Here is a 57,671-nt window from a genome sequence, read left to right as displayed (position 1 = left end):
TCTGGGCCGAGGCATCACCGGAGATCCCACACCACGAGGTCGATCGCACCTCGGACGTCGCCGCGGTAGACGATCGGGCGCCCGCACAGGTCGAGGTCGAGCTTCGGCCCGTTCCCGAACCACGGCTCGGCGGGGCGGCAGGACAACGCCTCGCCCGGGTGCAGCAGCCGCGCGTAGTACCGCACCCCGAGCGAGCGCAGGTACGCCGCACCGTGTCCGTCGGACAGGGCCGCCAGGTACGCCGGCGACCCGACGAGCCCCTCCAGCTGCACCACCGGGTGCTGCGTCGACGCCGCGAACGAGCCGGCCCAGTCGCCCATCGCGAGCACCGCGCCGGGCGGGAGCGTCCGGTCCGCCCACTGCCCGGCGTCGACGTCCCGGGTGTACGGCGACGACGACGGGTCGCGCGGCAGGACCTGCACGGCCTCCTTGCCGGCGAACACGAGCAGCACCAGCACTGCCAGGCCCGCCACGACGGGCGCCGCGAAGCGCACCGACGCCAGGCGTCCGCCGATCACCGTCGCCGAGAGCACCAGCGCCACGGTTCCCGTGGAGAAGTACCAGCTCTGCAGCTCCCAGTCCGGGGTCGTCACGACGTACCAGGCGACCTGGATCAGCTGCGCCAGCACGAGCAGGACGATCAGCACCCGGAGCTCCGCGGCGGCCGGCGTCCAGGCCACGGCCGCGAGCACCAGCACGGCGAGCCCGAAGAACATGGGCAGCGGACCGAGCGAGCCGTAGAGCAGGAACTGCCCAATCGCACCCCAGTTCCCCCCCGACCCGAGCTGCTTCGCGAGTCCGCTCACCGGTAGCGCCGACCCGAGCAGCACCTCGTCGAGGCCCGCGTAGACCGCCAGCGACACGACGGCCGGCGCGACCAGGGGCACCAGGAGCCGTAGCGACCGCCACCGCCACCAGCCCACGAGCGCGAACAGTCCGACCAGCACCGCGCAGTCCAACCGACCCAGCGCCAGCAGCGCGAGGAGGACCCCCGCCACCCGCACCGACCCGGCGTCGGGAACGGGGTCGAGGAGCCGACGGCGGAGTACGACGTCGACGAGCGCCAGCAGCAGCACCGCCACGAGCGCGTTCTCGCAGCCGCCCCACCACCGCGCGTGCGGCAGCAGCACCACGAGCGCGGCGAGCGCGCCGGCCGGTCCGCTCGTCACCGCGGCGATCCGCCAGACCAGCCACAACGCGACGGCCCACAGCACGACCAGCAGCGCCATCGTGACGACCAGCCCGCCCGAGCGGTCGACCCCGAGCACCCGGAACAGACCCGTGAGCAGCAGGAACCACAGCGGTTGGTAGCCGTTGGTCGGCTGCAGCCCGTCGAAGGTCGACCCGTCGCCCACCGCTGCGTGCAGGGCCGTGAGCAGGTAGTAGTGCACGTCGTCGGACCCGAACGCGAGGAGCTTCCACGGGTCGGGCGTCGCCACCACCGTCACGAGCTTGACCGTGCCGAGCAGGATCCCGGCGGCCCAGAACACGACCGCGGCGACCGACAGGCGCGGCCGCTGCGGCGCGATCACCCCGCCCATGTCGCGTACATCCGCACGTCGGAGGAGTCGGACGTGAGCTTGAAGAACTCCCAGGTCGCGAGGGACCCGGCGACGGCGGTGAAGCGTTGGTCGTCGACCAGACGGACCGTGCCGTCGGGGACCGCGACGTAGGCGGTGGTCCCGTCGAGCCGGGCCTCGCCCTGCACGGGGGTGCCGTCCTGTGGGACCGAGTTCGTGTAGAAGTCCCGCGCCACCTCGTCGACGGACCCGTCGCTGATCACGCCGAGGATCCAGCGGTCGGAGGTGAACGACAGGTGCAGGTTCGCGCGCAGCGGCTTCTCCCGGGTGAAGGCGACGAGCGCCACGGAGCCGCCCGAGTCGCCCGCCCCGAACCCGAACCGCGCCCCGAGCCGGTGCAGCGGCGACCCGAGCTGCTGCCCGACGTAGATCGCACCCGGCCGGCGCGGCAGGTTCCCGACGAGGGCCCCGCCCTGCACCGAGGGCCGCTGCGGCGCCCCGGCGAGCACGACGTCGAACGGCGTCCCCTCGTCGCCCACCAGAGGCATCGGTCCGTCCGGGTGGTTGCTCCACACCGTCGAGACCCGGTTCGCGACGGTGGGCAGTCGGGCCGGGTCCGCGACCGGGCTCGCGGTGGCGTCGGAGATCGACCGCACCGACCCGCACCCGGCGAGCAGCGCCGCTCCCCCGGCCAGACCGAGGGCGAGTGCGGAACGCCGGGACGCCCCCGGGCTCATCGTCCGCTGCGGTGGTGGCCGGGGACGACGTTCACCGTCCGCGGCACGGTCCCCGCGCGCGGTAGGTAGGTGCCGATGGTCACGGGGTCCTCCACCGGACGGGCCTGCGGCGTCCCCACCGCGGGCGACTCGGGTGCGCGGGACGGCCGCGCCGGCGAGGGCCGTCCCGACGACGGGGCGGGGCCGTAGTCGTCGTAGGCGCCGCGGGGCGTGGCGGTCATGCTCAGCACCGCGCCGTAGAGCCGGGCCCCGACGACCTGCAGCGCCTCGGCGGCGGCGCCGACCTTCACCCGCGGCGTCGCGCCGGCGCGGCACAGCAGCACCGCGCCGTCGCACAGGGAGGCCAGGATCGCGGCGTCGGCGACGGGGCCGAGCGGCGGCGCGTCGACGAGCACGACGTCGTAGCGCGCGCGCAGCGTCGTCAGCAGGTCGGCCGTCGCGGCGGAGGAGAGCAGCTCGCTGGGGTTGTGCGGCAGCGTCCCGGCGGTGAGGACGTCGACGCCCGGGCCCCAGCTCTGCACGGCGTGGGCGAGGTCGACGCGTCGGCCGAGGACGTCGGTGAGGCCGGACTCCGCGACGAGCCCGAGGCGTCCCGCGATCGTCGGACGGCGCAGGTCGCCCTCCACGACGATGACCCGCGACGTCGGGGCGAACGCGGCCGCGAGCGCGACCACCAGCGTCGTCTTGCCCTCGCCGGCCTCGCTGGAGGTCACGGTGAGGACCGCAGGCGGCTGGTCGACGTCGGCGAAGAGCAGGTTGGTGCGGATGCGGCGGACGGCCTCGCCGAAGGGCCCGGTCGGGACGGCGGCGGGGGCGGCGCCGTCGCGCAGGGCGCGGTCGGTGGGCACGAGGCCGAGCACGCCGGCGCCGGTGGCGGCGGCCAGCTCCTCCGAGGAGCGCAGCGAGGTGTCGGCGGCGCTGCGCACGACCGCGGCGGCCACGCCGACGAGCAGGCCGAGCACGGCCCCGACGACGAGGTCGAGCGTGACCTTCGGGCTGACCGGGGCGGAGGCGGCCTGGGCCTGGTCGACGACGTCCACGCTCACGGGCGCGGGCGCCCCGGGGACGCGGGGCCGCTCGAGCTGCCCGACCACCTGGATGAAGCGGGTGGTCACCGCGTTGGCGAGGTCGGCGGCGCGCTGCGGGTCGCCGTTCTGGACGGTGATGCGCAGCAGGGTGCTCTCCGCGTCGGAGGCGACGGCGACGTCGGCCGCCAGGTCGGCCGGGGACTCGTCGAGCCCGAACTGCTGCACGACCGGGGTGAGGACCCGCTCGGAGGTCAGGATCTCGGTGTACGTCTTGATCTTCTGCTGGGAGAACAGCGTGCCCTGGTAGGCGTTCGAGGCGTTGGCGGACGAGTCGGTGGCGGAGACGTAGACGCTGGCCGTCGACGCGTACGTCCGCGGGCTGAACAGGACCACGGCGCCGGCCGCGAGGAGCCCGACGGCGAGCCCCGCGACGACGAACAGCCAGCGGCGGACCAGGGCCCGCCAGAGAACGGTGAGGGTCATACGGATCCTCCGGCGGACGGGACGGCGGACGGGACTGCGGACGGGACGGGCGGAGAGACCGCGCGCGCGGCCGCGAGGCCGGCGACGATGGCGACGGGCAGGTACAGGAAGGCGTCGGTCAGCTGGTTGACCACGGCGCCGACGAGCAGCCACGACACGACGGAGACGAGCAGGACACGGGGCAGGCCGTCGGCGTCGCCCGTGTCGCCGGTGTCGTCCAGCTCCAGGCGGCGCACCTGCAGCACGAAGCCCAGCACGAACACCCCGAACCCGACGAGCAGCAGCACCCCGCCGGAGGCGAGGAGCTGCAGGTACACGTCGTGGGCGTCGGCGGCCACCGGAAGGCCGAGGCCGTGCAGCGGCGAGTGCGCGAAGTCGGTGAGGGCCTGGCGGGCGATGCCCTCGCGGATCGCGTTGCTCTCGGCGGCGGAGTCGGCGCCGGAGAGCCGGAGCTGTTCGGCGACCTGGCCGAGCAGCGCGGGGACCGCGGCGACCGCGATGACCGCGACCGCCACCACGCCCCCGAGCAGCGGCAGCACCAGCTTCCTCCCGGCCCGGAGCGTGAGCACGGTCAGCCCGGCGCCGAGGACGGCGGCGATCAGCCCCGCCCGGGACGCGGAGGCCACCAGGCCGCCCGCGGAGACCGTCCCGACGACGAGCCACGCCAGTCGCCGCAGGAGCGTCGGAGCCACGAGGACGCGCCAGGTGACGACCGGGACCGCGACGGCCACGGCCAGCGCCACGTGGTTCGGCTGGATGCTGAGCCCCGCCTGGCGGCCGCCCACATCGACGATGGGCACCAGCCGCGCGCTGATCGCGGTGAGCCCGAACCCGTCCGTGATCGCGACCGCGGCGTTGACGGCCGCCCCCAGCGCGGCGGTGATCGCGAGCGCCGGCGCGAGCCGGGGCCGGGCGGCGATCGCGAGGCAGGCGGCGACGGGCAGCGCGGCCGCGGACACCAGCCAGCGCGCCAGGTTCACGACGTTGGCGAGCGCGAAGGGCGGGGTCGCGGCGGCCACGGAGTCGGCCACCGGGACGAGCACGCGGCCCGCGAGGTAGCCCGGTGACGGCGGGAAGTACCAGGCCAGCACCGCGACCAGCACGAGCACGGCGGGCAGCACCCACACCCAGCCCGGCACGTGGATCGGCCGGCGCAGCGCGACCGCCAGCGCCGCGAGCACGACGAGCGCCCCGGCGAGCGCGGGCTGGACCACCGCGAGGCCGATGCTCGACAGCCCGTTCCACGTCGCGGTCAGCGCGGCGAGCAGGAGCAGGCCGACCCCGAGGTCCTCGACGCCCCGCACCGCGACGACGCCGAGCACCACGGCCAGCGCGGCCACGACCGGGACCGACCGCGTCAGCGGCACCAGCCCCCGCGTGTCGGCCAGGAGCAGGCCGACCACCAGCACGGCGGCGACCACGACGACCGCGGCGAGCACCAGCCGATCGGTCCGGGCGTGTCGCGCTCCTGACGTCGGGTGGCGGCCGTGGGCCACCGCTGACACCGGCGGGGCGAGCGTCACGCCACCACCACGGCCTTCCCGACGGCGGGTCGCTCCAGCCGGAGCGCCCGCGCGACGATGGCGACGAGGGCGATCACGGTCGCGACCGCCAGGCCCCACGCGAGGCCCACCACCCCGCCGAGCGTGAGCCCGACCCCGGCGCACCCGAGGAGCGCGCCCGCCTGGACGAGCTGCTGGACGAACAGCGCCCGGCCGCGGCGGAACCCCCGGATCTGAGCCTGGAACGGCACGGTCAGCGCGCCGACCGCCGTCTGCAGGGCGATCGGCGCGACGAGCGCGGCGTACGCGGTGTAGCGCGGGAAGAACGTCCCGAGCAGCACGTGCCGCAACGGGATCGCGAGCAGCGCCAGCACCCCGAGCAGCGCCATCGCCCGGAGCGCGGTACCGCGGGCCCGGCGGAGCCCGGCGAGGTCACCGGCCGCCGAGCACGCGGCCATCGGCGGGGTCAGCAGCACCAGCAGCGCCGCCATGAGGGTGACGACCGGCTGGAACACCATCAGCTGCACGGCGCGCAGCCCGGCGGTGTCGACGGCGAGGAGCACGGCCCCGGCGAGCAGCAGGACGAGGTAGATCTGGACCTGACCGAGGACCGAGGTCGCCGTGAACCAGCCCGAGAGGTAGCGCGACTCCGCCCACCACGCGCGGGGGTCGGCGACCCGCTCGGGCGCGACCACGAGGAACGCGCCGACGGCCGCGACCGCCCCGAGGCCCCACGCCGCGGCGAGCCACCCGATCGACCACGTGCCCCACGCCAGCACCCCGCCGAGCACCGCGAGCTGCACGACGACCCACACCGTGTCGACCACGAACGCCCGCCCCGTGTCGCGGCCCGCGAGCAGCACGAAGCGCGCGGCGTCGGCGACGAGCGCGGCCGGCATCCAGGCCGCGAACACGAGGAGCGCCTCGAACCACGCGCCGCCGGCCGCACACACCAGCGCCGAGGCCAGGCCGAGCAGGAGGGCGAGTGCGAGCGCGGAGGCGCCCAGGCCCCGTCGTCGGGAACCCTCGACCGTCGGCAGGTGGGCGAGCAGCGGCTCACCGACGACCGCCCGGGTGGCCGCGAGCAGCACCGTCACCACCGCGTAGGCCAGGACGAACGCGCCGAAGTCGACGGGCGCGAGCACCAGCGAGGCGAGGAACGCCGTGAGGTAGTTGCTGCCGGAGCTGACGACCTGGTCGGCGACGCCGAGCGCGGAGCGCTTCATCCCCCTCACCAGGCGCCGGGCGCGCCGTCGCGGGGCCGGTTGAAGCAGGCCCAGGTCAGGTCGGTCTCGCGTAGCGGCTTGGCGGGGACGCCTCCGAAGAGGTGGTGACCGACCAGCTTGCCGTTGACGACCGAGCCGGCGGCCACGATCGAGCAGCTCGGCACGATGGCCCCTGGCAGCAGCGTCGACCGGCTCGCGACCAGCGACGACTCGCTGATCCGTACCGGCGCGCAGTTCTGCTTGAGGTCCGCCAGGTCGACCGCGTGCGTCTGGACGAGCGATCCGAACCCCGCGAGCGAGGCGAAGTCCTCGAGCTCGACGAGGTCGCAGGCGTCGATGAAGTGCATCGCGGTGATGAGCGCCTTGTGGCCCAGGATCAGCGCGGGTCGCCGCTCGACGTCGCGGAAGTAGCCCTTCTCGGCGCGCACCGAGTTGACCCACACCAGCATCTGGATGATCGACCAGTCGCCGAGCCGCACCTCCTCGCAGCCGCGGATGATCACGAGGTGGCCGATCACGGCGTTCTCGCCCATCTCGAGGGTGTCGACGTCGATCAGGGAGTGGCCGATCCGCGCCGTCGGGTGCAGGCGGTAGCCCAGGAGCCGGGTGTGGGCGAGACGCCGCAGCGGGCGCGGCAGGACCATGGCGAGGAGTGCGACCAGGGTGCGGAGCCGGCGCGAGCGGATCATGACGTGGCCTCCGGGACGATCCAGGGGTGCGGGGTGGCCAGGTCCTTGCGGATCGTGAAGCCGAAGATGTTGCCCTGCCGACGGGCGACCGCGTTGAGACCGCGGTTGACGAGGCCGATGACGCGTTCCCGGCCACCGATCGCGGCGCGGACCGACGCGGTGAGCGCCCGGTCGGAGCCGATGAGCCAGCGGGCGTGGAACTCGATCGGCACGACCTGCCCGGGGTCGAAGGTCGCGACCGTCTTGCGCACCTCGTGCCGCGTCCAGCGATAGACGAAGTTGGGCACTCCGGTGCCGTCCACGCCCCCGGTGGTGCCACCGCCGTCGGCGACGGCCGCGTGCTCGTAGACCCCGGCCAGCCCGAGGGCGCAGGCCGTGCGCATGAGCGGCGAGTCCTGGTTCTCCACCGCGACCACCGTCGACCGCGCGATGCGGTACATCTCGTGCAGCGCCTCGTGCGGTCGGGAGCAGTGGTGCAGCCCGGCGTGTCCGATGACGTGCTCGAACGACCCGTCGGCGTAGGGCATCCGGTGCGCGTCGGCGTGATGTCCCTCCGCGAGCCGGGAGGAGGGCGAGTCCGGCGCGAGGTTGGAGAACGTGCAGTTCACGAGCCCGAGCTCGGCGGTGGTCTTCTCGTCGAACTCGCCCGCGAACTGGACGAGGATCGGGTCGGTCGGCGTGATGACGCCCCGGTCGAGCAGGTCGGTCAGGATCGCGGCGTAGGTGCCGCCGCCCGCCTCAGCCACGCGCGGCCTCCCGGTAGACGTCGGTCAGCGCCCGCACCCAGGCGCCGGTGGAGAAGTGCTGCTCGTAGACGGCGCGCGCCCGCGGCGAGAGCCGCGTTCGGTCCCTGGCGACGTCCTTCAGCGCGACGGCGAGGTCGGTCGGGTCTCCGTCCTTCCCGACGACGAGCCCGGTCCCGTGCCGCGCGATGTCGTCCGCCGCGCCGTTGCCCTCGACCGCCACGACCGGCACGCCCGCAGCGAGCGCCTCGACGTAGGTCAACGGCGGCCCGGCCTCGGCCCACAGGCTCGGGACGACGAGGCCGGTGTAACCGGCGAGGCGGGCGCGCACCTCGACGTTGGACATCGCGCCGAGGAACCGGACCTCCGGACGGTCGGCGCAGCTCGCACGCAGGTCGGCCTCGAGCCCGCCGGAGCCGATGACGTCCAGTGGCAGGCCGATCGGCCAGCGCGTGAGGAGCTCCGCGAGCCCCTTCTCGGCGGAGAGACGGCCGAGGAAGAGCCAGCGCGGGTCGATCTCGTGCTCGACCGCGCTGCGGACCGGCCCCGGCTCGTCGTCGGGAACGGCGTTCGGCACGACGACGAGCCGGGCGGAGTCGACGCCGACCGCGCGGTACTCGTCGGCGGCCCGCTCCGAGATCGTGATCAGCCGGTCGGCCCGCGCGATCACGGGGTGGTGGACCGCGCCGCGACGGCCGGCGAGCGCCAGCGGGAGCGTCGCCACCCGGGAGTCCTGGAAACACCGGTGTCGGACGGCAGCCCGGGGCGTGTGCGTGCAGTCGGTGCAGCGCCGGCCCTCGCGCAGCAGCGTCCCGGCGGGGCAGATCGGACGGAAGTTGTGCAGCGTCGCCACCAACGGCCCCTGCCAACGCGCCAGCCACCGGGTGCTGAAGTTCGGGAACAGGTTGTGCACGTGGACGACGTCCGGGGCGATCCGGCGCAGCATCTCGCTCGGGTCCGGGCCGAACCCGGTGACGACCGTGGCCGCCGCTTCGAGCGGGTAGGTGCGGCGCCGGCTGCGCTCGTCGTTGTCCTGCGCGACGACGACCACCTCGTGGCCGGCCGCGAGCAGCGCCTCCTCCTGGGCGTTCACGACGACGTTCTCGCCGCTGGGGACGTCGCTGTGGTGGAAGCTGTGCACGAGGGCGACCCTCACGCGCCCTCCCGCTCCCGGACCGGCGCCGGCCGACGGAGCGTGCGGCGGCGCCGGGCGGGGATCACGGGGGCCACGGGCACCCCGGCGAGGCCCTCGACCCAGTCGAGGTAGGCGTCGGCGGCGGCGTCGGCGTGCAGGAAGTCGCGGGCGAACAGCTCGCCGCGCAGGCCCGTCGCGAGGGCCTCCTCCTCGTCGTCGACGATGCCGAGGACGGCGCCGAGCAGGGCGGCCGGGTCGTCCGCGGTGACGGTGATGCCGCCCTCGGAGGCGGTGATCTCGGCGGTCGCGGCGCTGTGCGGGCCGGTCGCGCCGACGACGGGTCGTCCCGAGGCGAAGTACGACGTCAGCTTCGAGGGCACGCACATCTCGGCGATCTCGGCGCGCTCGTTGAGGACGAGGACGTCGGCGGCGCGCAGGGCGGTCTCGAACTCGCCGTCGGGCAGCGGGTCGAGGAACTGCAGGCGCTCGACGCCGCACCCGAGGGCCTCCAGGTGACCGCGCTGGTGGCCGTCGCCGAGGAGCACGAAGCGCACCGGGAGCCCGCGGCGGTCCGCGAGGTGCGCGGCCCGCACCACGTTCTCGAGGCCCTGCTTCACGCCCATGTTCCCCGCGTGCAGGGCGATGACCTCGTCGTCGCGCCAGCCCAGCGCCCGGCGCAGGGCGACCGGGTCGCCGGTGGCGGCGCCGACGTGGGTCCAGTTGCGGATCGTCGTGATGCGCCGGTCCTCGACGCCGAGGTCCACCAGCGACCGGCGGAACCGCTCGTGGATCGCGACCACGCCGTCGGCGGCGCCGAGCAGCCGGCGCTCGAGGGCGGCGGTCGCGGCGGCCTCGCGGCCGGTGAGGACGCCGGCCTCGACCGCGGCACGGCCGTAGAGATCCTGCACGACGACGCCGACCGCGGATCCCTGCGAGCGGTACCGGAGCGCGGCACCGACCGTCAGCAGGGCCGGGCTCACCGCGATCACGACGTCGGGTCGCGGTCCCGGGACGAGCGCCGCCTGCGCGGCGAACGCCGCCTCCATCGCGATCCGGGCGCGGCCGGTGGGGCGGGCCGGGATGGGGTGGGTCACGCGGGTGATGCGGACGTTGCCGTCCCGCTCGTGGAGGCGCTGCCGCAGGTACCCGTCGGCCAGGGACCACTGCGGGTAGTGCGGGAGGCCGGTGACCACCTCGACGCGGTGCCCCGCGTCGGCGAGGAACCGGGCCATACCCGTCGTGTACGGCGCGATCCCCGTGGGTTCGGGCGCGTAGTTGAGTCCCAGGATGCGGACCTCGAGACGACGCGTCACATCACTCCCAGCGTGCGGTGGAACAGCGACCCGGTGTCGCCCTGGTCCGCGACGTAGGCGTCCACCAGCCGCCGGGGCACCTCGTTGAGCTCGGAGAGCACAACGGCGGGTTCATGCATCCAGGGGACCCCCGGTCCAGTGAATCAGCACGTTTATGTCGGACACGGACGAGACCTCATTCGCACGAACGAGTGACGCCGTTACCGGCAACGGTCTTTCTTCAGGATCACTGTCACGGTGCGTCCCGGTCTGGTCGCGAACGTCATCCGTGTCCCGGCGAGGTCACAGGTCGGAGGGCCGCGTGGCCGGCCTGTCCCCCCGTCGGGGGACGGCGATGTCGTCCCCGGGACCGGCTCCTCGGGGGACGGAACGAGGTCGGTCGCGGCGGCAGAGTTCTGTCCTGTCAGCACGGGACGCGCCCACCAGGACCTCCCGCTCCGCCTCCCCCCACCCTCGGGAGCACGTCATGCGTCTCACCCGGATCGCCGTCGCCACCCTCGTCGCCGGCGCCCTCACGTTCGCCGGCACGGGCGTCGCCCTCGCCGACACCGTCACCCCGGCGGCCGACACCTCCGCCGTCACGGCCGCGAGCGAGCCGGGCGACCTCATGCTCTCCGCGACGTCGGTGAAGCCCGGCGCGCGGATCACCTTCTCCGGCTCATTCGCGGAGGCCGCCGCCTCGACCGCGACCGGCCCGATCAGCGTCACCTCGTCCGCCTTCGCGGGGCCGGCGACGCTGTCGCGGACGAACCCCGAGGCGTTCTCCGGGTCGGCGACGGTCGCGAACGGGACGAAGGCCGGGACGTACACGGTCACCGCGTCGTCCTCGGCGGGGACCGTCAGCGCCAGGCTCACCGTGAGCGGCACGGTGCCGCCGCCGGTCCCGGCGCACCACGGCGGCCACAGCTCCGGTACTTCGGGGCAGTCGGGTACCTCCGGGGCCGGCAGCACCGACGCGGGCGCCGCGGTCGACCCGGCCGGTTCCGACGTCCTTCCCTGGGCCCTCGGCGCGGCCGGAGCGATCACGCTCGTCGGCGGCGGCGCCTACGCCGTGGGTCGCGGCCGCCGCGCCGACCGGGAGATGCAGGCCGCGCAGGCCCGGCAGGACTACCGCGAGCCGCGCACCGACGTGATGACGCGCCGCTGAGCGTCGACCACCACGCCGGCACCGTCTCCGTCGGACACGGTCCCGGCGTCCGTGGTCGGTCGCCTCACGGCGCGTAACGGCGGCCCCCGGTCGAAAGCGCTCCCCTCGGACCGAGTCACCACGACTCGGTTGCGCCGACCCGCTTCGCCGTGGCCCAGCGACTCGTCGGGAACGTCCGACCCCCCGACGACGCCGTGCCGCGAAACATTGGACCCACGGCGGTAGTCCGTGCGATACCGCGTTGACATCCACACCTCGCAGAGACACCGAAGCCGTTACCTGTGTCGCAGGAATGGCGGGATCGATGTCGAGAGCATGTCGTCCGGAAAACACGTCGTGACAACGTCCAGTGTGCATTGTTCGCCCGGTTGCTCCCCTGCACGCTGCGACATGACCGCACACTTCTCGGCCACTCGGCGTATGCGTGGCTGCGTCAGAAGGAGCCCTTCCCGTGAAACTGCCCGTTGCTCTCGCGATCGTCGTCGGCGTCGTCGGCGGCATCCTGACCTGGCTCTACGTCGGCCCGCTGGCCGCGCTCGGCCTGTTCGTGCCGGCCACGTTCATGGGGGCCGCATGCTATTTCGCGGCCGGCGGGGATCTGCCCGCGCTGAAGAAGTCGCTGCCCGCGAACGTGTGGGGCGTGGTGATGGGCACGATCACGCTCATCGTCGCGGGCCTCGCGTCGGGCGCGGCGCTGACCGGCGTCGTGGTAGGCGTCGGCACCGCGATCCTCATTCTCGGCGCACTCGTGCCCCTGCTCGAATTCGTCCCGGGTGCCGTCGTCGCCTTCGCCATGACCGTCGGGTGGGGCCTGCTCACGAGCGCCTCGGGCACCGACTTCGCGTTCAAGACCGGCCCGTTCACCGTGATGCTCGTGTCGTTCGTGATCGGCGGGCTCTACGGCTGGGTCGGCAGCATCCTGGTCGGCAAGCTCATGGGCGCGACGACCTCGTCCGCGAAGGCCCCCGCGGCGAAGGCCGCCTGATCCGGTGAGGCGCCGACGGCACCCGGCCGTCGGCGCCTGCCACCATCGCCGCGTGGCCCTCCCGCTCACCGTCACCGACGACCCGTCGTACGACGACATCGCCGACCTCAAGGCGGCGCTGCACGCCGAGATCCCCGAGCGGCCCGACGCCGGCTACCGCACCCTCGCGGTCCTCGCGCACGACGACGGGCTCGTCGGCGGCCTCGCCGGCTACACGCACTTCTCGTGGTTCTACGTCGAGCAGCTCTGGGTCAACGCGTCCCACCGCGGCACCGGGCTGGGCTCGGCCCTGCTGCGCGCGGCGGAGGCCGAGGCCCGTCGTCGGGAATGCCGCGGCGTCTGGCTCGACACCTACAGCTTCCAGGCCCGCCCCTTCTACGAGGCGCACGGCTACCGGCTGTTCGGCGAGCTCATCGACTACCCGCCGGGCCACGCCAAGTACTTCCTCACCAAAAGGCTCTGACACCGTCCCGACGACGGGTCTCGGATCGGTGACGACGCCTCCTCATCTTCGGAGATCATGCCGTGACCTGATCACCGCCGACCGCATGGGAACGACCGCCGATCGCGATCGTACTCGTCCGAACGGAGTAGCCCGGCCGGGATTTTGCACGCTTCGGAGCGTGCTCATGACATCACACTCCGCATCCAGCCCGACCTCCCTCCGCGTCCGATCACTCCTCGTCGCCGGCCTCGCCGTCGCGGCGGTCAGCGCCGTCGCTCCGGTGGTGACCACCTCGGTCCTGCCGACCACGACCGCCACCACGCTCGACCCGGTCCAGGACCGCGACCTCCTCGTACCCGAGGGCTCGCTCGCCACCACGCTGACCGACCCCGCCCGGCGCACCGCCGTGGTCGACCGGTTGACCGACGCCGTCGGCGCGACCGCCAACGAGGAGGGCGGCATCGTCGCGCGGTCCCTCGCCGCGGCGTCCGGCGGCGATCCGGCCGCCGCGCGCGCCCTGATGGACCGCCAGCTCGTCGGCTACGCCAACGCCCTGCAGCCCCAGTGGGACGCCTACAAGGCCACCGGCGCGTCCGGGGACTTCGGCCGCTACCTCGCCGACCGCGCCCCGGCGGTGGGCACGGCCCTGCTGAGCGTGAGCGACCGGTTCGCCGCGGCCTCTGCGAGCGTCGGGGCCCGCGTCACCTACAACCTGGCCCGCCTGAGCGCCGCGGACAGCATCACCGCGGCCCTGCCGCAGATGGGGACGATCGTCGAGGACGCGATGCGATAACCGTGCGCGACCCGTCGTCGGGAAGGACCTCCTGACGACGGGGCTACCGGAGTTCGCGGCCGTGCGGCTGGGTCATCCCGTGCCCTGCTCGGCACATCGACCGGCCTCCGCGCTCCATCGCGTCCGACGGACGCGGCGTGAGGACGCGGGTCGGAGCCGGAGCACGGCGGTTTGCCGGTCCCCCTCGCCGCACACCCCGGCGAGGTCCGCCCGACGTGCCCTCATCGTTGCCGTCGGGCTCCTTCACCTGGAGGTCCCCGTGACCGCTGCTCCCGACGCCGACGTCCTGCTCAGCCTGTTGCGCCACCTCGACGAGCACCTCGGCGACTCCCACGCCGAGGGCGGGGCGACCGTCCCGCCGCCGGACTGGACCGTCGACGGCACGGAGATCGACCCCGAGCAGCGGGTCCGTGTGGTGACCGAGGCGGCCGACGCCGGCTACATCGAGATCACCCACCAGGACCGCTTCCCGCTCCCGACCGCGATCACGCCCGAGGGCCGCCAGCTGGCGCGCCGCGAGAGCCACAGCTGACGGTCAGCAGGGCACAATCTCGAGCTCGTCCTCCAGACCGACGAGGTCGGCGGCGTTGCGGGTGGAGAGGCGGTCCTCGTGGGCGTGGGCCGTCGCCGCGATGAGCAGATCCATGCTCCGTGGCCGAGGACTGCGACCGACCTCGGCCACGGCCGAGGCGAGCAGCCCGTAGCTCGTGGCGACCCGGTCGTCGACCGGGATCGCGTCGAAGAGCCGGCGGATCGCCGTCAGCCGCCGGAGGCGCTCACCGCGAATCGCCCGGTCACGGCCCACGAGCACGCCGTAGTGGAGCTCGGCGAGGGAGATCGTGCTGATGCCAGCTCTCCCTCGAGCTCCGCGACATCGGCCCCGATCAGCAGACTCGTGTCGAGGACGGCCCGCGTCGCGGTGGTTGAAGATCGTCCTCACGTCCAGAGGGATCTCTCCGAGGTCTCCGCCAGACCCAGTACCCGGTGAGAAAGAAAGGTTCTCAGGGGTCCGCATCGGCCTCCCCGCGGTCGCCGAATGATCACGTCGGGGATTGGCGGACGACAGCATCACACCGCGGCGCTACTGCAAACGGGCGAAAGATCGAGGTGAGGTCCAACGAGCAGTAATAACGATCACGCCGGTCAACGATGCTGAGGATGCACGGCTGGCCGTGATCACAGGGGGATGAATGAGCAGCGGGGGAAGCCCACCGGACGATTCGCCGGCGGCGCGGTCGCGACCGATCTGGGTCCTCGGCGGCCCCTCTTCGGGGCAGGTGGCCGAGCCTTCAGCGGCCCCGGCGCCAGACGTCGACATCTTGGGCGATACCGCCGTCAGGACCGCAACACCGACGACCGGTACGCGCCGGGTCGCGCCGGTCGACACAGTTGTCGGCGCGGTTCCCCGTCAGCGCGTCGCGCCGTACTCGCCCAGCGTCATCACCCCGAGCCCGTCGGCCGCTCTACCTGCGGGGTCCAGGACGGCCCCACCGCGGAGCTACCTGATCATCGGCGGTGCCGTCACGCTCGCGCTGCTCGTTGCCGGGCTGTTCGTGCTCTCCACGACGAGGTCGAACGGCAGCGGCACGCAGGGCGCGACGCAGCCGACCACGGCCGGGTCGTACTCACCGTCGTCGATCACCGCCATTTCGTCGCCCGTCGCACCGATCCCCCCTCCCGCGGCATCGACGGTTCTGGTCACGACTGGCGCCGGCATGGCCGCCGATCCGGCAGCGCCCGAGGTCGTCGACCTGCTCAGCCGACACTTCACGGCCATCAACGCCAACGAATTCGACGCGTGGAGCGCGACAGTGACCCCGCGACGGGCCACGTCGATCACGCGCAACGATTGGCTGCGCAACTACGCGACGACGGTGGACAGCAACGTCATCGCGGTGCGCACCCGGACCGGCAGCGACGGCAACCGACTGGTCGACCTGTCGTTCGTCAGCAACCAGGCCGTCACCGACGCGCCCCCGGACCTGCCGGTGAGCCGAATCTGCTGGACCAGTTCGTGGCCGCTGGCGGTCGTCAACGGCCAGACCGTGATCGACACCCCGGCCAAGGGCGCGACGACGAAACGGGCGTGCTGACATGCCCCGACCACGGATCGAGCTCGACGGCGGCAGTCGTGGACGGCTGTCGGCGGCCCCACCGAGAGTCACATCGAGCGGTCGACCCAGCGGGCGCCTCCTGACCGACGCGCGGAGCCGGCGTTACCTCGACGCGGTCGCACAGCTCGACGCGTCGGCAACTCTGACACCCGTGGAGACGGCGGCGATCACCGGCGCCATCAACGACGAGTTCACCAGAGGCTGGTCCGCTATCCCGGTCGGGATCGTCAGCCACTGTTTCCTCGGCCCTCCGTTCGAAGCGCACACGCTCGGGCTGGAGGGGTCGATCATCGAACACTTCCGCGTCGGCGAGTCATTGCCCGGCCAGCTTCAGGAGGCGCGCCCGCTGACGCGCACCGACACGTACCTCTGCATCGAGGTCTATCCGGACCGACTGGTCTGCGTCCGAGCCGATGGCACGATCACCGTCATGGGGGCAAGCTGATGTCGAACGTTCAACTGCCACGGGCGGACCTGAGCAGGATCAACAATGCCCTGGGAAATCTCGAGCTCCTCCAGGTGCAGCTCGGGAACACGGTGAACCAGGTCGTCAACGTCACCGACGCCACCCGCGGGGACCTCCTGCGACTGGCGGCCGAGTTCGAGGAGTTCCGGCGCCTCAACGAACTCGCCAAGAACCTCCAGTTCGCGCAGACCAAGATCATTAGAGTTAATCAGGAGCTGGAGACGCAATTCGGGCATCACGCGACGGTGCGGAGACACGCGACCGGGATTCTGCAGGCCCTCGACGTCGGCGTCGTCACCCAGGAGACGATGTACGGGGCCTCCGAGGAGCTCATGCTCTCCACCCCCAGGTACTGGTTGGCCCCCGGACTCGTCGCGCTGGCCGCGTGGATCGGGAACGATCGCCGACTCGCCGAAACCGCCCTGGCAGAAGCGCTCCGTCGGGACGGCGACAAGACGACGTTGTTCTATGCCCTGACGCTTCGTCGGTACGGGAGGGGCGCCGCAGCGAATCGTTGGCTCGATCAGTACCTGGCGCGGCAGGACCCCTGGTCCATGTCCGGTGAACTCACGACGGTGCTCGACGCCATGGCGACCGGCGCACTCGGGGTCGAGACGAAACCGCTCGTGCGCAGGTCGATGGACACCTGGTTCGAGCAGATGAGCGACGACCGGGAGATCGTGGAGAACCAGGTCCAGCGGTGGGCGCGGCTGCTCGACGGCGGTCGGGGCGGCCCCGAACCGTCGATGTCCATCCTCCCGCAGGTCAGTCCGACGTGGCCGCAACTCCAGGATCTGTTCCAGCGCGCCACGGTCCACCGCAATGCGTACGACCGCTTCACACGCCTGTTCGCCGGACCTGCTCATCAAGACCCCGATCTGCGGGGCCGGGTCGACCGGATCCTCGACAACCTGGTAACCAACTTCGACGACGAAGAACGACCCCTCCGCCGCGAGGCGAGGCATCTCCAACTCGTGATCGACCACAATGGGGACGACCGGGCGGCAGCGCAGGCAGAGAACGACGAGGCGCCCGCGCAGGAGGACACCGTCGACTTCCTGACCCTGGTCACGAACGCCGCGTTCTTCCCCGAACAGGTCGGGGCGTCTCACAGCACGCAGCTGTTGACGGTCGCGATGGCAAAGGACTGGGTGGTGCAGGCGGACGGCAGGCTGGAGGCCGACGCCCTCCGGGCCATGCCCTCCGGCGTCGACCTCGCCCTCGAGGGATGGACCGGACGGGTCGACGGGCAGGCGACCGAGCAGTCACTGGCCACGTCCCTGGCCGGTCACATCGATCGCGAGACCGAGCAGTCCCTGCGCGGGGTCTCGCTACCCGGTGCCGCTCTGATCTGCGGGGTGATCGGCGCCCTGTTCCTGTTCTTCGGGATTCTGGCGGCCGTGAACGGGTCGCCGGGTGGTCTGATCTTCTGCCTCCTAGTGGCCCTCGGGTGCGGTGGTTACACCTTCTACGCGGCCGGGCAGCTCCCGAGGCAGCGCGAGCTCATCCGCCAGCAGGGCGAGCTCCGGCGTTCCAGAGCTCTCGCGACCTTGAAGGGTGCCATCGCCGAGGTGCACGACTGGCAGCAGGTATGGCAACGGGAGATGGCGTTCGCCCGGCACTTCCAGCAGTTCATCGGCCGCCTCGACCGCGATGCGTACTCGGCGGCTCCCCCGGATCAGCGACGTGAGGTGATGCTCTGATGCCGAACCCGATGGTGGCTCCCGACGGCGGCGACCGCGGACGCCACTCCGGCCGCGGACCGGATTCCCTGGCCACGGAGGTACCCCGGCCGCGTGGACAGATCGCTGTCGAACTGCCGGGGTGGGACCTGCTTCCACCTGCCGAGTTCGTACGTCGGCACCGGAACGGCCCGTGATCTCGGACGGCGAGTACTCCGCGTGGGCCGCGTGGCTCGAGGCCTTCGGCGACGGCTCCGATCTCCCGTCGTTACACCTGCCGGCCGTGGACGAGGCCATGGGCCCGTTCATGCAGTCGAGAGTCATCGAGCGGGTCGCGCGAGCCTTCGAGACCCGTGCGGTCCGGTGGGCCCGGGTCCTCGAGCGCGACGTCGGGGCGGTGACCGACCCCACGGCTCTCGCCGCCGCGATGATCTCCGCGCGGGCGCGTCTGGCGCCCTTGATCGCCTTTGCCGACGACGCTCGTCTGCCCGAGGCGGTGCGCGATGAGCTCCGGCGCGCGCTCATCTCGATGGTGCGGTCGGCGCAGGAAAACCTGGACCATTCAGCTCGACAGAGCTTCGTCCCACCGGGGCAGCTCGCCGCGGTCCTCGACAACGACCTCCGCCGTGCTCTGGCCGCTGCGCCAGTCCTTCCCCCTCCGGCCGGCCCCTCGAGCACCCCTCGCGGACGCCGGGTGATCCTCTAGGAGACGCAGTGCCCAACGGACTCGAGACGCGAGCAAAGCTCGAGCGCTACCTGCTCGCCCGGATCCCCTTCGTGTCCGTCCGCAGCAGCGAGCGGTCCCGGGTGCAGGAGATCCTCGGGGAGCTCGCGCGCGGCCGCAACCTCGACATCCTGCTCCACACGCTCAGCCAGGGTCTTCGTCTCCTCGCGACCGGCGCATCGGTCTCGGACGACAAGTCGCTCCTCGGCGCGCTGGAGCTCGCGAGCCAGCAGTTCCAGGCCCGGCAGAACCTCACGATCGTCTTCACCGACGTCCAGCACCTCAGCGACGACAACGAGACCTCACGGCGATTCGTCGACCTCGCGACGCTTGCCGAGGAACACGGCGGCAGCGTCATCGTGATCACCGCTGACCCGGTCTGGGTGCCACTGCAACGGCTCGGGATGTCGATCGTCCTCGACGTTCCCGACTACGAGGAGATGCTGGCCGAGTGCCGCTCCTTCATGGAGCAATACCGGCAGGTGCTGCCGGTGATGGAGTGGGGTGAACGTGAGTTCGAGCAGGCCGCGACGATCCTGACGGGCGTCACGAAGACCGAGGCGTTGAACATCCTGTCCACCCTGGTGGCGAAACGGTCGGTGACCCGGCAGGACCTCACCGAGCTGCGCAGCGCCAAGGACTCCATCTTCGGCGACCTCGCCGGGATCGAACGCGTGGCGCTCCGCGACTCCGACTACCGGCTCGGTGGGCTGGCGGGCCTACGCCGCTGGCTCGACGACAAGCGCCCGCTGCTCACGATGGATCTCCGCGACCGGGGCCTTCGGCCCCCGCGGGGCGTCCTGCTCGTCGGCGTCCCCGGCTGCGGCAAGTCCCTGTCGGCCAAGGCGATCGCGACGAGTTGGGAGCTCCCGCTCTACCGGCTCGACCTCTCCGCGGTGTTCGGTCAGTACGTCGGTCAGTCGGAGCGCCAGCTGCGTGATGCGCTGGCCACTGCGGACTCCGTGGCCCCCTGCGTGCTCTGGATCGACGAGATCGAGAAGGGACTCGCTGGGTCCGGCTCGGAGTCGACCGGCGTCACGGCGCGACTGGTCGGACAGTTCCTGTACTGGCTCCAGGAGGCAACCGCGCGTGTCTTCGTGGTCGCCACCGCGAACGACGTACGGAGCCTGCCGCAAGAACTCCTCCGGCGGGGACGGTTCGACGACATGTTCTTCGTCGACCTGCCACAGGCGGATGAACGCCGCGAGATCATCCAGATTTATTGGGACAAGCACCTGTGGACGACGCGACACCCGGACGCTATCGACGATCTCGTCGTGTTGAGCGAGGGCTTCGCCGGCTCGGACATCCAAGCGGCCGTGGCCGAGATCGCCTGCGAGGAGATTCGCCGGAACGGTCCGGTCGATCTCGGGTATATGGGCAGTGTCTTCGGAAACGTCGTGCCGCTAGCGCGCTCCGCGCCGGAGCGGATCGAGGAGGTCCGGCAGTTCGCCGACCGAGCGATCCCGGCCTCTGGCAAACCTGTCGAAACCGGCATGACGTTCCGCGGACAGGGGCGTCGGGTGGTTCTCGGCTGACCGCCGGCCGGCCGGGCGAAGCAGCGGCCGGCTGTCGTGGCGGATGTCTGTTGATCAGACTCGCGCGATCGTCACACGCCGTGGTGGACCAGGGCGTCGGCGATCGACAGATCGGCGAGGTCGGCGTCGGCGGCTGTTCCCTGGTACCACGCGGGCAGGTGTTCGGGAACCGCTCGGGCGGGGTCGAGCAACCACTGTCGAACGTGGTGCACCGCCTGCGCGGGTGGCACTCTCCGGTCGACGAGTTCTGAGTGCAACATGAAGGTGACTAGCGACGCGACGTCGTCGGGCAGTCGGGTCGTGAACGCGAGGACGTGGGCGAAGCCCGCCGCGAGGAACGCCTGCGAAAGTGCCGCGGTGGACGCCGCGCCGTGAGGGAGGACGACGATGCCGGCATCCGCCCCGGAGGCAGACGCGATGTCGGCGGGCGCGAGCAGTGTCGGCCCTGCGAGCTCGAGTTCCCCCGAAGGCGTGACACCACAGTCGAGGTGCAGCAGAGGCGCCTCGAATCGGGCCAGCACGTCGTCGCGCGTGCCGGCCCCGTCGATGTTCTCCACGGTGCGCCCGAGTCCGAGCGAGCCGGGATAGAAGGTGCGGCGGAGCACCATCGTGTCGATTCCCGCCTGCGGACGGTCGTCCCTCGGATTGGCGACGAACACCGGCGCTCCGGCAGGCCCTCGCCGATGCAGCTCGGCCAGCCGCATCGCCTCACGGGCGCTCGGTACGACCGAGATGACGCCCGAGGCGCCCGCTGGTCGCCGCGACCCGATCACGAGGCTCCGGGTGGGGAGCCCGGCGCTGTCCCGCCACTCGAGGCGGGCGGACTGGAGGTCATAGACGAGGAGGCCGTCGGATAGGTCGTACACCAGCCCGTCGACACCTCTTGCTCGGAGGTCGCCTCCGATCGACCGGTACTGCGCGGCAAGACGGGCCATGACCTCGCGATGCCCCTCGCGCGGACTGATCCGGTGAGCGAGACGGAGCACTCGGGCGACGAGGTCGGACGGGGCGCCGACGAGGTCGACGGACGCGATTTCGTCCACCGCGGCGTCCAGATCGGGCGACGGCGCGCCGTGGCCCCACCCGTCGTCCGGGTCGATCAACGAACGGCGGTAGAGCGCCGCAGCGTGCAGGAGGCGGTCAGAGACGTTGGCTTCACCGCTATCGAGGACGGCTTGGCCGCGAGCGACGAGACGATCGATCATCGCCATGTCGGATGGCATCCCCACGCCCTCTACCAGCGCGATCAGGAGAGCTTCGGTAGGGACGGCTTCGCGGAACGCCCTGCGGAGATCGGCGACCGTCGTGGTCGACGTCGGTGCGGACGTCGGTGCGGACGGAGGCGGCGCGGGGGACGGTGGCGAAGGGGTCTCCTCCGGCTCGGTGGCGGAGTCCTCGATCACGGTGTGGAGCGGACGCTCCGTCGGGTCCATCTGCGCCAGGACATCGCCCATCCGGAACGGGTCGGCGTCGGCTCCGAGCCGCGTCCCGAGTGTTCCGTTCGACATCTGCTGCTGCAGATCCTGGAGCTTCCCGAACGCGGTCATGATGCGTCCGAGGTCCATGCCCCCGCCGCCGGTCAGGGTCTGCACCATCTCGGCGAGCCCGATCATGGTGTGGGCAGCCTCCGTGGCCTCGCGCGGAGCGCCCGGATCGGCCGCGACCTCGCGGAAGCAGGTCATCGCACGGGCGGAGTCGGCGTCGCCACCGGGCGATCCCCCGCCCAGGAGACTCATCGGGTTCGTGCCGCCGGACTGGAGACGGTGGAGGGACCGGAACAGCAGAAGCTGGCCGAGGACGAAGCGGGCCATGAGGCTCAGCTGGAACTCGAGGAACTCGGCGTCCGTCGCCTCCTCCAGCAACGGGATCGCCCGGTCGCGGTCGGCGGGGCTGCCACCGTGGGCCAAGGTCCGCGTGCCGAGCAGCCAGCCGAGCATGGCTGCCGTTCGAGCCGTCATGACCTCGCCCGGCTCGAGTCGGTCGTAGGCCTCGCCCAGGACCTCGACGGCCTCGTCGAGCACGGGCTGCGCTGCGGCCTGGCCTGGTCCCACGCGCCAGTACTCCATTGACAGTTCCCGACCGAGCTCGGTCAACGGACGGACGCGCGCGGCGCCGGATTGGCGCGCGACGTCGGCGCGAAGCTGGGCGAGCCGGTCCTGGGTCATCGATCTCCTCCGCGTGGTGTCGTCGTCCGTGTCGTCCTCACGGCCACTCACCGACCCCAGTGCACGACCGACGCCCAGGCCGTCGGCCGCGCCAGGACCGCGCTGGCGGCCTGTACCTGCAGAGGCGCCGGCATGGCGTCGGGTAGGGACCTCGCCCGGTCCAGAGCCCACAGTTGGGCCAGCCGTAGCGCCTCCCACACGGGCAGCTGATCGTGATGCAGGTAGTGATGGACCATGAACATCAGAGGAGGGGCCACCACGTCGGAGACCGGCCACTGGGTGCACAGCACCGCACGCACACCCCGAGCCAGCAGGGCGGAGGCCAAGCTGTAGGCCTCGTCGTGCCCGAGGACTGAACCGCCGCTCCGGCATGCCGAGAGAACTACGAGCCCGATGTCCCGCCCGGGCCCAGCGGTCGTTCGACCGACCAGGTCCTCGGCGTGCAGGCTGCTCCCGGCCGCGAGGACGACGTGGGCGGTCGGCTTAGGCCCCACGGCGTCGACCACGGCGTGGCAGGCCAGATGAGCGACGGTGCCCTCCGCCGGATCGTCGGAATCGAGCCACTCCAGGACCTCTGTAGCGGTACCCGCCCCGGAGGGACTCGGGCCGGACGGGCGTCGGCCGAGAAAGCGCGCTCCTCGATAGAAGACCCGCTGAATGGCGTACCCCTCGGCGCGCGCGTGTCGCAGCTGGGGCTCAGCACTCAGCGCCCCGAGATCGGGGTCCGCCACCACGAGACCGGTCCGGGAGAGCGGCACCGGCGCGAGCGACGCCGTCCGGCAGAGCATCCGGGCCGATGCCACCTGCGTGATCGCGAGGCTCTCGACGGCGTAGGTGCCCTTCTCGTCGCGAGCAGCCGCCCAGGGCACGCGAGAGAGATCGCCCATCGGAACCAGGACGACCCGTCGAGGCCGCTCTCGATCCGGGGGCGGCAGTCCGGGGAGGTATTGCTGGACGAGCGGACGGAGCGCGGCATCCCATGCCCAGCGGCAGAGCGGCTCGAGGGAACCGGCGAATTCGTCCGCCGCGGTGTCGTCGCCGCTCGGCACCCGCCGTGCGGCCGCAGCGAAGTACCTCTCGATCACCGGGAAGGCGGCCACCGACAGGTTCGGGAGTCCGATGTAGCCGGCACGACCCGCGGCCGACACCACGACCGCGTATCCGATGATCGATCCGTCCCCCGGAAGGAGATAGACCAGCGCATCCGCCCCGACTGCCTGCAGGGCGTCGCCGATTTCCCCCACCCCGGGTGGGTCGAGCACGGAAGCCCCATCGTCCACGGCCGACGCAGCGGCCAACACCTCCCGTCGCAGCCCCGCGGGCAGGTTCCCCGGCCCGGCGGCGACCGCGGTGCGCCAGCGCGCGAGGAGGTCCAGGTCGCCGGAGGACCCCAGGAGCTGCTCGAGCGAGCCGGTCGCCGTTGCGGCGAACAGCGCCGCACCACGGCCCAGGTCGAGCGCCGTCACGGCGCGACGGGAGTCGCTGTGTCCGAGGCAGATCCGCGCGGCGTGGACGGCGTCAGCGCCGATATCCCGTACCGCGTGCCGGAGACCAGCCTGTGCATGGTGGGCCAGGACCTGCCAGACCTGCGCGCGCAGACCCTCCACGGCCGCCGCGCAGGCGCCGTCTCCGTCTCCGAGGAACCGCCGGACATCGGCAAGCGCACCGTCGATCACCGGGCGGACCGGATCCCGAGGTCCCGAGGTCCGGGAGCGCGCCTCCTCTAGCCGGTCGTGGGCCGCGCGGTAGTCGTCGAACCGTGCCGTGGCCTCTGCGCGTTGCATGAGCGCGATCGCGAGACCGACGAGGAGCAGGACATGCTCCTCCGTCCCGGCGGACGCCGCCCCCACGGCCTTCTCCGCTTGCCTCACCGCCTGATCGAGGCCGTCGCCGCCCCGGTTCCCCCCGTCGCCGCGCACGGCGCCTCCCCCCTTGCCGTCGCACATCATGGCCCACTGCACTCGTCCGCGGGACATCACCTCGGGTGAATCGACCGAGTACGGTGCGCTCCGTGAGCGACGACTCCGCCCGCAGCGAGACGATGTGGCTCGACCCTGCGGCGCAGGTGGAACTGCAGGCCCTGGTCGGCGAACTGGATGGCGTGGCCGCCGGTCCGAGGCGATGGGCGTCGGTGGAGGCCGCGCTCGCGCGCACCCTGGCGGCCGCGCGACGCGGCGACCGTGAGGAGTTCCGCGAGGGCGTCGCTGATCTCGCCGAGGCCACCCCGCATCGTGCGACCGGCATCGGGCGAGAGCCCGTCGTCGAAGCACCGCCGACCGTGCGGGCCCTCGTCACCGACCTGGCATCGCTCCTGGCCGCTGGCCCTACCGTGCCGCCGGACACCACGAAGCAACCGGCCCGGCATGCCAACTGAACTCTTCGGTCAGGAATTCGTCGGCTACGCCTATCTGCTGGTCGACCACAAGGCAGCGGCGGCGTGCTTGTGGACCCATGCGGTCGAACAGCTCTGTCTGGAGGACCAGGTAGGGGCTTACCCGAACGATCTGCCGGAGCACTTCGACACCACCGCCGAGCCGAAGCAGGGGATCATCGCCCTCCGCGAGCGCTCTGATGTCGGGCTCCACCAGGTGGTCCTGCGGCGGGTCCACGACGTCCTCGTCCTCGGGGTGCTGCGTTCGTTCGGAAACGACGGGACGAAAGGCTGGCAGCAGGCAGAGTCAGACTGGGAGACGCTGGTTGGCCCGCGCCGGGTAGGCCTTCTCGGCGCCGCGCGCATCCTGCAAGGCCGGGTCTCCTCGAAGGGACCCTTGAGCGTCGACGAGGAGCTCTGCGAGCGTGTCGGTGCCGCGGTGGACGGGTCGGCCGCGAATCCGGCCTGGACAGCCACCGGGACCGTCGTGCGATCGGCAGGGCTGGGCAAGTTCGCGGTCTGGACGGCGCCGGAACGAGGGGGTGGCGACATCGAGAATCACCGCCGCCTCGTCGTCCTCGCCAAGGAGTCGCGCGACGCAGAGCTCAGTGCCTGGACCTGGAGTCGTGGCACTCCGGAGATGACGCCTCTCGCGTCCTACCTCCTGCACGCCGCGACCTTGCGAGGCCTGGCATCGCGTCGTCCCGACGTGGCCGGCCTCCATCAGATGCTGCGCGAGAACGACCAGGCGCTCGGTGCGTTGGTGGAGCACATCAGCCCGCTTGCCAAGGACGACGCCGCAGACCCTGACGGCCTGATCAGAGCCTCGGCCCGGGTCCGGGCGCTCCAGGCGGACGAGTTCGGCCTGATCGCCGCGCTGGGCGAACGGGAGCGACTCCTCGCCGCCGTCGGCGTGACCACCGCGAACATGGCCGCCTATCTGGACATCAGAAAGCCGGGGGGCCCCTTCGCCGACGACTCAGCGCTCGCCGACTGGCACTGCGCACAACTCCGCGTCGAGGAGGCCTCTCTGCGGGAGCGCCTTCAGCGTGGACGGAGCATCACTGATGAGGCCGACAGCCTCCTGCAGTCGGCGCTCCAGGATCGCGGCGAGGAATTCCAGCTGCGACGAGAGCGCATCAATCTCGCGGCCACCGGTGTCGTGAGCGCGCTGCTCATGGCGCTGGCCGCGATCCAGGCCTTCCAGTACAAAGTTCCCGTCCCGGACCAGGTCAAGGGGCCAGTGGTCTTCGTCCTGACATGCCTTGCATTGCTCAGCTCGCTCCTCGTGCTGAGGAGCTGGAACCGGACCGGCCGACGGCAGGCGACGGCTCTCGTGGTGCTCGCCGCGACACTGCTCGGCGCCGGAGTGGGTTGGACGGTCGCGTCCGTCGTGGCTGAGCTGAGCGGCCGAATCGCACCGTCGAACGAGTCCTGGCTCGGCGCCGGGGTTGGTGCACTGATCGCGCTGGTGTCCGCCGTGACGGCGTCCCGCGCGGGCGGGCGCGAGAACCGTTCGGACCTCTCTCCTCCGGACACGAAGGGCGCCCTGGTCCGCAGCAACACGACGGAGCCGTGTCCGACGGACATGGCTGACTGATGGGGGTCAGTCTCGAGCTCTACCGGTCGTGGACCCGGTCAGGACTGCGAGGAAGCCGAGCACGGCCAGCTGGTCATGAATTCGTGCCCGCCCTCGCCGTCGCGCGGGCCGCTCGTACCGCTTCCGCGTCGTCCTGATTCATCAACCGGATCCCGAGCCAGCGACCGTCGGGCAATTGCACCGCGAAGTCGACCGGGCCGCCCGCCCACTGCACCACGTCGCGGGCGAGGTGGTGGTGGGCGAACGTCCACACGGCAGGGCGCGGCCGGATCCCGGCTCGGCCGACGACCCGCACGTCGATCGGCGTCACCGCCAGCACGACCTCCTCGAGCACGCCGTCTCCCGGCGTGAGCCACGCGGCGACGGCGGCCCCCTGGATCAGGGCCGAGTCGGAGCCAGCGAGCTCGCTGAGAGCCCGACGGGCCACCACGCGGTCCGCGAAAGCCGCCCCCGCGATCACCCGAGGGCCGCGTGGCCCTGCCGGTGGCACGAGCGCTGACGGCATCGCGGGCTGCTCGGTCTGGTTCGTCGGCGACGGCGCTGCAGCGCCGAAGGCCCGCCGGCCGAGGCGCTGGACGCACCATGCGCGCCCACGGTCGGACACGATGCCGAGCCCGTGGCGCTCGCCCTTGTAATGCCCGATCACGCCGACGCCCGGCAGCGACCCCATCAACTTCAGGCCCCGGTGTCCCTGCGGCCGTTTGTCGAGCTCCGCCTCGAGCTGCGTCAGCGTCCGGCCGATTCGGACGAGCGCCGCGGCCTGTGTCCGGCGGGTCGAATCCGCACGCTTCGCGCCTCCGGCGAGGGCCTCAGCCTCCTGTGCGGCCACGGCCGCATCGCGCGGGGCGGCGAGGTCCAGTCGGCGACCGAAGAGAACCTCGCCGATGAGTGACACGTGATCCTCCGTGTCCTCGATCCCGTACTCGACGGCGATCGCCACGAGGAGGAGCCCCTGCCCTGCCGCAGACAGCAGTTCCCGCACCGGCACCCGGTCCGAGGCCGCCCCCGTCAGCCCGGGGAGCGCCGCGAGCACGGCGGTCGCCCGCCCGAGGTTGGCGAACCACCAATCGCATCGCTGCTCGCGGCTCGCCGATTTCCAGGCAGGAGTGCCCGGACGCGTCGAGACCCATCGGTCGAGCCCCTGCCGGGCGTACTCGCCTCCCTGGCGGGCGAGCTCGCCCCCACGCCGGGCCAGGCTCTTCAGTCGGCCGCGGCGATCGCCCTCCACGACCGCCGTCTCCGTGGATGCCTCGACGATGCCGGGCGCGGTCTCGCCCGCCGCCGTGGCCAGGAACTGCGAGTCGCGCAGCGTGCGGACGAGGAAGGCGGACGCCAACGCGACCGCCCGCACCCCGACCGCCACCTGCGCGTCGGACATCGCCCCACCCATGAGCCCCCTGCCGTTGGTCGACATCGTCGACCAACGCGTCCGCGACCGGATGGGCCATCCGGGTCATGCTCGGGCGTCCGGACTAACGGCGCACGGTCGTGGTCGATGTCCTCGCCGGGGGCCCGGGTGCACCACGGCTCAGCACGGACGCTCGCCCCCCGGGGGCGGCAAGCAACATAGGGGGGTGGCGATGGCGGTGACCTTGGCGGCAGATGCTCCGCGCCACTCAGCCCTCTCCCCCGTCGTCCGACGAGCCATCGCTGGCGCCGTCGCCGTGGGGCTCCTGTCCGGCGCGATGATGGCACCGCTCGCGGGCTACGACCCACTGACGTTCGGCGTGAACGTCGGGGTGGCCGTCTCGGTGGCGGTGGCGGGCGTCGTCCTCGCCGGGGACCCGGACCAACGCACGACGGGACGCCTGCTCGTGCTGGTCGGCGCGCTCTGGGCGCTGTCCTGGGTCAACGAGTGGCGGTCGGGGCCGCTTCCGTTCCTGAGCGAGGTGATCGGGCCGGGGTGGTACGTGGCCGGAGCGGCAGCGCTCCTGCGGTACCCGCAGCGGACGATGTCCCGTCGTACGGCTACGACGTACGTCGTCGCCCTCGGGGTTTGGGGCTGCGGCGGCTCCACCGTCTGCGCCGTCACCGGCCGGCCCGAGTGGGAAGGCCTGCCGAGCGACGTCTTCTGGATCGGCTGGGATCTCGGCGAGAAGGCACACGGCCTGGTGTCCGCGGTCTGGTTCAGCGGGCTGGGCCTGTTGCTCATGGTGTTGTTGGTGATGCTGGCGGTGAAGCTCCGGCGCGCACACGGCCTAGGCCGGGTCGAGGCGCTGCCCGCCGTCGTGACGACGGCGTCGGTCACGCTGACCGGGATCGTGTTCGCGGTCGTGCACCTCGTCCCGCTGCCCGAGCGCACGCACGAGCTGGCCCTGGTGCTGATCGCGGTGGCCGTCCTGACGATCCCGGTCTCCTTCGTCGTCACGGCGGTCCGCACCCACATGGCTCGCGCCGCCGTGGCGGACCTCGTGCTGAGCCTGACCGAGGCACCCACAGCGTCGTCCGTCCGCGGGGCGCTGCGCACCGCGCTGCGCGACCCCAGTCTCGAGCTCTACTTCTGGCTCGCCGCCGAGAGGCGGTACGTCACCGAGGACAACCAACCCGACCCTGCGCCCGAGACCCACGAGGGACGCTGGGCGATCGAGATCGCCGACGCACACGGTGATCCGCTGGCGATGCTGCTCACCGACCCCGTGCTGCGACGCCACCGCGGCCTCGTCTCGGCGGCCATCGGCGCCGGCGGTCTGGCGCTGTCGAACGGCCGGCTCCACCAGCAGGTCCGCTGCCAGCTCGAGGAGGTGCGTGCCTCGCGGCAGCGCATCGTCGCGGCGACCCTGCGGGAACGACGGCGGATCGAGCGCGATCTGCACGACGGTGCCCAGCAGAGCCTGCTGGCCGTGAGCGCGACGCTGAGCGCTGCTCGGGTCCACGTCGACGACCAGCCGGCAGCGACCGCAGTGATCGCCCGCGCCCAGGAGGACCTGGCCCGCGCCCTCGGCGACCTCCGTGACCTCGCCCGTGGACTCCACCCCGCGGTGCTCACCGATCAGGGTCTCGGACCGGCTCTCGAGAGAGTCGCCGAGGGCCTGGGCATCCCGACCGAGCTCGACGTCCCGGAAGCCCGGTTCGACCCCGAGGTGGAGTCCGCGATCTACTTCGTCGGCGCCGAGGCTCTGACCAACATCGCTCGCCATGCACACGCGAACCGGGCGTGGGTGAGCGTCACGGTTGCCGATGACGCGATACGACTCCGCGTCGAGGACGACGGGCGTGGCGGCGCGCAGCCGGGAGCCGGTTCCGGCCTGCGCGGGCTCGAGGACCGGCTGCGAGCGCTCGGCGGGGATCTCGACGTGAGCGACCGCGCCGGCGGCGGCACGAGCGTGCGGGCGATGTTGCCGTGCGGATAGCGCTGCTCGACGACTCCGGCCTGTTCCGGGCCGCCCTGCGCCTGCTGCTCGAGACGGTCGGGCAGACCGTCGTCGGCGATGTCGCCCGGGGGGACGACCTCCTCCGGCTGGTGGAACGCGACCGGCCCGACGTCGCCGTCCTCGACATCTGCCTTACCTCCGCGCGCCGGGACGACGACGGGTTACGCGTCGCCGGCGAGCTGGCCGCGTCCCGTCCCGACGTCGGGCTCCTGGTGCTGTCGACCTACGACGACATCTCCTACACGACCCGCCTCCTACAGATCCGGAGCAGTGGCATCGGCTACCTGCTCAAGGACCGGGTGGAGGCGCCGAGCGCCCTCGTCGACGCCCTGCACCGCGTCGCGGTGGGGCAGACGGCCGTCGATGCCGACATCGTGGCGCGGCTCGTCCGCCACCAGCGGACCAGCGGCGCGCTCGACTCGCTCAGCCCGCGGGAGCAGGAGGTCTTGCGGCTGATTGCCGAAGGACGGTCGAACGTCGGGATCGGGGAGGCCCTCTCGCTGAGCGCGCGCACCGTCGAGGCCCACATCGCCAGCACCTTCGGCAAGCTGCAGCTGACGAACAGCGATCAGGACAACCGCCGGGTCCTCGCAGCCCTCACGTGGCTGCAGGCCAGCGGGAATGCCACACGGCACTGATCTGCTCCCCCGATCGGCGCAAGGCCGGTCCGTGCTGGCACGGAAGCTTGGGGAAGCACGATTTGACACCGTGTGAACGTCTACGAATTGGACTCACCGTGTCGGGAGGTCACCCTCTTGCAGTCCATCATGTACTTCGTCTCCGGCTTCCTCGTCGGGCCGTTCTGGGCGTTCATCAACGGCGTCGTGCTGGGCGTGGTGCTCTGGATTGCCCTGCTGTTCGGGAACTGGATGGGACTCGTGGCCATCTTCCTGCGGTGGCAGCTCCGGAACATCCTCACGCGCGGCTACGTGTTCCTCGCCCTCGAGGCCGTGGTCATGTTCGCCACCGCGAACGACCCCGCCGCGACATCGTCCCCCTCGACCGGTCGGCTCGTGAGCCTGTTCGTCGGGGTCACCGCCTCGGGCTTGCTGCTCTGGTCGGCCCGCCGGAGAGGGGTGCGGGGCTGGCTCCGGATGCTGCAGCGGACATTCTCCAGCGACAGGACGGGCGCGTCACCGCAATCGCCGGCCGGGCCACCTCTCCGGCCGCCCTACGGGCAGCGACGGCCGTACGGCCCGCAGGCTCCCTACGGGCCGCCACCACCGCCGCAGTACCCCCAGCCGCCCCACTACGGACAGGCTTACGGGAGCCCGTGGCCGCCCCCTCCACCACCGGGCCCGTACGGGTCGCCGCACTGACCGAGCGATACCCGAGGATCGTGTGGGTGGACACGACTCATCGGACGGAGCGCCCATCTCGCAACGACCTCGCATGTCCTTCGGGAACGACAGGCTGAGCGTCATCGGCCGTCGGAGGACAGGCCGGTCGTCGTCTCCCCGGTCCCGAATGCTGGGCATGCCGATATGGGCGTCACTCGCTCGTCACGCCGCTCCGCCCTTGTCGCCCCGGGTGGACGAAGACGCCAGAGCGACGGGTGCTCTTGGAGGCGGCGGAAGCGACACTGATCGGGGCGCCACTCGTTCGAGTGAACACTGGCCCGCGAATTCCACGATCGATAACGGATCGCCGCGACCGGGCGAACTCCCCGCCGTCACTGCCGCGCTTCGGGGGAACGCCATGACCAGCACCATCACCGCTCCGCGCCACGCCCGCCGTGAGGTCGAATCGTCGCCGTGGGTCTGGGACTCCGTCACCGCACCGATTCCGGTCCAGGCACCGCGCCACGTCGAGCAGCCGCCAGCGTCCCGCCCCTCGATCCTCCGCTGGGTCGGCCCGGGCGTCCTCGTGGGCACACTGCTGCTCGGGACCGGAGCCGGTGCATACGCGCTCGGTCATCACGACGCGACTCCGAATCCGACTTCCGTGGCGGTCACCGCGGGCCCGGGGTCCACCCCGACCACGGTCGCCGTGCGGGCCTCCACCGCCTCCGTCGCACCCGGACCGCAACTCGTCGACACCGCCGGCCGCACCGTGGAGGACGCAACCGCCGCGCAGGTCCGAGTCGTCTACACCGCACTGCAGCAGAACGACATCGATGCCCTCCGACGCTCGGAAGGCGGGGCCGGCTCCGACGACGGCCTCACGAGCTTCCCCGACCTCACGAGCTCAGCCGTCCGCAACCACCTCCTGGACGCTCTCCGCACCCGTCCTATACACGACGGGAACGGCTATCGGTACCGCTCGAGTGGTTACGCCCTGCAGTTCGAGCAGGCGGTCGGGCCGCTCGGCGCCGGCCTCGGCACGATCAGCGGCCCGTGGACCACCGCCACGGCCACCTCCCAGCCCACGATCGCGACGTCGAGCACCAACATGTCCCCGTCCAGCAGCGGTCCCACCGGGCGACACGGAGACGGCTGCGGCCCCTACGAGCACAACCTCGGTGGTTTCTGCAGCCCCGACACCGACGTGCTCGACGAGAACGGCAAGCCCGACCCGTCGAAGGCCGAGGTACCGGGCAACCTCGAGAACCCTTCACGAGGCGACTGAGAAGCGCAGACTCGGCGGCGCGGCCGACCGGTGTTTGCCTTCCCACTGGATCCGTGCATGCACGCGCCGACGGTCGCCTCATGCCGGGGACGGCGCGGGGCGCTCGCGCCGTCCCACGGCGAGGATGACCACCGCCACCACGGTCTGCCCGACGAGGACCGCCACGCCGACGCCGGTGAGACCGAGCGGGCCGACGAGGGCCCACGCGAGCGGGATGACGACGAGGACGGCGAGCGCCGGGATGCCGGCCTGACCCCAGCGGCGGTGCCGGACCCGCGCGAGGGCGATCCCGGCCGCGGAGATCGTGCTCGGCACCGCGGAGGCGGCCAGGAGCGCCAGGAGCGTCCCGCCGGTGCGGGCGTAGTGGTCGCCGAAGACGGCGAGCACCCACCGGGCCGCGACGGCCAGCACGATCGCGGCGGGGACGACCAGCGTGAGGACCTTCGTCGCCATCTCCCGTGCGGCGGGGGCGGCCTGGTCCGGGGACGCGGCGGCGTGCGCGACGAACGACTGCCCCATGCCCTGTCCCACCAGGTACAGGCTGAAGGCGATGGTCCAGCAGATCCCGAAGGTCGCGGCTGCGTCCGCCCCGAGGCGGAGCAGCACGAGGAGCGGCGGCACGGAGTAGACCGCGCCGAGGCACGCCGTCCCCACCCAGTCGAAGGCCACGTACCGGGCCATCGCACGGGGCTGGGCGCCGGGACCGATCTCCCCGCCCCGCGGGAGGACCCGCGACAGGTACCAGCCAACGCCCACCACGGCGACGACGCTCGCCACGCTCCAGGACACGGCGATGCCCGCCTCGACGCCGACCACGGCGGCCACCACGAGCAGACCGACCTTGAGCAGGGCGAACGCCAGGTTCTCGATCGGCACCACCACGGCCCGGTGCGCCGCGGTGAGCACGTAGTCCTGCATCACGAAGAGCGTCCACACCGGCGCCGCCAGGGCGAAGAGGGCGAACAGCGGGCCGTAGCCGACGGCGCCGACGAGGCCTGGCGCCCACCACCGGGCCCCCGCTGCGAAGCCCACGCCCGCGAGGAGGCCGACGCCCGCGGCCACGACGTAGCACCGCCCGACGAGCCGGCGCGCCTCCCCGCCGGCGTCCCCGAGGAAGCGCAGCAGCCCGCTCCCGAGGTTCAGCTGCGCGACCCCGGCGAGCATGGTGAGGGTCGAGACGATCGTCGTGTTGATCCCGACGACGGCGGGTGGGAACAGGCGGGCGGCGACGATCCAGTAGCCGAATCCGACCGCCGAGGACAGGCCGGAGCTGAGGACGAGCGCTGCCCCGTCCCGGTGCTGCGGGGCCCGCCAGCCCCGGAGGACGGCGGGTCGGACGGTGGTCAGGACGACGCCTCGGACGGGTGCCGCCGGGGGCGCTCCACAGGTTGAGGCGCGAGCGGGGTGTTGCCGAGCAGCAGGTCGGCCGCCTTCTCCGCGACCATCATCGTGGGGGCGTGGGTGGCGCTGTTCGGGCAGTGGGGCATCACGGACGCGTCGACGACGCGCACGCCCGTCAGCCCGTGTACCCGCATCGTCGCCGGGTCGACGACCGAGTCGGCGCCCGTGCCCATGCGGCAGGACGACGTCGGGTGCATGTCGGTCTCGCCGGTGCGCCGGACCCAGTCGACCACCTCGTCGTCGGTCGACACAGACGGTCCCGGGAACACCTCGCCGCCCTCGAAGGGCCGGAACGCCTCCTGGTCGAAGACCTCGCGCGTGAGCCGGAGGGCGTCCACCCAGAACCGGCGGTCGTTCGGCGTCGACAGGTAGTTGAACAGCAGCCGGGGTGCGACCCGCGGATCGGAGGAACGGATGCGGACGCTGCCGCGCGACTCCATGCTCATGTGGGCCATCAGCAGCTGGTAGCCGTGCTCGGGCGCGTTCTCGTGGAACGCCATCGAGACCGGGGCGAAGCCGACCATGAGGTCGGGCGCGTCGAGCTCGGGCCGGGTCCGGAGGAACCCGCCGCCCTCGAACAGGTTGGTCGTCGCCGGGCCGCGTCCGACGAGCCAGCCCAGCCCGATCAGCGGCCAGTTGCGCTTGTGCCGCATCGCCCCCATCGTCACGGGGACCGCGCAGGCGTGCTGGATCTTCCCGACGAGGTGGTCCTCGAGATAGCGCCCGACGGCGGGCAGCTCGTGGCGGACCCGGACGCCGGCGGCCACGAGGTCCACGGGGTCCCCGATCCCGGACAGCTGCAGCACCTGCGGCGAGTTGAACGCGCCGCCGGAGAGCACCACCTCCCCCGCGACGACGGCGTGCTCCCGTCCGCGCGCGTCGAGGTAGCGCACACCGGTCACGCGGTCGCCGTCGAGGACGAGACCCGTGACGAGGGTGCGGGTGCGGACCTCGAGATTGCGCCGATCCAGGACGGGGTGCAGGAAAGAGCGGGCCGCGGACACGCGTCGGCCGCGGGAGATGGTGCGGTCCCACGGTCCGAAGCCCTCGGGGTCCTCCCCGTTGAACCCCGGGATCACCGGGTGTCCCGCCTGGCGGGCCGCCGCGAACAGGGCGTCGAACAGCGGGTGCGTGACCGGTCCGCGCTCGAGGGTCTGCGGTCCCGACCGGCCCCGGAGCGCGGGCGCCGCCCCGTCCGCGTCCTCGCGGACGGTCTCGAGCCGCCGGAAGTAGGGCAGGCAGTGCTCGTAGTCCCAGGCCGCCAGCCCGGGCTCGGCGCCCCAGCGGTCGTAGACGGCGGGGTGTCCCCGCTGGAACACCATCGCGTTGATGCTGCTCGATCCGCCGACCAGCTTGCCCCGGGGATGGTGCATCCGACGGCCGAGCATCTCGGGCTCCGGCTCGGACTCGTAGCGCCAGTCGTGCCACCGGCTGCCCACCGGGAACGAGAGGGCTCCCGGGATGTGCACGGCGAGGTCCCACAGGTGGTCGAGGCGACCGGCCTCGAGGACCAGCACCCGCCGCGTGGGGTCGGCGCTGAGCCGGTTCGCGAGGACCGACCCCGCCGACCCGGCGCCGATCACCACGAAGTCGACCCTGTCCGCTCCTCGCACGGTTCCTCCTCGACGTCCGACCCGGGTGGCGGAGCGTGCGATCACGATTCGCCGTGTCGTCCGTGTCCGGAACCCGCACACGACGTAGGCACGCGCCGTCGTCTGGGGGATCCGGGAGCGTGACGGACGATCGACAGTGGGGACGTGCCCCTGGCGATCCGGACCCGGGCACGGCGGGTCCCGGACGGCGCCTTCGGCGACGGCCTGGCCCTCTCGCTGACGGCGGGTATCGGCGCGGCCGTCGGCATGGCGAGCTGGCTGTACGTCGCGCGGACACTGGACCCGGCGGAGGTCGGGCGGGCGTCCGCCTTCGTGTCGGCGTTCCAGGTCGTCGCCGGCTGCACCGAGGTGAACCTCGGGATCGCCCTGCTCCGTTGGCTGCCCCACGCGGGCCGGCACACGCGGAACCTGCTCGTCCGCTGCGCGCTCACCGTCGTCCTGCTCGCGGCCGGCGTCGGCGGGCTGGTCCTCCTGCTGCCGGGCGCCGGAGGTGTCGTCTCGGCGGTCGCGGAGGTCGGCGGCCCGGTCGTCGCCGGGGCCGTCCTCGTCCTCGCCTGCGTCGCGTGGGCGCTCTACCAGCAGCAGGACTACGTCCTGGTCGGGCTCCGGCGGCCCTGGTGGTGCCCGGGGCGGGCCGTCCTCTACGCCGTGAGCCGCGTCGTCGTCCTCGTCGTGGCGGGCGGCGCGACGAGCGCGGCGGTCGTGGTGGGGTCGTGGCTCGTCCCGGTCGCGGTGTGCGTGGTCGCGGCGGCCGTCGCCACCGTGCTGTGGACCCGCCGGCCCCCACCCGCCGTCGGGACCGAGCATCTCCCCCGGCGGCGCGACGTCGTCGCGTTCCTGGGCCCGACGTACGCGGGACAGATCGGCGTCACGCTGCTCGCGGGCCTCGTGCCGCTGCTGGTGACCGTCACGGTCGGGCCGGCGCCGGGCGCGGCCTTCTTCCTCATGTGGCAGGGCGTCACCGTGGTGGACGTCGTCGCGCAGTACTTCGTGGCCTCCGTCGCGGGGGCGGTCTCCCGCGACCCGGAGCACGGGCGGGAGCACAGCCGCGCGAGCCGGCGCCGGCTGCTGTGGCTGATGCTGCCCGCCCTCGCCGTCGCCGCGCTCGTCGCGCACCCGGTGCTGGCGCTCTTCGGTCCGGAGTACGCGAGCCACGCCGCCGTGTTCCGGGTGCTGCTGCTCGGCGTCGCGCTGCGCCTCTGGGTCATCCACCGGCTCGCCGAGTACCAGGCCTTCGGGAGGGGCGGGCGCTACGCGGCGCTGTCGCTGACCTCGGCGGGCCTCGTCGCGCTCGGCGCGGCGCTCGCCCCCGGGATCGCGACGACGGCGGGTCTCGATCCCCTCGTGCTCGTCGCCGGGTGCTACGTCGCGGTGCACCTGGGGTGCGTGATCGCGACGCGGCGCCCGTCGGAGCTCCCCTCCACCTAGGCCCGGTCAGCCCGCGTCCGACTGCACCGTCTCGACGAGGCCGTGCCGTACCGCGAGCGAGGCCGCCTCCAGGCGCGAGTGCACGCCGAGCTTGCACAGCACCGACCGCACGTGGCTGCGCACCGTCATCACCGAGATACCGAGCTCCTCGACCATCTGCGCGGTGGTCGACCCGTCGACCAGCATCGCCAGGCACTCGCGTTCCCGGACGGTGAGGGTGGCCGCGAGGCGGTGCACGGCGGTCGCGGCCTCGGAGCGTCGCGCGACGGTGCGGCGGGGCAGCCGCACGACGGTCTCGCCGCGCTGCACCCGGCTCAGCGCGTCGAGCAGCATCACCATGCCGCCACCCTTGGGCAGCAACGAGGCCCCGACCGAGCGCGCCGCACGCGCAGCGGCCTCGTCCACGTCGTCGGTGATGACCACGACGCGGGTGGCACCGCCGCCCGCCGCCGCCAGGCGGATGACCACCTCGTCGTCCTCGTCGGGCAGCGAGCGGGGGTCGACGAGGCAGAGCGCCGGACGACGGGCCCGGACCAGGTCGACCGCGGCCTCCGCCGTCGAGGCGAAGCCGACCGCATGGAGCGAGTATTCGGACAAAGCGCCACACAACAGCTCGGCAAACAGGACGTGTCCGTCCACCACGGCGATATCGGTCATATCCACCAGCCCCCTGGACCTTCTCTTTCCTGTTCTCCCGGACGCGCATCACCCCGACGCGTTGCATCACCCGATCGATTCTTCGGTCACCATCGGATAACAGAATCCGTGGCAGCACGGACAATATCAACACTACAGATACCTCAACTGAGCGATGAATAGATCTCGGCCCACTCCGTAACGTCACCGGACGTGAACGTAGTGCGAGTGCAGATCATCGCCGGACACCGACTCATGGCGGACTCGCTCGCCCACCGACTCGCACACGAGAACGATCTCCTGGTCCTCCCGCACCGCAGCCCGGAGGAACTGCTTAACGGCCCTCCGGGTCCGCGCGCCGACACCGCGATCATCGACGCGTCATCGACGTCGGAAATCTGGCCCCGGCTCGTGGAACTGCTCGCCGGGGCGAACGACACCCGCGTCGTCCTGCTCTCCGACGTCGACGACGCGGGCGAGGCACTCGTCGCCGCGCGGCAGGGGGTGGGGGCCTGGCTCCCGTCCCGCACCCGGGCGCACGAGATCGCCGACGCCATTCGGGCCGTGGCCGCCGGCCACACCCTCTACCCCTCCGACCTGCTCGGACCGGTCCTCGACGGGCTGCGCGAGGACGTGCGACTGGCCTCGTCCGCCCGCGTGGACGACGGACCACTGGCCGATCTGACGGAGCGGGAGCGGGAGGTCCTGGGGTGTCTGATCGACGGCGCGCAGAGCGGCGAGATCGCCCGGGAATTGGACATGGCGCCCAATACGGTGCGCACCCACACGAATCGCATCTTCCGCAAGCTGGGTGCCCACAGCCGACTCGAGGCGGTGCGCATCGCTCGTCACGCCGGGCTCATTCCGCGTTCGGACTCCCACCCGTCCGGGCGAGGGCCGTCGTCCATCAACTTGAGTAGTCGGACTGATGAGCGATGACGATGTGAAGCCGGAGATCTCGTTCCTAGACTCGTTCGCGCGATCATCGGGCGCCTCGATCACGGGGCTCTCCGACCGTGACCCGAGGAGATCACCCAGGTGAGCACGCCCCACTTGATTCCCGAACCGTCCCCGCCGAGCGAGCCGCGTCTGCGAGAGGGTCACCCGCCGGCCGCGGACACACGGATCGGCGTTTCTCTCGTCGTGCCCGCGCGCAACGAGGCGGCCAACATCGGGTGGGTACTCGAACGCGTTCCCGATTCCGTCGACGAGATCGTTCTCGTGGACGGGAGATCCCGCGACGAGACGATCCGCACCGCGCGCCTGGCCCGGCCCGACGTCCGGATCGTGGAGCAGGACGGCGAGGGCAAGGGCGACGCTCTCGCGGTCGGGTTCCGCGCGGCACGCGGCGACGTGATCGTCATGATGGACGCGGACGGGAGCATGTCCCCCGCCGAGATCCCCCACTACCTGTACTTCCTGTCCCAGGGATTCGACCTCGTCAAGGGGTCGCGCTTCATGCTGGGCGGTGGTTCGCTGGACATCACGCGGACGCGCCGGGCCGGCAACCGCGCCCTGATGTCGCTGGTGAACAACCTCTACGGGGTCCCGTTGACCGATCTCTGCTACGGCTTCGTCGCCTTCCACCGGCACGCCCTCGAGCACCTCGACCTCACCAGCACGGGCTTCGAGGTGGAGACGCGCCTGACCGTGTCGGCGCTGCGGGCGGGACTGCGGATCGCCGAGGTGCCGAGCCTGGAGCTCCCCCGCCGCGCCGGGGTGTCGAACCTGCGGACCTGGCGTGACGGGAGCCGGGTCCTCGGCTCCATCCTGCGCGACTACGAGACCACGATGAACGAGCAGGCGATGCGCCTGGCCCGTCGCTGGCCGCGCCGCCCCGGTCGCCCGTGGGGCGACGACACCACCACGACCCGTCTGAGCGTGTGATCCGGCACCGGAGGTCCGCCGGACCGCGTGGCCTCGGCCGCCCGGTCCGCCTGACGGTGCTCGCGATCGCTCTCGTGCTCGCCGTCGCCCTGGTCGCGGTCATCTGGGCGGGCCGGTCCGCGCGCGAGGCGGGGCCCGCCGCCGTGCCGTTCCTCCCGGCGGGGGTGGCCGACGGGCCGAGCGCCGCGGCGACGTACCGCTGGGGCACCCCGCAGTGGGACGACGAGTTCGACGGGACCGCCCTGAACCCCGACTGGGAGGTCTACGACAGCCCCGGGAACGGCGGCAACGGCGTCCGGTCGCCGAAGCAGGTGTCGGTCGGCGACGGCGTGTTGACCCAGTCCGGCACGGCCGACGCCACGACCGCCGGGATGTCGCTGTCCCACCACGACGCGCAGTACGGCCGGTGGGAGGCCCGGGTGCGCGCGATCCAGCAGCCCGGCGTCCAGGGCCGTCCCTACCACGTCGTGGTGGCCCTGATCCCGGTCGGCATCTCCTACGACCAGGGGCAGCACGACATCGACTTCGCCGAGACCGACATCGCGAACGGCTCGGTCAACCTCTTCGTGCACTATCCGAAGGAGAAGCAGGACTACGTCGCGATCCCGCTGGATCTGACGCAGTGGCACACCTTCGCGATCGAGGTGACGCCGAGCCACCTGACCTGGTACGTCGACGGCGTCCCGCGGGCCACGGACACCACGAAGGACGCCGTCCCGGAGTCCCCGATGGCGTTCAACGTGCAGCTCGACGCGAACCAGCCCAACGGCTACATCCCGGGTGAGGTCCAGTTGGACTGGGCCCGCTACTACCCGCTGCCCGCCACCGACGTCCCGGTGGTGCCGGCCCCGAAGCCTCACCAGGGCGACTACAACCCGAATTCCTGACGACGGGTCCGCGGGCACCGTCGGTCGACTCCCTCGACCGACGGCGCCCGTCGTCGTAGGTGTGCGGGTGCGGCCGGATTACGCGGACGGCGCGCCGAGGGACGTGACGACGACCGCGAGCAGCGCCGCGAGCAGGCCCGCCGCGGCGAGGACGGCGGCGAGGTCGAGCACCCGCACCACCCGGACCCGGCCCAGCGCCCGGTAGGGCACGCCGCCGGTCTCCCCGACCACCGCGCGCACGACGAGCAGCACGAGGAACACCCCGAAGGCGCCGGCCGCCAGGCGCATCGGCTCGGTCATGATCACCGGTGTTCCACCCTCCGCAGCAGGGCCGTCGTGTCGCCGGGGCCGTGGGACCCGTCGATCTCCCACACCACCCGGTAGGTTCCGCTGCCGGTCAGGCTGAGGATCGCGGTGTGGGTCCATCCCGGGGTCCGGTTCTGGAGCGCGACACCCTCCGCGTCCATCGTCGGGAGCACGAGGATCTCGTAGGGCTGCTCCTCGTCGGCGCAACGCAGGAGGTCGAGGTCGAGCTCGTCGCACCCGGCGGCCGAGTTCGTCTGCTCCACGTCCAGGACGTGCGAGACGTCGATCGGGCCCTGGTTCGCGAGCGGCAGGACCTTCGTCCCCGGCGGGGCGGCCGCCAGGACCGCCCGGGTCGTGGCGACCTCGTCCGGGGACACGGTCAGGTAGGAGTCGTTGCCCCCGCGCAGGGTGACGAGCAGCGCCAGCAGGGCGACCAGGCCGAGGGTCCCGACGACGACGGCGGCGGACCGCCACCGGCGCGTGAAGGCGCCGAGCGCCGTCGCGCCGAGCACGGCGAGCAGCGGCAGCGCGTAGAGCACGATGCGCAGCCCGACCTCGCCGCCGTAGCTCTGGGCGAGCACCAGCAGGGCCGGGACGAACGCCATGGCGAGGACGACGACCTCGCGGTGGCGGCGGAAGCGGATCCACGCCCCGACGAGCGCGAGGAGGTACGTGGCGAGGGCGACGAGGACCCGGCCGAGCTTGACGAGGAGCTGCCCGGGATCGCCGACGAGGCGCCCGATCAGTGCCGACCCGACCGAGCTGCTGACGTTGCCGACGTCGCCGGTGATGAGCTGCAGCTGCGAGACGAAAACATCGTGCGCGCCCACCAGGACCCACGTGAGCTCGGCCGCCACCAGCAGCCACAGCACGCGGCGGCCCCAGAAGCGGCCGGCGACGGCGAGCACGAACAGCTGGGCGCCCAGGGCGAACGGGGTGAGCTGGTGGTCGACGCAGACCGCGAGCACGCAGAGGACCAGGACGAACCAGGTCAGGAGCACCTGCGACGGCGGGAGGGCCGGGCGTCGCACCGGGCTCATCGCGGCGACGAGACCCCGCCGCAGGAGGCCGCTGCGGGGCGACCCGGCGTCGGGAACGGGCCAGCCTGCGTCCCGCCGGGTGGCGAGCGGGCCGAGCACGACGGCGAGGACGGCCAGCACGAGCACGATGGCGGTGGCCTGCGGGGAGAAGTAGTCCTGCTCGATCCAGTTCGTCCCGCAGAACAGCCAGGCCGCGACCCACGGCAGCCGGCCGGACCCGAGGAGCGGCCGGGCGATCGCGACGACCCCGACCGTCCACATCGCGACGATCACGGGGGGCGCCCACCGCAGGACGGTGTCGAGCGTGCCGCCGCCGCTCGCGCCGAGGATCCAGGACCACTGGGAGAAGAACCCGGCCCACCCGAAGCGGGAGTCGACGCCGACGGGGATGCGGCCGTGCGTGAGGAGTTCGTCGACGAAGCCCGCGTGCAGCCAGGCGGTCGGGACCCGCGCGCCGGACTCGACGACCGACGGCATGCCGGTCGTGACCAGGATCAGCACGCCGGTGGTGGCGGACAGGACGACCGTCCGTGCCGCGGTGAGGAGCTCGACGGCGCAGGCGAGGCCCGCGAGGACGATCGCCGCCCAGGCCCAATCGGAGAGCACCCCGGCCAGACCGAGCCCCGTCATCCGCGAGGTGTCGGTGGTCGCGGCGGCGAGCGGGAGACAGGCCAGAGCGGCGACGGCGAGCGCGGGCGAGGCGCCCGCCCTCCCCCACCCGGCGAGACGCGTCCGGATGCGACCGCCGTCGGACCGCGAGGGGCGCGGTTCGACGGCAGGCTCCGGCTCGGCGGCCTCCGGGATGTCCTCGACCTCGGGGGCGTCCACGACCGCCGGAGCCTCGGCCACCTCCGCCCCCGGCGCCCTTGCCGCGACCGCGACCGCGACGACCTCCTCGTCCTCCCCGACCTCCGGCGCCTCGTCGACTTCCGGCGCCTCAGGGGCGTCCAGGACGTCCGCCGCTTCCGGGGCCTTCTTGGCCTCCGAAATGTCCTCGGCCTCTGGAGCGTCCGCGACGTCCGGAGCCTCGGTCACCTCCGCGCCCGCAGTAGTCGCCGCAACCGCGTCGATCTCCTCGCCCTTCTCGACCTCCGGCGTCTTCTGAGCCTCGACGACCTCCGACTCGCGGGGAGCCGCCGCGACCTCCGTCTCGTCGAGAGCCTCCGCAACCTCCGAAGCCTCCGCCACGACCGACGCGTCCTCGGCCTCGACAACCTCCGGGGCCTCTGCGACTTCCGAGGTAGCCGCAACCTCCACGACCTCCGACTCGTCAGGAGCCGGCGCAACCTCCGACGCCTCCGGGACGTCCGCCACGTCCGACGCGTCCTTGGCCTCCGGGGTGTCCTCGACCTCCTCGCCCTCAACAGCCGCCGAGGCAGCCGGGGCTTCCACGACCTCCGGCTCCACCGCCACGTCCGGCTCCACCGCGACGTCCGGCTCCGCAACGTCCGGCTCCTCCGCGACGTCCGGCTTTGCCGGCGCCTCGGTTGCCTCCAGGACCTCCGCGGCGCCCGGGTCGTCCACGACCTCCGGGGCCTCGGCCACCTCCGTGGCCGCGGCCGGCACCGCGATCGCGACGACCTCCTCGCCCTGCTCCGCCTCAGGAACGACGGTGACCTGCGGGGCCGTCGGAGCTCGGCGGGTCAATGTCACCCGGGCCGGGAGGACGGGACGGACCGCGACGGTCGGGGCGTCCAACGCGGCAGTCGGCACGAGCGGGATGGCCGTGGTCGGTGCATCGAGGGCCGGGACCGGCGGGACGGCCGTGGTCGGCGCGTCCAGGGCCGGCGCCGCGACCGGCCGCATCGCGAGCGTCGGGGCGTTCAGCGACGCCACGTGGGCCACCCGGATCGTCGGCGCGTCCAGCGACTCGACCGCCGGTGGGCGCCGGGGAGACGGGGTGCGGACCTCGAGCGGTCGGTACCGGGCCGTCACGTCGCCGCTCCCGTGGGTGTCCTCCGATGGCCGAGACGCCCCACGAAGTAGGCCGCCTCCCGGCGGCGGCGTGCGCCCGGCGCCGCGAGCGAGGCGACCACCCGGTCCACGCGCCGGACGCCGGACCGGGCCGCCACCTCCTGGGTGTAGGCGCGCTGCGCGACGTAGATGCGGCGGCCGGCGTCGGCGGTGATGGTGCCGGGGCTGACGCGGAACGCGGCGAGGCTCTCCGGCATGCCGAGCATCGGGCCGTACTCGAGGAGCTGGAGGAACAGGTCGAGGTCGGTGACGAAGGTGGGGTCGCGTCGGAACCCCTCGGTGGCCTCGAAGGCGGCCCGCCGGAAGAGCAGCCCGGAGCTCGAGCCGATGGGGTTGGCGCCGCTGCGCACCACCCGGCGCAGCACCTGTCGTCGGGAACGCTTCCCGAGGAGCCCGCGCAGGGCGCGCCCGGGCGCGATCATCCGACCGTGGGCGTCGACGAGGTGCTGGCGGTGGGCGACCAGGGAGAGCGAGGCGTCGGCGTCGAGCAGCGGGACCTGGATCTCGAGGCACTGCGGGTGGATGAGGTCGTCGGCGCACAGGAACTTGATCAAGGGTGCCCGGCTCAGCGCGACGACCCGGTTCCAGTTGGCGTTGACCGGCAGCGTCTCCTCGTTGCGCTCGACGCGGACGCGTGGGTCGTCGAAGGAGCGGGCGATCTCGCCGGAGCGGTCGGTGCAGCCGTTGTCGAGGACGACGAGCTCGAAGTCGGTGAAGGTCTGCGCGAGAACGCTGCCCATGGTGACGGCGAGGGTGTCCTCGCCCTGGTAGACGGGGATGCAGACCGAGACGCGCGGGGTGCTCATCGGACGGCGATCGTGTGCCGCAGGAGCAGGGGGGCGCAGACGAGCGCGACCAGGTACAGCGCGCCGACGGGGTGGACGTCGCCGAACAGCAGCATCGACTCGCCGCCCAGGACGCCGACGGCCATCCCGACGCCGAGCGCGACGGTCCACGCCAGCGACACCGACGGTCGGCGGAGGAAGCCGGCCACCGCCCAGCCCGGTCCGAGCACCAGGAACAGGGCCGTGACGGCGAGTCGCCCGCCTCCCTGGGCGCCGACGAGCGCGGCCAGGCACGCGGCGACGCCGGCGAGCAGCAGGACGAGAGCCGTGGCGCGCCGGACCCCGACGTCCGCCGTCCAGGAGGCCGCGGCCAGGGTCCGCGCGAGGCCGACCAGGTAGCCGGCCGCGGTGACGAGCACGGCGAGCACCAGGGCGACGGCCGCGCCGAGGGCCCGGCGCCGCGCACCGCCCCGGACCGCGGACGCGAGCTCGCGCACGACCGCCCGCGGGATCGCCGACGCGACGTACGAGCGCTCGGCCGACAGTCCGTCCTCGCTCCCCACCCGCCGCGACAGCACGGCCTTCGACCGGCCCTCGCTCCGGCACCGCCGCACCAGGTAGGACCACCGGGTGCGGTTGACGGAGACACGGTGGTCGACCACCGCGTCGGGGACCAGGAGCACCCGGGCCCCGGGGTCGGCCTGCCGGAGCCGGATGCAGAGGTCGGTCTCCTCGCACCCGAGGGGCAGCGTGCCGCGCCGGCCCATGGACTCGGCGAACCCGCCGACCGCCAGGACCGGCTCCCGGCGCAGGGCCATGGAGCACCCCATGACGTTGCGGACCTCGGTGACCGGCCCCGACCCGTCGTCGGGAAGGTCTGGGGTGAAGCTGCAGCCGACGATCCAGAGCAGCTCCCGCGGCAGGCACGCGGGTGCCTCCGCCGGCCACCGCGGGGAGGCGCCGCCGCCGACGGCGACGACGGCCGGGTCCGCGAAGGGCACGACGAGGCGCTCGAGCCAGTCGGGCCGGGCGGCCGCGTCGTCGTCGAGGAAGGCGACGACGTCGCCGGTCACGTGCTGCAGGCCGGTGTTCCGAGCGCCGGACAGTCCCTGCGCATGCTCGTTGGGAAGGACGCGAACCAGCCCCGACCCGCCCCACTGCTCGGTGGCCCGATGAGCGAGAGCGGGGTTGTGGTCGATGACGAGGACGACCTCGTCGGGCTGCCGCGTCCCTGCCTCGAGCGAGGCGACGGACGCGACGACGTCGGTCCACCGGTCCTCGGTGTAGGCACACACGACCGCCGACACCCGCAGCTCACCGACCATGGACGGACACCCTCGCTCTCCGCCCGACGCCGTCTCCGGATGACCATCCTCATCAGCCGTCGCGGTGACCTCATCCTCCACGGGGCGTCGGCCCGATACGCCGTCTGCGGGAGAGACCGGGGGGAGTCGGCGGACTAGCGTCGTACGCGCAGATTTGGGGGCTCGGGGGGAACGACATGGCTCCGTGGATGTGGGTGCTCATCGCAGTGGGGTGGCTGGCGGTCGCGGCACTCCTCGCCTTCGTGCTCGCCGGGACCGTGCGGCTCAACCGCTCCTCCACGCGGGATCGCCTCGACGCGGCCGCCCGCGCCACGAACGACCTGCCGCCGCTGCCGGAGCAGCGCCGCCCACCCGAGGATGCGGAGGCCTTCCCGACGACGGGTCCGGTCGTCGTGATCTGCCCCGGCTGCGGCGCCGACCTCACCCCGCCCTGCCCGGAGGCCCACCTGGCGCAGTGCCCTCAGGTGCCCCTCGTCCCGGACCGGCCGTGGGTGTCGTGAAGGCGGGCCTGTGGGCCGCCGCCGGAGCGGCCGCCGCGGGCGCGGTCGGGTGGGTAGCCGCGCCGTGGGTGGCGATGGCCCGGCACGGGACCGTCGACGAGCAGACCGTCGCCGCGTGGCGGTCGGAGCGGCGCATCCCGCTCCCCCGACGGGCGCCGGACGACACCGTGCGCGACGCGGCCCGACCTCGTCGGGCGGCCGACTCACTCCGAGGTCGGTGAGGCCCTCACGAACCGCTGTCCGAAGGTTCTGTCTCGACAACTCAGAAGTCTCACCAGCGACGCCCTACAGCTGCGTCCGGCTACTCAAGACAGCGGATCCCAGGGAGTGAGGAATGAACACCGGGGACCGGGTGCTCGGACCACACGAAGGTCCAGCGTGAGGAGCGAGGTGTCCGACGCCTCGGCAAGGGCGACGTAGACAGCGTCGTACAGCGTCACCGAGCCGCGCAGTTCCCAGGCGCGGGGCGCTACGACCTCATAGCTCACGTACTCGATCGCCGTGTCGAGCAGGTCCGCGTGCGCCAGTCGCACCACATCGTCGGAGACGTCGCCACGGAGGGCAGCGCGCCGCAGGATGTTGGCGACCTCGAACGCCATGACGTGCGGAGCGCTGATGTCCCGACGGGCGAGGATGGGACGGGCCCATCGGCCGACCTCGCCGTCGTCGATCAGCGCGGCCACGACAACCGACGCGTCGACGACGAGCGTCACCGCCGGTCCGCGTCGCGGTGGTTCAGGATCGTCTCCACGTCCAGACGGGTCCCCGTGGTCTCGACCCGCGCGCGGACGCGCTCCAGCAACGCCTCACCGCTCGGCCGGCGCGCCATCTCGATGAGCTCCCGCCTGAGGTGCTCCTGCAGGGACCGTCCCGCACGAGCCGCGCGGGCCGCCAACTCGTCCCGGACCTCGTCCGGAACGTCTCGTACCGTGATCGACGTCGCCATGCTTGCATTATGCATGCGCGAGCTGCATATCGGCTCCCGCCCGCCCCGACTCCGAACCACCGGTCGCCGCCGACCGGACGAGCCGTCGTTCGGTTACCGGGCGTCGGCCCGGACCCAACGCGCCCGGACCCGCACGAGGACCGCCAGGAAGCCGAGCACGACCAGCGCAGTGTCGGTGCCCCCGAGCGGCATCCCTGCGGCGCCCACCTTGAGAGCCCTCTCCGGGGCGTGCTTCTATACGAGGGGCAGCAGGCCGCCGCGGGGCTGGAGCAGACGCAGGCCGTGCTGGCGGCCAGCCAAATGATGCTCGAGAAGACCGCGAAGGACCTCGGTGTCCGTCCCGACGCGCCGACTCCGGGAACATCCCAGCCAGCCCGGCCGAGCACGCCCCTGATCGCCTCCATGACCCGTGGAGACGCCCTCGCCACCCTCCGGAACTTCGGAGAGGCGCGCACCGGCCAGGGCGATGAGTTCCTCGAGAGCGAGTACCTCGAGGGCGCCTTCCTCTACGCCACCGGAGCGGCGCGCGTCGGCATCAACGCCCGGGGCGAGGACGACGACTGGACGCTCAGCATTTTCTCCGCGGCCCGGGCCCGTCTCCGTCCGAGCCTGGAGCTCTATCGGTTCGTCTCGCGGTGGCGCACCACGGCCGGCGCCGGTGCGCCCTCCGAAGTCGAGTCCGACGGCGGAGCGGCGATCATGTGCGAGCGGCTCTTCCGGGGCTCCCAGTTCGCCAACGACGTCACCGGTTGGCGGATGATGACCTCGACGATCGACCTCGTCGGGGCCGCTGCCACGGCGATCGCCCGCTATCCGCCGTAGCGGCGGCGGTGACGGCGCTGAGAGCTGGGGCCCCGCCCAGTGCGGACCGGCGGATCAGGTGGACGCTTGAAGACCTCGGCGGATCTGGTCGCACCGCGCCGCGCCCACACCCCTCCGATCACGAACGCCGATCACGTTCACCCGCACGGCGGGCAGCATTTCGTTGTGCAAAATCAAATCTTCGCCCTTCTGACGCCGAGGGGGGCAGCGTGGCCGATGCACCGGAACGATCGAGTGCACCAGCGTCTGGACGGTCGGAGCGCGCGGAACGCTCGGGGAGCTACGGCGAGACCGCCGCCAGGGTGCCGGTCAGCCGTCTGATCATGATCTCGACCGCGCACCGGCGGTGGCCGTCCAACGAGCGCTCCTGCAACAGTCAGCGGCAGCTGTTGCGCCGCCTGCTCGACGACCAACTGCCGGGTCGAGCATGGTTCGGTTGCATCCCCGAGGAGGCACGCCACGCCAAGATGGAGCGGGCCCGCCCGAACCAGGTGCTGCTGGCGAGCATGCCCGGTGCGCCGGACCAACCTCCGATGACGGAAGACACCGACCCGTCGTCGTGGCCGACCGACGCGTTCGACGCCGTCGACGGCGTGATTGCCGATCTGCGGGAGCGGGCGATCGAGGCCATCGTGCACCCGACGGGTTTCTCCCAGGACACTCTGCGGCCCCTGCGCCACCGGGTGTTGCTCGACCGGGAACGCTTCGTCGCCGTCACGACGTGGACCGCGACCGATGTCCCCCGCTCCGACTTCCTGATCACCTTGGACTTCCGACTCGGCGAGGTCGGACCGCAGTCCATCAGCCATGTGAGCTTCACGCTGTGGAGCGCGAAGCCGTGGAGCGAACACCATCGTCCACCGGAGTTGCAGATCACCGAGGCGGACGTGGTGTCCGATCTCGACTGGAGGTCGCTGCGGACGGAGTTCGTATCGGCGCGCGACCGTGCCGCCGCACTGGTCGACGAATACTTCACGACGGCGAATCTCCGTGTCTTCGGTCGGCCTTATCGCGCTCCCACCTTCTGGACCGTCGTGCCCGCCCTCGAGGAGTGCACTCCGGCCGAGCTCCTTGCTCGGGACGGCGAGCTGAAGGAGCCGGAACTGGCCGAGCTCCTGCTGGGGGGAGCGACGAGCCCGGCTCGCCTGGCCGCGATGTCCGTGATCGACCGCGACACTCTCGCGCTTCGTCGCTTCGTGCCGAACGTGCCGCGTCACGAGGACTCCCCCACGTACCTCCTGCTCCCGACGAGCACGCGTCGGCTGCGGCTGCATCGTGTTCCGGCACCCCGGACGCCGAGCCCATCGAGCCCGCGAAATTCGGATCTCGAACGGTGGGCCGAGCACGAGGACGACGCCCGGCGCATCATCACGGTGCTGACCGACCTGGAGGCGTTCGCCGCGGCGAGCCTGTGGAACATCGAGACCGACCTCGACGTCTGGGACACCCATCTCGCCGGATACGAGAACGCCGCCGACCGCGCGGCTCGCATCTGGGACGGGCTCGCCAATCACCTCGTGGCGTCGCGGGGGCGTGATCTCGCGGCGGTGCACCGGTCGATAGAGATGGTCCACCAGACCCTGCTGCAGGGTGTCGCCGACGTCGACCGCATCGCCACCCTGGCTGCCGAACGGGCAGCCGAGCTTGGCCGACTGCGCGAGACCATCGACCAGCGATACGCCGAGGCGCTGTTCGAATCGCCCTGCCCGGGGCGTATACCGGTCGGTGACTCCTTCACCGGCACCGGGCATTTCGGGGTGGTCCTCCGCCGCGCGGACGACATGGTCGGGCGCGCGTCGCGGGTGGCACCCAACTATCGCGATCTCCTCGGCGCCATCGGGCACGCTTTCGACGAACGACGCGTGCGCGAGGTCGACTCCATACAGCGGATCGGAGTCGCGCTCGCGGTCGCGCTGGCCGGCATCGGCGGAGTGACCGTGCTGGACGCGCTGTTCGACGCGAAGATCCCCGAGCACAGCACCCCGTGGTGGTTCTGGACGCCGATCGCTGCCGCTGCCCTCGCGCTCGGCCTGGTGGGCGTCCGGACGATCGTGCGCTTCGCCAACGTGGGAAGGCTCGGCTCCCGCGCGTTTCGCGACGTCTACCGGGAACTGTGGCAGTACCTCCGGCTCACGACGACGGACCGCCTCAACCGGGTCCGCACACTCATCGAGGCCGGGGCGGAGCAGCACCCCACGGACGGGTTGCTGGCACTCATCCTCGACGCCACCGACGAGACGACCCGGCAGTCCATCCGAGAGAACGTCCCGGCCGCCCTACGCGACGTCATCGGTGGCGTGTGGCTGGACCTCGACCGGTGCAAGGAGCCGTCCGACGAGCTCCGTCAGCACCTCCGGGACGCACTGACCAAGCCTACGGCCGACCGCCGGGTTCGTGCCTTCCTGCACTCGACGTCGCTGACCCATCAGCTCGACGAGCGCGACCGCCAGCGCACCAGCGTGTGGGCTGCCTACGAGGCCGTATTGACGCGCGCCTTCTGCGCGTTGTGGGACCGCATCGACCCTCTTCCCGGCGACGAGCGCATCATCCAGGAACATCGAGGCATCGACGCCGGCTTTCGCCATACGAAGGCGAGCAAGGGCCTGGTCGACCTGACGACGGCGTACCCCGGGAACTTCCCGGACCTCGTGTCCACCGGGAGCGCCTCGAGCCGGACTCGATGGTGGTCAGCAGCTCGTCGCGAGGAGAAGGGGCTCCGTCGGCGAGATCGTGAGCAGCTGGCGAACATGGCGGAGAAGTGGTCCCTCCGGACGCTTCTGGTCACGGAACGGCCCCGCGAGATGTACTGGTACAGCCTCCCGCAGCTGACCCTGATATACCGGGCAGCGTTCGCCCTGCTCGACGATGATCGTCACCGGGATCGGCACGCCGTCTCCTACACCGACATGCGTTTCGTTCTCGGCCAGTTCCCACGCCACGGGCTCCGGTCGGAAGAGATCGAGGTGCTCGACCGCTGGCTCCGTATCCAGGTGGCCGAGCTGGGCCCACCCCCCCCGGGACCGCCTCGTGCCCGCCGAGGCGAAGCGAGCGGCCGCTCTGTACACGCGTATCCAGGAGGCCGGCCTCCACGCCGGCCTCGGGGGCTATCTCAGTGGGTACGAACGGCGGGACGAGGGACGGCGGCGGACGGTCGTCGACGCGATCGTCCACACCATCGGTGAGCACGACAAGACGTCACGCGGACCGTGTCCACCACCTCCGCACCGTCGCTGACGAACGAGAGGGTCAGGGATCGGAATCTGGCCGCGGATGAGCCGAGGAACGGCAGCGAACGGTGACCGGAGGCGGAGAGGCGGAATGTCATCCTCTGGAAGCCCAGTGGCGCAGGTACTGGCACGGCTGCGCCACATTTCCGACTCATTCACTGCGACTCGTCGACGAGGCCATTTAGGGAACAGTCGCAATCTTCGACCTCGAGCCGACGCTTTCCTCGCTGCATTTTCCTGCTGTCACTAAGAAAGAGTAAGGTCTGCCGTGCAGCAAGCCTGCGACTGCCCAAGAAACCTCCCGCTCCGACACAGCCGGACGAAAACGTTCGATCAGCTTTCCGGACACACGGTAGACGCCATACCAATCAGCTCCTGGGACACTTTCCCAATAAACACGAGCCGCGCCACTCGCAACACCTAAGTCAGTCACTTTAGGCGCAGATAAGGGCGGACCCGGCACAGGACACATGGCTTGTACCTTGACATACCTAATTAAGGATTTCGGTGGAGCCTCTCGTGAGATCCACGCCTTCAGTGTCCAGCCCGCAAGAGCGCTTAGGCCCGATGTCCCGTACTCGAGATGAGGGGCGAGCCCGCGAGTCACCCATTGTCGATCAGTGAACTCGTAGGAATTCTCCACATCGCCGATCGAACAAATAGGGTCGTGCGGGCGACAAAATGACGCGACATGGTCCGCGACTTCTTGAGGGAAAGCGCGGTTGCCGAAAATACCTGATCGTCCCGGGTCGGCGTCAATGTTGGAGAGGTAGCCACCGCCACCGTATTCTGGGTCGCCGAGAAGCACAACTCCAACTATCGCTCCACCTAACAGCCCGTCAGAAGCTAGCACATCACCAATCACTTGTGCGCCCTGCGAGAAGCCGGCAAGAACAAATCGAGTCCTTGAACCACACCAATCACGACGAACTGCGAGACGGTGTCGAAGCATTTCCTCACCCACTGCCACTGAAGCGCGATATTCCGCAAGACCGGCAACGCGCCATTGGGTCGCAAGACTTTCAGGCGCGGAGTCGATAGCAACTGCAGGGTAATCCAGACCGAACGAGTGTATGTTCCCGGACAGACTCGCAGCCAAAGTCGAGAAGACGGTTCGCGTAGATCCAAGAGAATCAGAGCCCACGGAACCCGGGGATGCCGCTGCCTCCCCGCTCCCCCGCAGCCCAATGAATTCTACGTCGTTACAGCGGTACTGAGCCGACCAGTACAGGAAGTATCCGACCTGAACGCCAGCTGCTACAATCAGGACGACTAAGCCGATCACGATAAAACGAAACGACTTCATCAGAACCGCGCTTTCTCACATGCCCGACAAGTCTTTCTGACCCAATAGAGCAGCACGCCAAAAAGAATCTATTGCCCTATGCTGCCTGAATTGCACGACGGCATAGACACAATGCTACGCATCCACCTTGCAGTCATAATCCTCAGACAACAGGAGTATATCGAACCCAGCCAAGCTGCCGAGAATTTTTGCAAGATTTGTTTGGAAGAAGGTCGCAGCCAGCTCCAGGTGAGAACCTTCAGCCTCTGTACAGTGGCCGGACTGCCGCAGAAGTATCTGTCGCACGACAACTCGTGAACCTGACCGGGTTGGAGCACCCTCCTTCTATGCGCTAGCTGAACTACGACTAGACTACTAGTTAAGCGGAGCGCAGGTCGACCTTCTCACGCAAGGAGTGCTAGCTCATGAAGAAGTTACGCCAGTATCAGGTAGCCAATCGACTGGGCGACTGGCTTGGAGAGGTATTTCATCACGCGATTGTGAACAAGCTGATTGGAAGCACAATCGTACCTCGGCCCTTACGCCCAGTCCTGCTCCGCTTCTACGGGATGCAAGTGGAAAGTTGCAGTTTGGCACCCCGGGTATTCCTGAGCAGCAAAAGAATTGCGATAGGTAAATCGTGCACAATTGGTCGCGAATCGCTTTTTGATGCTGCAGGCCCTATCATTATTGAGAACAACGCAGCCGTCGGCTACCGAACAGTGATCGTCACCGGGAACCACTTGCGCGGAGATTCGAAGCGCAGGTCGGGCCCACTGTCGCCTCAGCCCGTCGTAATTAAGGAAGGCGTCTGGATCGGAGCTAATTCGACAATTCTGCCTGGTGTGACCGTCGGAGCCGGTTCTATCGTGGCCGCTGGGTCGGTCGTCAATCGCGACGTGCCGGCGAACAGCTTGGTCGCGGGCGTACCGGCTAAGCTGGTCCGCCCGCTCGGAAAAATGGACTAGTTGAGCATCTCAGAATAAATTTCGGCCAACATATTGCCGACAGATTCCCACGACGGAAGTCCGCTAACGTTCGGCGCCGGTCTCGACAAAGATAACCGGATAGATTCGCCCAATGTCTGCTCTACGGCTGTTGGATCAATGTACGTCGCACCTTCTCCGAGGTACTCAACAGTGTTTCCGTGTTGACTTGCGACAACTCGACATCCTGCCGAAGCCGCTTCAAGATCTGCCAACGACAGCACCTCAAAGTAACTGGCGGATACCGAAACTGTAGACTTTCGTAGGAGTTTGCCTACTTCTTCCGAAGCAACGCCAGGGATCCATTCCATGTTGCTGCTTTTACCTACCAAATCTACGAACTGCGTCACGTACGCAGCGTTAGCTGTATTGGGTCTGCCTAGAAACAGAGCACGATACTCGCTGTCCTGTAGAGCTCTTGCCACGGCCAACTGATTCTTGCGTAATTCAATTCTGCCGACAACTACGATATCGTAAAGATCTTTGCCCTCACGCGGTCCCGAATACAAATCGATTCCATTGGGAATTACGCTTACCGGACCGTCGTAGCCGTAGTCTTCGCTAAGCCAATTGGCTTCACCTCGCGCCAGTACCTGCACCGAACTAGCGCCTTCTAAGACGCTGCGTACGTTAGAATCGAACGCTTGGACCGGCATCCTTCGCGCTCGTAACAAATCTTTGCCCGCGTCGCTTAGCCAGGTCGGGGTGCGTCTCTCGATGCGGCCGAGCAATCCCTCGCGCTTAAGACGGAATTGCTCTAGATGCCTACGTAGATGGTGAATCGGACTGATCACATAAGGGCGTCCAGCGCACGCTCTGACGGAGCGAATGAGTTCAGACGGACGATCGACATTGAATAGATGGCAGATGCCACTTTCGAGCTTTGGAGTGCCGATCGACACTTCGACCCGATAGCCGCGGTCCTCAAGAAGATCTCGATATCGGTAAGCCTGTTGCACATCTCCGCCATCTTTCGTTTGCGCGTCTACGCGAACCACTAGCTCAACAGACTTCATCACGCTCGACTTGGATTAGAGCCGACGATGGCGCGCGGATGCAACACGAAATACATGATGCCACTGCGGACATGGTAGGCAAAGGGCCGACTTAGGACTTTGCTCGAAGCTCGCCCGTGCCTGTGGTACACCCGCTCAGACGTCAACACTTCGACGCCTTCGCCCAACTCCCAGGCGCGCCAGCATAGATCGACGTCCTCGAGGTATAGCTTATAGGCCCTATGAAATCCGCCCAGGTCGGTAAAGAAATCCCGAGAGATCGCGAAGCAAGCCCCTACAATCCAATCCGGCGTGCCATTCAGAGCCTTCTTTCGAATGGCGGGAATCCGCGCTCCGACCATCCGCCCAAGTGAGTAGAACGGCCGACCGCTCTCCTCCCCGTGTTCGTTGAAGAGAACAGGTGCGGCGATACGACGCGGATTCTTGCATACCCGATCAAGCATCGCATCTACTACTTGTCGGGTCGGCTTCGTGTCCGCGTTGCAACTTAAGATTACAGCAGAAGTTGTTTGCTCGACAGCGAGGTTGAACGCTGCGCCAAAGCCGAGATTTTTCTCCGAGCGGAGCTCGATCGTACGAAGCCCAGGTGGGACTTCGAGCGGCGGGTCATCAGGAAGACAAGAATTCCGGAAGACAACGAACTCAAGGGCTTCGAGTCCAGAATTCGACATGTGGAACAGGAACTCACTCACCGCGGCGGCTGACTTATAGTCCACTATGATTACGGAAGCCGAGGCAATGTGGGAATGAGAACTCCTGTCGAGACCATCAGTGGCCGACGACTCAAGGCGTGCGGAGCCTCGCAGCGAGCCTTCGAGCGCGAGCTGCATGTCCTCTGTGTCGAGTACTGTCTCCGACATTTGCCCCCCAATGAAACTTGCCGCAAGCGACGGTCAAACGAATCATCGATGGAGCTCTGCGTGGTGCTACAGGAGTCACCAATCTGTACACGTTCGGCCTAGTGGCGATCCCGCACTAGTCCAAATGGCTGATGCCTTAGCGCCTGCCTAAACTGTCCGCATGCACTACCTGTCCCTGCCGCACCGCACGGAATGCGCTCGGAAGACCTTCTCAAGGAGGTCTCCTTGGCACGAGGAGCTATGATTGCATAGTCACTTTTGCAGCGATAGTGGGCGCCTACTAGCCTTCGCCCATCTCGTCGTCTCGACCGACGGCAGTTCCCTTTTCCGGACCTGCGGTTTAGTCGGTTGCAAAATTCGTAGACTGCCGCGGGTGCGAAAAGCAGGGTTCCGTAGCGTTCGACTCTTGCCAGCGGTAAGTGCCCAAAACGCCAGAGTCGGGATCTTTGTCGACGGTCAGTTCCTGGCGCGCCTTGGTGGAAATGTGCAACTCGTCGGTGCCGGGTTGTTTAGCTACTGCTGAACGAGTCAGCATCCTCAATCTCGAGCTCGGCGCATGCAGTAGAATTCGTCCGTCAGTGACGATGATCCGGGGGCGGCACAGGAGCCTCCCGAGCGCGCCGACGACAGATTTGCGGGGTGCGTAACGGAGAACCAGCCTTTCGTCCCCGCCTGTTTGACGCCTCGGCATAGGCTCTCATGTCCCCGATGAACTCAGATACCCTCGGTGCGGCGGGCGACGTCCATGACGTACTCGCCGTAGCGGGACTTGCCCTGGGCGCGGCCGAGTTCGAGGCAGGCCTCGGGGGTGATCCAGCCCTCGCGCAGGGCGAGTTCCTCGAGGCAGGCGATGCGCACGCCCTGGCGGTGCTCGAGCACGGAGATGTACTGGCCGGCCTCGATGAGCGATTCGTGGGTGCCGGTGTCGAGCCAGGCGAAGCCGCGGCCGAGGTCGATCAGGCGGGCGTCGCCGCGGTGCATGTAGGCGAGGTTGAGGTCGGTGATCTCGAGCTCGCCGCGCGCGGAGGGGGTGAGGGTCCGGGCGAGGGAGACGACGTCGTTGTCGTAGAGGTAGAGCCCGGTGATGGCCCGGTTGCTCCGGGGCTTCACTGGCTTCTCCTCGATGGAGACGAGCCGGCCGTCGGTGTCGGCCTCGCCGACGCCGTAGCGCTCGGGGTCGCCGACGGGGTAGCCGAACAGGGTGGCGCCCTTGTCGGCCTCGACCTGGGCGACGGCCCGCTGCAGGATCGTCGAGAAGCCCTGGCCGTGGAAGATGTTGTCGCCCAGGACGAGGGCGGCGGTGTCGTGACCGATGTGGTCGGCGCCGATGAGGAAGGCCTCGGCCAGGCCGTTGGGTTCGGCCTGTTCGGCGTAGGAGAAGGTCACCCCCCACTCGGAGCCGTCGCCGAGCAGGCGCCGGAAGGCCGGGAGGTCGACGGGGGTGGAGATGATCAGGATGTCCCGGACCCCGGCGATCATGAGCACCGAGATCGGGTAGTAGATCATCGGTTTGTCGTAGACCGGCAGGAGCTGCTTCGAGACCGCCCGGGTGACCGGGTGCAGTCGGGTACCGCTTCCCCCGGCGAGCACAATTCCCTTCATCGGACACCACCGCCGCTCCAGTCGGCGCCGGCGCCCTCGATCACGGGCGAGCGCCCGAGCAGCGGGCGCCACCAGGCCTCGTTGGCGCGGTACCAGGCGACGGTGTCGGCGATCCCGTCGCTCCACTCGACCGCGGGCGCCCACCCGAGCTCGCTGCGCAGCTTCGTGGAGTCGAGCAGGTAGCGCCGGTCGTGGCTGGGACGGTCCGGGACGATCGTCTTGAGCTCCGGGCCCAGGCCCAGCGCGCCGAGCACGGTGTCGGCGATCCCCTCGATGTCGACCTCGGTGCCCGACCCGACGTTGTAGGTCTCCCCGACCCGCCCGTGGTGGATGACCCGGTCGATCGCGGTCGCATGGTCGGAGACGTGCAGCCACTCCCGGCGGTTCTTCGTCGAGGCGTAGAGCGGCAGCGGCTCTCCGGCCAGCGCCCGCGTCGTGAACAGCGGGATCACCTTCTCCGGGAACTGGAAGGGCCCGTAGTTGTTCGAGCAGTTGGTGATCGTGACGGGCACGTCGTAGGTCAGCCCGTAGGCACGCACCACGTGGTCCCCGCCGGCCTTCGCGGCGTTGTACGGCGTGCGCGGCAGGTAGGGGGAGTCCTCGGTGAACGCCTCGTCGGCGTCCAGGGAGAGGTCGCCGTAGACCTCGCAGGTCGAGATGTGGTGGAACCGCGAGACCCCGACCCGGCGGACGGCCTCGAGCAGTCCCTGGGTGCCGGTGACGTTGGTGGCGAAGAAGTCGCCGGGGCGCAGGATCGCCAGCGAGTTGTGCGACTCGGCGGCGAAGTTGACCACCACGTC

53 protein-coding genes are annotated in these 57,671 nt (G+C 70.9%); 25 read left to right on the top strand and 28 right to left on the bottom strand.

All coding sequences use genetic code 11. The annotated features are described in order from the left end of the window. Positions 1-14 precede the first annotated feature (14 nt). From A3CO_RS0104950 to A3CO_RS39930, 10 genes are read right to left on the bottom strand one after another with little or no spacing between them, the layout of a single operon-like run. Positions 15-1,541, bottom strand: a complete 1,527-nt coding sequence (locus A3CO_RS0104950; RefSeq protein WP_018331127.1) for a hypothetical protein — start codon at positions 1,539-1,541, stop codon at positions 15-17. After that, positions 1,529-2,257 (bottom strand): hypothetical protein, encoded by a 729-nt coding sequence (locus A3CO_RS37395; RefSeq protein ID WP_018331126.1) that lies wholly within the window; start codon positions 2,255-2,257, stop codon positions 1,529-1,531. The genes A3CO_RS0104950 and A3CO_RS37395 overlap by 13 nt, the downstream gene beginning before the upstream one ends. Then, positions 2,254-3,768 (bottom strand): tyrosine-protein kinase domain-containing protein, encoded by a 1,515-nt coding sequence (locus tag A3CO_RS30125; protein WP_018331125.1) that lies wholly within the window; start codon positions 3,766-3,768, stop codon positions 2,254-2,256. Before A3CO_RS30125 ends, A3CO_RS37395 begins: the two co-directional genes overlap by 4 nt. Further along, the gene (locus tag A3CO_RS0104935; protein ID WP_157647071.1) at positions 3,765-5,291 is read right to left on the bottom strand and encodes an O-antigen ligase family protein; all 1,527 of its coding nucleotides are present in this window, start codon (positions 5,289-5,291) and stop codon (positions 3,765-3,767) included. Before A3CO_RS0104935 ends, A3CO_RS30125 begins: the two co-directional genes overlap by 4 nt. Beyond that, the gene (locus tag A3CO_RS0104930; protein ID WP_018331123.1) at positions 5,288-6,496 is read right to left on the bottom strand and encodes an MATE family efflux transporter; all 1,209 of its coding nucleotides are present in this window, start codon (positions 6,494-6,496) and stop codon (positions 5,288-5,290) included. The genes A3CO_RS0104935 and A3CO_RS0104930 overlap by 4 nt, the downstream gene beginning before the upstream one ends. A 5-nt stretch (positions 6,497-6,501) precedes the next feature. Beyond that, a complete protein-coding gene (locus A3CO_RS0104925) occupies positions 6,502-7,185 on the bottom strand; it encodes an acyltransferase (protein WP_018331122.1) in 684 nt (227 codons plus the stop codon). Further along, positions 7,182-7,931: a methyltransferase domain-containing protein gene (locus A3CO_RS0104920; RefSeq protein WP_018331121.1), complete on the bottom strand. Its 750-nt coding sequence runs from the start codon at positions 7,929-7,931 to the stop codon at positions 7,182-7,184. The genes A3CO_RS0104925 and A3CO_RS0104920 overlap by 4 nt, the downstream gene beginning before the upstream one ends. Next, positions 7,924-9,084: a glycosyltransferase family 4 protein gene (locus A3CO_RS30120; RefSeq protein ID WP_018331120.1), complete on the bottom strand. Its 1,161-nt coding sequence runs from the start codon at positions 9,082-9,084 to the stop codon at positions 7,924-7,926. The genes A3CO_RS0104920 and A3CO_RS30120 overlap by 8 nt, the downstream gene beginning before the upstream one ends. Then, entirely contained in the window at positions 9,081-10,376 is a 1,296-nt protein-coding gene (locus A3CO_RS30115) for a glycosyltransferase family 4 protein (RefSeq protein WP_018331119.1), read from the bottom strand. Before A3CO_RS30115 ends, A3CO_RS30120 begins: the two co-directional genes overlap by 4 nt. Then, a complete protein-coding gene (locus tag A3CO_RS39930) occupies positions 10,373-10,495 on the bottom strand; it encodes a hypothetical protein (protein WP_281167680.1) in 123 nt (40 codons plus the stop codon). The genes A3CO_RS30115 and A3CO_RS39930 overlap by 4 nt, the downstream gene beginning before the upstream one ends. Before the next feature lie 347 nt (positions 10,496-10,842). On the opposite strand from A3CO_RS39930, the gene A3CO_RS0104900 reads away from it, so the two are divergent. From A3CO_RS0104900 to A3CO_RS0104880, 5 genes are all read left to right on the top strand, one after another. After that, a complete protein-coding gene (locus A3CO_RS0104900) occupies positions 10,843-11,523 on the top strand; it encodes a hypothetical protein (protein ID WP_018331117.1) in 681 nt (226 codons plus the stop codon). A 451-nt stretch (positions 11,524-11,974) separates the two neighbouring features. Next, positions 11,975-12,508: a DUF1097 domain-containing protein gene (locus A3CO_RS35315; protein WP_018331116.1), complete on the top strand. Its 534-nt coding sequence runs from the start codon at positions 11,975-11,977 to the stop codon at positions 12,506-12,508. 52 nt (positions 12,509-12,560) lie between these two features. Beyond that, on the top strand, positions 12,561-12,971 hold the full coding sequence (locus tag A3CO_RS0104890; protein WP_018331115.1) for a GNAT family N-acetyltransferase: 411 nt from the start codon (positions 12,561-12,563) through the stop codon (positions 12,969-12,971). A gap of 166 nt (positions 12,972-13,137) precedes the next feature. After that, complete coding sequence (locus tag A3CO_RS35310) at positions 13,138-13,746, top strand: DUF6918 family protein (protein ID WP_425393404.1); 609 nt, start codon at positions 13,138-13,140, stop codon at positions 13,744-13,746. A gap of 259 nt (positions 13,747-14,005) precedes the next feature. Continuing rightward, positions 14,006-14,278, top strand: coding sequence for a hypothetical protein (locus A3CO_RS0104880; protein ID WP_018331113.1), 273 nt, complete (start codon positions 14,006-14,008; stop codon positions 14,276-14,278). A 3-nt stretch (positions 14,279-14,281) separates the two neighbouring features. Here the strand turns inward: A3CO_RS0104880 and A3CO_RS34890 are convergent, their stop codons facing one another. Beyond that, positions 14,282-14,761: a PIN domain-containing protein gene (locus A3CO_RS34890; protein ID WP_245561437.1), complete on the bottom strand. Its 480-nt coding sequence runs from the start codon at positions 14,759-14,761 to the stop codon at positions 14,282-14,284. A gap of 304 nt (positions 14,762-15,065) precedes the next feature. Between A3CO_RS34890 and A3CO_RS37850 the strand changes: the two genes are divergently transcribed. The 5 genes from A3CO_RS37850 to A3CO_RS0104845 all read left to right on the top strand — a co-directional run bounded on the left by A3CO_RS37850 (position 15,066) and on the right by A3CO_RS0104845 (position 20,270). Further along, on the top strand, positions 15,066-15,839 hold the full coding sequence (locus tag A3CO_RS37850; RefSeq protein WP_157647067.1) for a hypothetical protein: 774 nt from the start codon (positions 15,066-15,068) through the stop codon (positions 15,837-15,839). A 172-nt stretch (positions 15,840-16,011) separates the two neighbouring features. Then, positions 16,012-16,305: a hypothetical protein gene (locus A3CO_RS0104860; RefSeq protein WP_018331109.1), complete on the top strand. Its 294-nt coding sequence runs from the start codon at positions 16,012-16,014 to the stop codon at positions 16,303-16,305. Further along, on the top strand, positions 16,305-18,029 hold the full coding sequence (locus A3CO_RS35300) for a hypothetical protein (RefSeq protein WP_018331108.1): 1,725 nt from the start codon (positions 16,305-16,307) through the stop codon (positions 18,027-18,029). Before A3CO_RS0104860 ends, A3CO_RS35300 begins: the two co-directional genes overlap by 1 nt. A gap of 262 nt (positions 18,030-18,291) precedes the next feature. Beyond that, entirely contained in the window at positions 18,292-18,714 is a 423-nt protein-coding gene (locus A3CO_RS0104850; RefSeq protein WP_157647065.1) for a hypothetical protein, read from the top strand. 8 nt (positions 18,715-18,722) lie between these two features. Beyond that, entirely contained in the window at positions 18,723-20,270 is a 1,548-nt protein-coding gene (locus A3CO_RS0104845) for an AAA family ATPase (RefSeq protein WP_018331106.1), read from the top strand. Between the two features lie 71 nt (positions 20,271-20,341). On the opposite strand, the gene A3CO_RS0104840 is transcribed toward A3CO_RS0104845, so the two are convergent. Further along, a complete protein-coding gene (locus A3CO_RS0104840) occupies positions 20,342-22,435 on the bottom strand; it encodes a CHAT domain-containing protein (RefSeq protein WP_157647063.1) in 2,094 nt (697 codons plus the stop codon). Between the two features lie 47 nt (positions 22,436-22,482). Then, positions 22,483-24,354 carry a CHAT domain-containing protein gene (locus A3CO_RS30085; RefSeq protein WP_157647061.1) on the bottom strand — a complete coding sequence of 624 codons (1,872 nt, stop codon included), beginning with the start codon at positions 24,352-24,354 and terminating at the stop codon, positions 22,483-22,485. Between the two features lie 92 nt (positions 24,355-24,446). Here A3CO_RS30085 and A3CO_RS0104830 point away from each other — a divergent pair, with 92 nt between their 5' ends. Continuing rightward, on the top strand, positions 24,447-24,809 hold the full coding sequence (locus tag A3CO_RS0104830) for a CATRA system-associated protein (RefSeq protein ID WP_157647059.1): 363 nt from the start codon (positions 24,447-24,449) through the stop codon (positions 24,807-24,809). Next, positions 24,799-26,406 (top strand): CATRA conflict system CASPASE/TPR repeat-associated protein, encoded by a 1,608-nt coding sequence (locus A3CO_RS0104825; protein WP_018331102.1) that lies wholly within the window; start codon positions 24,799-24,801, stop codon positions 26,404-26,406. Before A3CO_RS0104830 ends, A3CO_RS0104825 begins: the two co-directional genes overlap by 11 nt. Positions 26,407-26,479: 73 nt before the next feature. Here the strand turns inward: A3CO_RS0104825 and A3CO_RS35295 are convergent, their stop codons facing one another. Then, positions 26,480-27,634 carry a hypothetical protein gene (locus A3CO_RS35295; protein ID WP_157647057.1) on the bottom strand — a complete coding sequence of 385 codons (1,155 nt, stop codon included), beginning with the start codon at positions 27,632-27,634 and terminating at the stop codon, positions 26,480-26,482. A 457-nt stretch (positions 27,635-28,091) separates the two neighbouring features. Between A3CO_RS35295 and A3CO_RS30075 the strand changes: the two genes are divergently transcribed. The 4 genes from A3CO_RS30075 (at position 28,092) to A3CO_RS0104800 (ending at position 32,345) form a co-directional block, all read left to right on the top strand. After that, positions 28,092-29,756: a sensor histidine kinase gene (locus A3CO_RS30075; protein WP_169510921.1), complete on the top strand. Its 1,665-nt coding sequence runs from the start codon at positions 28,092-28,094 to the stop codon at positions 29,754-29,756. Then, positions 29,747-30,415 carry a LuxR C-terminal-related transcriptional regulator gene (locus tag A3CO_RS0104810; RefSeq protein ID WP_018331099.1) on the top strand — a complete coding sequence of 223 codons (669 nt, stop codon included), beginning with the start codon at positions 29,747-29,749 and terminating at the stop codon, positions 30,413-30,415. The genes A3CO_RS30075 and A3CO_RS0104810 overlap by 10 nt, the downstream gene beginning before the upstream one ends. A gap of 117 nt (positions 30,416-30,532) precedes the next feature. Then, a complete protein-coding gene (locus A3CO_RS0104805; protein WP_157647053.1) occupies positions 30,533-31,096 on the top strand; it encodes a hypothetical protein in 564 nt (187 codons plus the stop codon). 625 nt (positions 31,097-31,721) lie between these two features. Further along, positions 31,722-32,345, top strand: coding sequence for a hypothetical protein (locus A3CO_RS0104800; RefSeq protein ID WP_157647051.1), 624 nt, complete (start codon positions 31,722-31,724; stop codon positions 32,343-32,345). A 78-nt stretch (positions 32,346-32,423) separates the two neighbouring features. Here A3CO_RS0104800 and A3CO_RS0104795 read toward each other — a convergent pair whose 3' ends face one another. Together A3CO_RS0104795 and A3CO_RS30070 are read right to left on the bottom strand one after the other, a co-directional pair. Continuing rightward, on the bottom strand, positions 32,424-33,509 hold the full coding sequence (locus tag A3CO_RS0104795) for a hypothetical protein (RefSeq protein ID WP_018331096.1): 1,086 nt from the start codon (positions 33,507-33,509) through the stop codon (positions 32,424-32,426). Between the two features lie 179 nt (positions 33,510-33,688). Beyond that, complete coding sequence (locus A3CO_RS30070; protein WP_033413709.1) at positions 33,689-35,359, bottom strand: choline dehydrogenase; 1,671 nt, start codon at positions 35,357-35,359, stop codon at positions 33,689-33,691. 144 nt (positions 35,360-35,503) lie between these two features. Between A3CO_RS30070 and A3CO_RS39335 the strand changes: the two genes are divergently transcribed. Then, positions 35,504-36,787, top strand: coding sequence for a lipopolysaccharide biosynthesis protein (locus A3CO_RS39335; protein ID WP_018331094.1), 1,284 nt, complete (start codon positions 35,504-35,506; stop codon positions 36,785-36,787). Between the two features lie 6 nt (positions 36,788-36,793). Here A3CO_RS39335 and A3CO_RS0104780 read toward each other — a convergent pair whose 3' ends face one another. After that, positions 36,794-37,444, bottom strand: a complete 651-nt coding sequence (locus A3CO_RS0104780; protein WP_026204292.1) for a response regulator transcription factor — start codon at positions 37,442-37,444, stop codon at positions 36,794-36,796. Positions 37,445-37,636: 192 nt separating this feature from the next. On the opposite strand from A3CO_RS0104780, the gene A3CO_RS35290 reads away from it, so the two are divergent. The 3 genes from A3CO_RS35290 to A3CO_RS35285 all read left to right on the top strand — a co-directional run bounded on the left by A3CO_RS35290 (position 37,637) and on the right by A3CO_RS35285 (position 40,197). Next, positions 37,637-38,362, top strand: a complete 726-nt coding sequence (locus A3CO_RS35290) for a response regulator transcription factor (RefSeq protein ID WP_157647049.1) — start codon at positions 37,637-37,639, stop codon at positions 38,360-38,362. Positions 38,363-38,566: 204 nt separating this feature from the next. Next, positions 38,567-39,310: a glycosyltransferase family 2 protein gene (locus tag A3CO_RS0104770; protein WP_018331091.1), complete on the top strand. Its 744-nt coding sequence runs from the start codon at positions 38,567-38,569 to the stop codon at positions 39,308-39,310. 56 nt (positions 39,311-39,366) lie between these two features. After that, positions 39,367-40,197 (top strand): glycoside hydrolase family 16 protein, encoded by an 831-nt coding sequence (locus A3CO_RS35285; protein ID WP_157647045.1) that lies wholly within the window; start codon positions 39,367-39,369, stop codon positions 40,195-40,197. 78 nt (positions 40,198-40,275) lie between these two features. Here A3CO_RS35285 and A3CO_RS0104760 read toward each other — a convergent pair whose 3' ends face one another. Genes A3CO_RS0104760 through A3CO_RS30045 form a run of 4 tightly spaced genes read right to left on the bottom strand, consistent with a single transcriptional unit; the run spans position 40,276 to position 45,627 of the window. Further along, on the bottom strand, positions 40,276-40,497 hold the full coding sequence (locus tag A3CO_RS0104760; protein WP_157647043.1) for a hypothetical protein: 222 nt from the start codon (positions 40,495-40,497) through the stop codon (positions 40,276-40,278). Positions 40,498-40,499: 2 nt separating this feature from the next. Further along, the gene (locus A3CO_RS37845; RefSeq protein ID WP_020508839.1) at positions 40,500-43,478 is read right to left on the bottom strand and encodes a hypothetical protein; all 2,979 of its coding nucleotides are present in this window, start codon (positions 43,476-43,478) and stop codon (positions 40,500-40,502) included. After that, the gene (locus tag A3CO_RS30050) at positions 43,475-44,323 is read right to left on the bottom strand and encodes a glycosyltransferase family 2 protein (RefSeq protein WP_018331086.1); all 849 of its coding nucleotides are present in this window, start codon (positions 44,321-44,323) and stop codon (positions 43,475-43,477) included. Before A3CO_RS30050 ends, A3CO_RS37845 begins: the two co-directional genes overlap by 4 nt. After that, entirely contained in the window at positions 44,320-45,627 is a 1,308-nt protein-coding gene (locus tag A3CO_RS30045) for a glycosyltransferase family 2 protein (RefSeq protein WP_018331085.1), read from the bottom strand. The genes A3CO_RS30050 and A3CO_RS30045 overlap by 4 nt, the downstream gene beginning before the upstream one ends. Before the next feature lie 176 nt (positions 45,628-45,803). On the opposite strand from A3CO_RS30045, the gene A3CO_RS0104735 reads away from it, so the two are divergent. Together A3CO_RS0104735 and A3CO_RS0104730 are read left to right on the top strand one after the other, a co-directional pair. Beyond that, positions 45,804-46,127 carry a hypothetical protein gene (locus tag A3CO_RS0104735; protein WP_026204291.1) on the top strand — a complete coding sequence of 108 codons (324 nt, stop codon included), beginning with the start codon at positions 45,804-45,806 and terminating at the stop codon, positions 46,125-46,127. Next, positions 46,115-46,348: a hypothetical protein gene (locus A3CO_RS0104730; RefSeq protein WP_018331083.1), complete on the top strand. Its 234-nt coding sequence runs from the start codon at positions 46,115-46,117 to the stop codon at positions 46,346-46,348. Before A3CO_RS0104735 ends, A3CO_RS0104730 begins: the two co-directional genes overlap by 13 nt. An 84-nt stretch (positions 46,349-46,432) precedes the next feature. On the opposite strand, the gene A3CO_RS0104725 is transcribed toward A3CO_RS0104730, so the two are convergent. Both A3CO_RS0104725 and A3CO_RS0104720 read right to left on the bottom strand, forming a co-directional pair. Then, entirely contained in the window at positions 46,433-46,840 is a 408-nt protein-coding gene (locus tag A3CO_RS0104725) for a type II toxin-antitoxin system VapC family toxin (RefSeq protein ID WP_018331082.1), read from the bottom strand. Further along, positions 46,837-47,073 carry a FitA-like ribbon-helix-helix domain-containing protein gene (locus A3CO_RS0104720; protein ID WP_018331081.1) on the bottom strand — a complete coding sequence of 79 codons (237 nt, stop codon included), beginning with the start codon at positions 47,071-47,073 and terminating at the stop codon, positions 46,837-46,839. Before A3CO_RS0104720 ends, A3CO_RS0104725 begins: the two co-directional genes overlap by 4 nt. Before the next feature lie 228 nt (positions 47,074-47,301). Here A3CO_RS0104720 and A3CO_RS0104710 point away from each other — a divergent pair, with 228 nt between their 5' ends. Further along, a complete protein-coding gene (locus A3CO_RS0104710; protein WP_018331079.1) occupies positions 47,302-47,895 on the top strand; it encodes a hypothetical protein in 594 nt (197 codons plus the stop codon). A 209-nt stretch (positions 47,896-48,104) separates the two neighbouring features. Continuing rightward, entirely contained in the window at positions 48,105-51,077 is a 2,973-nt protein-coding gene (locus A3CO_RS0104700) for a hypothetical protein (protein ID WP_157647041.1), read from the top strand. A gap of 226 nt (positions 51,078-51,303) precedes the next feature. On the opposite strand, the gene A3CO_RS40320 is transcribed toward A3CO_RS0104700, so the two are convergent. Continuing rightward, on the bottom strand, positions 51,304-52,428 hold the full coding sequence (locus A3CO_RS40320) for a cutinase family protein (RefSeq protein ID WP_084681566.1): 1,125 nt from the start codon (positions 52,426-52,428) through the stop codon (positions 51,304-51,306). A 404-nt stretch (positions 52,429-52,832) separates the two neighbouring features. Here A3CO_RS40320 and A3CO_RS36550 point away from each other — a divergent pair, with 404 nt between their 5' ends. Then, positions 52,833-53,375 carry an acyltransferase gene (locus tag A3CO_RS36550; RefSeq protein ID WP_084681565.1) on the top strand — a complete coding sequence of 181 codons (543 nt, stop codon included), beginning with the start codon at positions 52,833-52,835 and terminating at the stop codon, positions 53,373-53,375. On the opposite strand, the gene A3CO_RS36545 is transcribed toward A3CO_RS36550, so the two are convergent. The 4 genes from A3CO_RS36545 to A3CO_RS30040 all read right to left on the bottom strand — a co-directional run. Further along, positions 53,372-54,409, bottom strand: coding sequence for a glycosyltransferase (locus A3CO_RS36545; RefSeq protein ID WP_157647039.1), 1,038 nt, complete (start codon positions 54,407-54,409; stop codon positions 53,372-53,374). The genes A3CO_RS36550 and A3CO_RS36545 overlap by 4 nt on opposite strands. Then, complete coding sequence (locus tag A3CO_RS36540; RefSeq protein ID WP_157647037.1) at positions 54,409-55,239, bottom strand: glycosyltransferase family 2 protein; 831 nt, start codon at positions 55,237-55,239, stop codon at positions 54,409-54,411. Before A3CO_RS36540 ends, A3CO_RS36545 begins: the two co-directional genes overlap by 1 nt. A gap of 744 nt (positions 55,240-55,983) precedes the next feature. Continuing rightward, a complete protein-coding gene (gene rfbA / locus A3CO_RS0104690; protein ID WP_026204288.1) occupies positions 55,984-56,871 on the bottom strand; it encodes a glucose-1-phosphate thymidylyltransferase RfbA in 888 nt (295 codons plus the stop codon). Further along, a partial coding sequence (locus A3CO_RS30040) for a dTDP-glucose 4,6-dehydratase (protein WP_018331075.1) occupies positions 56,868-57,671 on the bottom strand: 804 nt, incomplete at its 5' end. The genes rfbA and A3CO_RS30040, both read right to left, overlap by 4 nt.

Source organism: Actinomycetospora chiangmaiensis DSM 45062 (genome assembly GCF_000379625.1).
GTDB classification, from domain to species: domain Bacteria; phylum Actinomycetota; class Actinomycetes; order Mycobacteriales; family Pseudonocardiaceae; genus Actinomycetospora; species Actinomycetospora chiangmaiensis.
Note: the sequence above shows the minus strand (reverse complement) of the source record. Positions and strands in the feature narration are given on the sequence as shown.

Bases quoted from the DNA above. Each gene is read 5' to 3' on its own strand.
- A3CO_RS0104760 (WP_157647043.1), bottom strand. From the start codon at position 40,497: ATGACCGAGCCGATGCGCCTGGCGGCCGGCGCCTTCGGGGTGTTCCTC.
- A3CO_RS0104930 (WP_018331123.1), bottom strand. From the start codon at position 6,496: ATGAAGCGCTCCGCGCTCGGCGTCGCCGACCAGGTCGTCAGCTCCGGC.
- A3CO_RS37395 (WP_018331126.1), bottom strand. From the start codon at position 2,257: ATGAGCCCGGGGGCGTCCCGGCGTTCCGCACTCGCCCTCGGTCTGGCC.
- A3CO_RS36540 (WP_157647037.1), bottom strand. From the start codon at position 55,239: ATGCAGCTCGCGCTCGAAGGCTCGCTGCGAGGCTCCGCACGCCTTGAG.
- A3CO_RS0104795 (WP_018331096.1), bottom strand. From the start codon at position 33,509: ATGCTCGCCGGGGTCGCGCAGCTGAACCTCGGGAGCGGGCTGCTGCGC.
- A3CO_RS0104900 (WP_018331117.1), top strand. From the start codon at position 10,843: ATGCGTCTCACCCGGATCGCCGTCGCCACCCTCGTCGCCGGCGCCCTC.
- A3CO_RS36550 (WP_084681565.1), top strand. From the start codon at position 52,833: ATGAAGAAGTTACGCCAGTATCAGGTAGCCAATCGACTGGGCGACTGG.
- A3CO_RS0104950 (WP_018331127.1), bottom strand. From the start codon at position 1,541: ATGGGCGGGGTGATCGCGCCGCAGCGGCCGCGCCTGTCGGTCGCCGCG.
- A3CO_RS35300 (WP_018331108.1), top strand. From the start codon at position 16,305: ATGTCGAACGTTCAACTGCCACGGGCGGACCTGAGCAGGATCAACAAT.
- A3CO_RS39930 (WP_281167680.1), bottom strand. From the start codon at position 10,495: ATGCATGAACCCGCCGTTGTGCTCTCCGAGCTCAACGAGGTGCCCCGG.
- A3CO_RS0104840 (WP_157647063.1), bottom strand. From the start codon at position 22,435: ATGACCCAGGACCGGCTCGCCCAGCTTCGCGCCGACGTCGCGCGCCAA.
- A3CO_RS36545 (WP_157647039.1), bottom strand. From the start codon at position 54,409: ATGAAGTCTGTTGAGCTAGTGGTTCGCGTAGACGCGCAAACGAAAGAT.
- A3CO_RS30050 (WP_018331086.1), bottom strand. From the start codon at position 44,323: ATGAGCACCCCGCGCGTCTCGGTCTGCATCCCCGTCTACCAGGGCGAG.
- A3CO_RS0104780 (WP_026204292.1), bottom strand. From the start codon at position 37,444: ATGACCGATATCGCCGTGGTGGACGGACACGTCCTGTTTGCCGAGCTG.
- A3CO_RS0104825 (WP_018331102.1), top strand. From the start codon at position 24,799: ATGCCAACTGAACTCTTCGGTCAGGAATTCGTCGGCTACGCCTATCTG.
- A3CO_RS30075 (WP_169510921.1), top strand. From the start codon at position 28,092: ATGATGGCACCGCTCGCGGGCTACGACCCACTGACGTTCGGCGTGAAC.
- A3CO_RS34890 (WP_245561437.1), bottom strand. From the start codon at position 14,761: ATGCGGACCCCTGAGAACCTTTCTTTCTCACCGGGTACTGGGTCTGGC.
- A3CO_RS30045 (WP_018331085.1), bottom strand. From the start codon at position 45,627: ATGGTCGGTGAGCTGCGGGTGTCGGCGGTCGTGTGTGCCTACACCGAG.
- A3CO_RS0104735 (WP_026204291.1), top strand. From the start codon at position 45,804: ATGGCTCCGTGGATGTGGGTGCTCATCGCAGTGGGGTGGCTGGCGGTC.
- A3CO_RS30125 (WP_018331125.1), bottom strand. From the start codon at position 3,768: ATGACCCTCACCGTTCTCTGGCGGGCCCTGGTCCGCCGCTGGCTGTTC.
- A3CO_RS40320 (WP_084681566.1), bottom strand. From the start codon at position 52,428: ATGAAGTCGTTTCGTTTTATCGTGATCGGCTTAGTCGTCCTGATTGTA.
- A3CO_RS0104925 (WP_018331122.1), bottom strand. From the start codon at position 7,185: ATGATCCGCTCGCGCCGGCTCCGCACCCTGGTCGCACTCCTCGCCATG.
- A3CO_RS35310 (WP_425393404.1), top strand. From the start codon at position 13,138: ATGACATCACACTCCGCATCCAGCCCGACCTCCCTCCGCGTCCGATCA.
- A3CO_RS0104720 (WP_018331081.1), bottom strand. From the start codon at position 47,073: ATGGCGACGTCGATCACGGTACGAGACGTTCCGGACGAGGTCCGGGAC.
- rfbA (WP_026204288.1), bottom strand. From the start codon at position 56,871: ATGAAGGGAATTGTGCTCGCCGGGGGAAGCGGTACCCGACTGCACCCG.